The sequence below is a fragment of the Leptolyngbya sp. FACHB-1624 genome (assembly GCF_047649235.1).
Lineage (GTDB): Bacteria > Cyanobacteriota > Cyanobacteriia > Leptolyngbyales > Leptolyngbyaceae > Leptolyngbya > Leptolyngbya boryana.
Map to the genome: position 1 here is coordinate 6,367,586 of NZ_CP180258.1, position 57,671 is coordinate 6,425,256.

Genomic DNA, 57,671 nt, shown 5'->3' on the forward strand with positions numbered 1-57,671 from the left:
GAAAATTTGGGGTGGGCAACGTAATTGTCAGTTGAGCCAATACAATTGTCGCGCCATACATTTCAATTGGATGTACCAGTAAATCCATCTCAAATAGGCTTCGCAGTTGTTCAACTGCCGACTCATCGACATCGGCTAGAAAACGGCTCAAGGTTGCTGCAACTGGACACTTTGCTCGTTTCCAAACTGACATGAGCACAGGTTTAACGCTCTCTAGCTGCTCGAAAAATAACTTGAGCGTTTCGACTCCACTGACGGCATAAGCGAGCAGTAACAGCACAAAGTCACACACCTCATACTGTCCCATCCGTCCACGACTGACTCGCACCTGTTGCTGTAACTGTTCGAGCAATCCACTCTGATTCCAGTATTGTCCCACCAACAGTGCTTCTGCCAACCAAGTTGGAATCGCAAGATTGGATTGTTCTGTTGCTGTGACTTCTAACAAACCTGCTACAGTAAAGCGAACATTGTTTTCTGACATCGGGAACTGCCTCCATGCAGTACGGCTCGATGTCTTTTTCTAGCGAATTTGTCGAACTTTAGAATCCCCTCTCTGCCTTGCTTCTAGCATTTACCCTAGCACTGGTTGCGTATCTCGTGAGCACAGGCAACGTTGGCAACTTGAAGTCACCTTTGAGGAGGTACGGGCACATCTTGGTGTTGAGACTCAACGTCAGTGGTCAGATTTAGCTATCGCTAGAACCACGCCAGCTTTGCTTGGACTCTTTTCTCTAGTCGTCTTATTCGCACATCAGGTCAGTACCAAGCAGCCTTGGCAACTGCCACAATCGGCTTGGTACTGCAAATCCCGTCCCACCTTTTCGGATGCGCTTGCGCTGGTACGCTCTCGCCTGTGGGAGTTTCGACTTTTTCAGATATCCAATTTAGACACAACCGATGTTAAAGTCCCCAGCAAAATTGTAGATATCTGGTTAGAGCAGCTTTGCTATGCTGCCTAATGGATAAAGTCGAGCTTAGACTTATCTCTCTCAATTGGAGCAAAAAGGACGCCAGCGAGCTTTGCCGCCCTAGTTTTTCAGCAGGGTCTGAACGCGATTGCTCTTATTCAGTCGAAGTTTTGGCACCGCTGTCACACTCTGAAAATGCTGGCTCATTCGGAGGGGGTAGCATTCAAATTGTGGGGCAGGATGTGTTTGAGTGACTGAAATAATGGCGCAAGTCCCATGACCGCCTAACTTTTCACTGCTTTTTCCTCCTCTACAGTGAAACGAACTAAGTCGGAGCCTTCAATCATTTGTAAAGCAAATTGGTCAGAAGTCAGAGTATTCAGAGTTAGATTTAACTTTCCTTCTATCTCCGTAACCAAATTTTTAACATTAAGGCTTCTAGTTCCAGGAAGGCTAGGAGAATCTGGAGAAACTTTCCAATTCTTGTGATCCAAATTCACACTAGGGGATTGGGTTTGGTCGTTTGTCTTAGCCTCACTTCCATCTTTGTTTTTGAGGTCTTTACTGAAATCCTCTTTCAATTTTTTCAATCCAAAGTGTAGCGTTTCAGGCTTAAGATGGATATCTACCCGATGAATGTCTCCTTGAAATAAGCAGAGCAGCACATCATTGGCTAAACGCTCCATCCTAAGAAGTGGTAATTTCAGGTAGTATTCTTTATCTTTATTATTGATAATCGTGTAATTATATTGTCGATCGCGATCCGGCATCATCATACAGAGTTGAGGATTATTGGCATCGCCAACGATCGTTTCAACATAGTCAGGACTTGTATCTAAGTCTGTCAGAGTCCAAGTTTCTATACCATCAGTTTGTTGAATTCGCAGTTTATCCGGCAACGGTATACCGATTCGATGCAGGTTTTGTTTTAAGTTAGGCAGAGCAGATGCTCTGATTTCTTGATCTTGCATCTTAAGTTCTGACTCAATATCTTTAGAGAGCTTATAATATCCATCAACGAGTAACCCAGCCCAACCAGAGACTGCCTCCGAGCGCAATAGCAAACCGCTCGTGATGGGATAACGGTTACTTGCGATAATGTGATAAAAGTCTTGTAGTTGGTCGGTTTCTGTGCAACGTCCCAGACTAAAAGCGCCATCTAGTAGGCAATCAATCCAGAGGGGATCAACCTGAAAAAATCGGATTGATTCTTCTGGTAGCATTCGAGCATCAGGAACTAGATAGTTGAAAGGAACACCTTGAAGTTGGTTGAGCTTGTCAAACCAAGTGTTAACTTCTGAAGGCGCATTCAAGCTAGGCAGATTATTGAAAAGTTGTAGATGAGGATCAGCGATCGCTTGTCTTCTTTGATGAAATTGTTGAACGTGATTACGCTTCCACTGTGTTAGAGCTACAGAAAAGTGCTGGTCTTGTAATGCTAGCAGTCGTCCAAGTTGCCAAGCGGCGGCGTAAGTTGTTTCAAACAGTCCGCTCTTTTGGTCGATACAAAGCAGCTGATCCGAGACACGCAGGTTTGCCCCGAAGAAAGGTGTCACTTGATAGAGGGTATTTTGTGTGCGATCTCCCCAGTAGTAATGGGTTTGATTCATCTCAGATTTGATATGCCAGCCTTTCTTTTCAGGAGGGCTATCGGTTTTCTTCAGCGAGTATAGACGATCGGTCGTTTTACAAGGACGCAATGGACTATGATACCAGGCGATCGTTTTACCTCCTTTACGCAGGTAGTAATTTAGAGCCACATAGCCTTGATTGAGATAGTCGTTCTTAGCTTCGGGTAAACGGAGTGTGTCTTGGTTGAGATGAAGTAGAATTTGTTTAAAGTTGCGATCGGGATCTGTACAAGAGAAACTCCAGGATTTGAGGCTAACGAATCGAACTAAGTCTTTTTCTCTATAATCGAAAACTTTTTTAGGCTCATCTATTTTATCTATGAATCGATTCTCAAGAGAGACTAAGTGTACAGTTGTCAATCCACCACGTTGAGGGAGGCGATTAGCAATGACGATCGCGACTTCAGCATCATTTGTAAATACATTCAAAACCTTTTTTTGTTGTACGGAGTCTTCTCTAGCAACGTATTGTTTGCCGTTTTCAGCATCTGTAATGACCCATTCCTTCTTGGTTCCATTTTGACGACAAGCGATCGAGCAAGCACCAAAAAGACGAATGCCACCTTGTTTAATTTCTTCTTTGAAAGCAGCAAATTCTTCCTTAAAAATATCTTCAGCCGCTTGGGTTGACCCTTCCTTACACTCATTTAGTTGTGCCAAGTAAGATTCATCAATATCGACACTGAGTTCTTTGCGTTGACGGACATGAGCTAAGTAGGGCAGATCTTCAAAGCTTGGCAAAATGACATTGAGAAGGCTTTTCTGGACATCGATGACCGTGACTTTGTCGCTCTCTCGCTGGGCAATTTCGAGCTTAAAATCAGGAAACCAACTTCCACTTTGAGAACTATCTTCGATAAGCTCGCTTAGTTTGATAATCTTGGGTTCTGAAACTCTACCTTGTTCGATATCGCTTTGATGAAATACGAGTAAGGCTAGCCAGGGCTGATTGCCACGAGTGCTTTGAATATCTCGCTCCCAAGGTAGCGTACTGCGATTCAGAATAATGTGCGGTAAGACGTTGGAATGATCTCCATGATTGCCTGGAGGCGGGAACATCTCATAAATGTCTTGAGGCGGTAAGTCGAAGCGAGGTCCTGCAACTGAGAATGATTTTGTGTCTTGAAACGTACTGTTGCTACCTTGAATCTTAGATCCGGTCACAGTTTGCGTTACGGTGATTGTGTAATCTCCTGACACAAGACCTGGCTTGTGGTATTGAATGAATTCGATTTTGCCGGAAAGAACGGAGCTGCTCATGGGTTACACCATTATGACTTGAGGAACTTCGAGAAATTCGTCAATCAATCTTCGATCTAAGTCCTGATCTAGAGGATCTGAAGCATCGGTCGCGATCCATTTGTCTAAACCTTCTAATAGGATTTGATTTGGTGTTTTTAAATTGATTTTCGCGGAGGCTTCCCGGTCTATCTGACTCGCTGTAGAAGCTTGCCATGAGAAAGCTTTTGGAAAGCCGTCGTCGTTATATGCTAGAACACTGCATTTGATGTCATTCGTATCACCAGGGGCAGGAGGCGTAGCAGGTCGAATTTCAAACCCGCAGAGCGCGCCCGGAATGGGTTTATCATTCAAGTCGGGTTGAAGTTTTGTGCCCCACAAGGCAGAGGGAACGGATTTGTAGAGAGGAGTGTATGAGAAATCATCTTCGCAGCGTTTGCTATCACGCTTAACTTCAAGCGATAGAGTCGAAGTAAAATCACCAGGAGATACTGCCATAGAACCGACTCCCAGGATAGTGTTCAGCTTTCTCTGCGAGTTACCGGATAGTTCTTCACGAGTGCAGGGAATCACTGTATCGATTTGGAGAACTAGATCTTTTGGGTTAATAATCCAGCGTTCTTGACCTTGATCTTGAAAGGTGCGAGACAGTCCATCTTTAGCCGACAGTGTGCAGAGTTCTCGATCGCTGGGTAAGAATGCTTCCTTAAATTTTGCCCATGTGAGCGGATTGGGCTTAGAGTTGCCTTGTTTACCAAATTTGATATCGAACTGGACGATTTTAAGATTAACTCTGGCAATTCCCTGAAATTCTGGTCCCCAAATTCGTAGGAAGACTCCGATACTAAACTCAAATGTTTTGAGAAAGGTTCGATAAGAGACTCGAATGCCGATCGAGATTTCAGCTTCGTAGTAAAAGGGTTGCCAAGCGACTAAAAAATCAGCATTAAAGTTAAACCAAGCTTGTAATTCATCTTGAGCGAAGTAGGCTTCAAGACTGCCGCCAGCCATGACAGCAGAGGAGGTGAGGGCAAAATAGGCACTTCCTTTGATGCTTAAGTTGCTATCGACTTGCCAGTTTAGGCGGAAGCGATCGACCTTGGGATAATGTGCTGGAATATTGAAGCGAGGATGATATCCACCCACGATCAGCACAAAATCGCCTGCATGGGGACCAGAAAACCAGCTATAGAAGGCAAAACCACCGCTAATCTGACAATCCCGCGAGAAAACGTATGCACCGGGTAGAATCTTGCCGTCAACTTTGAGAATGCCTTCTTTTGGAACGAATTCTGCGATTAGACCAATGCTAACTTCTGCGATCGGGGGTTGTCCTGTTGCGGGTGGGGGAGCAACAATCTTAGAAATGCCAAGGAGTTTGAGGCGAAATTCGTCGCCAAAGGTGGCAATGAGTAGCGCAAAGGAATCAATCAGCTTAAAGGATGTGAACTTCACGCCCACTGCTAGAAATATTTTACCGGGATCGGGGGGAATGTAGGATTGAAGCTGACCCAGAACATCCGATAGCTTCCCTTTTTCTTGTTTTGAAAGTGCTGTACTGGGAGATGAACTACTGTGCTCTTTGGGAACTGAAGGGGTGGCATTGAGAACTAATCGAACGAGAGGAAAACTAGCAACTTCTTCGACAGCGGTGGGAGTGCGGAGCGATCGATTGTAGCCAAAGCCTAGCGCCAAGCCTGTGACAAAGAAGAAAGGCGGTCCTCCGAGCGAACGATCGAGGAAAGCGTAGATAAACAGGGAGGGACTGCCATTGATTTCGGTGTAGGAACCGATCGCAGTGAGCGAGAAGGCTTCTGTGCGAATCAGGGCTGCACCGCTGTATTGATCAACGATTTGACCGTTCGCGAGTGTGATTTGTTCTCGGAGAAAGGCTCCACCAATTTGGAGAGGTCCTTTGCCTGTGTATTGCAGTCCAATTCCGTCGAGGCGAAAGCGAGGTTTGAGGAGTGCTTTGGGGTTCTTGAAGGCAGCGAGGACATCGAAACCGACAGCTAACCCATTGAGGCTGAGGGTCAGATCAGACGCAGATAACGCCATATCGAGCAGGAGCCACACGAGTTTTTCATAGTAGCGAACACCGACGCGGTTAAAGCTGACAGGTCCAACTTTTTTCTGAACATTGAACCACTTGGTAGTACCGAGATTGGGTGATGAACTTGATTGAGGTTTCTGGGATGGCGAAGTATCTGCATTTTCAGATGCAGTTGTAGGTGTGGGTGCGGGTGCGGGTGTAATTTTAGGGGCAGGTATAGTTTTAGGTGTAGTTGTTCCTGCCATTGAGAAATCGATTGGGTAAATCTCTTCACCAAAGCGCAGGATCGTAGAGAGAGAGCCGCCTTTAGAGAGCGTTTGTGATTGCTTTAGGTATTTGTCGATCGCTGTGTAATCAGCAGATTTGTCCTGAATCCTTTTTAGCTGCTCTTGAGTAAAATCTGCTGAGATGATCAGAAAGCGAAAGCTATCTATAGCAAGACTTTTATCACTGGGAAGTTTATCACCGATTAAGGGTAAATCTGTTAGAGCAGGTAGCTCAATCCCTAGATCGAGTCCGAAAATAAATTTTGATGTATTCGGTTTTGCAGGGTCAGATTTTTCTTTTTGATAGACGACTAGCCCTGATTTGGGTTTAATTTTTAGATCTTTTATTTCGTTGGGGAGATTGTCGATCGCATTGGCAAAGATCTTGCCGATCGAGATTTCTGTTTTGCTTTCAAATCCTGCGATAAATCCATCGTTTAGGACGATCGGATCTAGCTCAAAATCATCTAAGGTTAGCTTAAAGCGAGTCTTGCCTTGAATTCTTTGGATGGTTAGACAAAATAGCAGTCCTGAAACGTTTACTTTACAGCTAAAGTCGCTTTTGTTTAAGAATTGCGTCAGGCTGATTGAATCGATCGCTAACTCTTCAAAAAGCTTTGCGAGTTCTTGAAGTGCATCTGCAACTTCTTTTGGCTCAAATTTAGTATTTTGAGCAAAGCTGCCAGATTTGAGATTGAGATCGGTGTAGCTGGCTTGTGAGTAAGTTTGCTGCTCTGCGTCCTTGCCTGTCTCGATTTGAGGTTTTATCTCTCTACCTGAGATCAAGAAGATAGGAGCAACAATAATTTGAGATTTTGGGTTTTTGTTGCTGTCAGGCATAGTAAATTTTGCCTCATAGATACGACAAAGAGAGGGATTCGTATTAGTTTAGGAAGAGAGCCAAAACTAATACGAACAGGCAGGTTTAGACTCGGCTGATTTTACAATAGAATCCTTGAATGGCAAGTGTGCCCTTAATCAAATCTACTTCTTCTCCCGACAGCCATTGAACTGTAACAGCCAGCACATAGGTTGTTAGACCCTTCTCATCAGCAGGAATAGGATCAATATCTGTACTGGTGAGTTCTGCCCGTGGCTTGTCCTTTGCAGCTGCTTTCAACTTGTGAGTGCCAGGAATATTGACCATGAACTCTTCAACAGTTAGCTCAAGACTGGTTAGTTTTCTGTAGACTTCATCCAATGGCGCTGGGAAATCTCCTGAAGCGGGCATTGACGCGCCGTATTTCTGCAAAAACGTATTGAAATCTTTCAAGCTTCCCACTTTGATCGGTTTAGTCAGTTCATATTTTTTACCATCGAGTTTGGCAAGAACGACAGCATTTTGCAGCTTCCCATATTCATCGATCGGGCGGAGCGCAACAGGTTCGTTATTGACCAGGAGCAGAATTCCGACATCGATTTTGGTTGTGGGCGCACTACTAGCTAACGATGAATTTGCTGCGCCACCTGTTGTGTTTACAGTAGTGGAACTAGTCATAAAAATCTCCTTATTTTGTGAGGGGAATTGAGGGAATTGAACAACGATCGCTTAACTATCAACAAACGACTCGAAGGTTCGGTGAGGCTCTGGGCTGAATGGTGAATTGAAGAATGCGTTGGGTGAAGGGCATAGCACTAACTGAGTGGTGGAGTGGGTAAGTCATAGACAATGACGAAGAAGAAGCCTTCTAGCTCTGAGGGTTGGAGCGGGGCGGTGGCGATGTAGTGAATGTTTCCAATTTCCTTCGATTCTGATTTCAGTGCTTGAACTACCTTGGAACTCACTTCGTTTGGTATGAGGGTATTGTTCTCTGAGGTTTGGATCTGAATCTGTCCTAAGTAAGCAGCAAGAAAATCCTGACCTAGCTTGGCTAGAGTACTTTTTTCAGTTTCTTGGCTCATCAACTCATCGACTAAGTTACTTGGCATAGTGTTACCGAACTCCAACTTAATACTTGATGATGTAGTTAATTGCTAGATAAGGAGGGCGATTCTCATGAGCTTGATTACTCCCTACACTGTTGATGGAAATTGATCCATCGTGACTGTGACCTGTACTCTCATGATCTGTGTAATGCGTCTGCCTACCTGGCTGGTTTGTATCAAGTGTTTTGCGTAGAACACTATAGTGTCTTCTATCTCCTAGCAGGCTGAGATCATCATGTGAGAATTGCATAGAATGCCGATGCGATAAATCCCGGTGATTAATCGTTACGCTACCAGAATGATTATGACTTGCTAACTGATCTACTGTGAGTTGCACAGAGTTTTGCCCTCCTGTTGCGCCAAGGCTATACGCTGGATTCGCTGACCCGACTCCGACAAGAAAACGTCCTCGCAAATCAGGAACTCTGAAGCTTCCGATTTGAAGATTTTCTCCACTGGTAGAGCGGTAGCTGATTCCTATCACCTGAAACAGATCCACCAAATCTTTACGTTGGTTTGTGTCATAAAGTGTCCCATCACATAGCAGCCATCCTACTGGAGTAATAGCTCCAGCGAAGGGAAGGATAGAACCGACAGGCATGATTAGACCCGTTTTTTCTCGGATACGTCCGCTGACATCCAGGTTTCCAGTTGTACTTACATCTCCTGTAAAAGTGGAAGTACCAATTCCTTTAACAACTAATTTTCCTGCGCTAATTTCAACATCTCCTCCGTCAAACAATGCAGCCTGCTTCGTTGAGTCATTTTTGATGTGTAACTTTGCATTCGGTGTGTCTGTCCCGATCCCAACAAGTTCTCGCTTCTCGACTGTTCGGTAAACTAAGGGAGTTTTCTCGATCGAACAAACAAATCGCCCATCCCAATACCCCGGAATGTCTTCATAGTTCAGAGACAGATTAGTTAGCCCTGACGGAGAAGAAGATTTAATGCCAGTCAACTTAAACTTGATCGATGCTCCAGCATTTAAAATTGCCGGATTACTTCCTTTATAGGCAAAACTCCATCGGGATTGTTCGCCCTGGTCATTTGAGGTACGCTCCCAGTTCTCACTTTTGCCTAACGCTAAGGTCTGATCAGTACTGCCAATGCTCACTGAAATTGCACTTCTCTGACTCTCTTGCGCTAAAGCCCAGGCATTGTTACCCACATCAAACGAAATCGTGAACTTTGAGGCTTGAGACTCGGATATTTTTTGAAATTGGATGGACTGCGATCGCGAAATATTCGTAACCCTCAAAGTCAGTTCATTGGAAACAAGACCATCATTCACAATCTTGTTAGACCCGACAAATCCCACATGAAGCGGAATGTACTCCTTGCCTTGATGATTGATGATATTGATAAACTGCGATCGACCTCCGTCCGGAATCCGTTCCTTGTCCTCGTATAATAAGTGTTTGTAGTTTAGATAGATGCGTGTTCCTCGCGCACCCCCTTCTGCACCCGCAGACAAATGAGGAATCAGAATCTTATACACCGTATTCTTCAACAGTGTGAAGGTTGTGATCTGACCTTCTTTTTTCAGTTTTTGGAAAATCAGCTTCAGATTCGGATCATTTTTGATGCGATCGACTTCCGCTTGGATGTCTCTCAACTTCTGCTCATACCCTTGCACGATCGTATCGTTAAAATCTCTGTAGATTGCTTTTAGGGGAGAAGTAACTGCTCCAATCTGCTTAGGCTGAATCGGCTGAGGACTACTCGCCGCTCCCGGTGGTTTAGGTTGAATCGGCTGAAAAATCTCTGTAACTAAATTCTCTCCCTGTGTCAGCCCGATCCAGAGCAGCGAAATCCAATCTTCGGGGTCTTTGTCCTCTGGATCATATTTGATGTCCCACCCTTGAGCTAGAGCAATGAGACGAATTGCTGGTTTCTTGAACCACTGCTTTGCCGCTTCAGAGAGCGTCCCCGGTCGAAAGCGTAGTTGGAAATGATAAAGGGACGCACTAGCGACCCACTCTGCCCAAGTCTTATCGATCGTCAAGTCTTCTGCGGCTGGAGTCTGAAAGGTAATGTCTCGCGGTGATGCGTTGATCAGTTCCAGAGTAAACGGATGAGGTTTACTATCTTCTGTGATGTAGATTGCTTGTTCATCCTGCTGGTTGTATAAGTTAAATTCGATCGGATTAGCGGCGAGGAATTTAACCGTGATCGTTTCATCCGCTTGGGCATCGCGCCTGATCTCTTCTAAGGATAAAGCGCGATCGTAAAGTCGTAAATTTGCAATGTTGCCTTGAAATTTAGCCATTGTGTTCTCTCCCTTTAGGGTGCAATTTCTAACAACGGACTGCTAATCGCGCCTAGCTTAATCGACTTGGAAGCAACCCAAATCTGATCGAGATAGAGACTGATATCAGGTAACTGATGGTTATAGATAATGGCAAGCTGATGCCACCTGCCGTCTGCAAACTTGGTCAGGTTAGTAGAATTATCAAAAGTTAGTTTTTGGTTATTTTGAAGCGTTAGAGTGAGTTCCCAGGGGTTTCCTTTCTGCACAATCTTGAAATCGTTTCCCCATTGCAAAATAATAGCATCTGATTGCTTTTCTTCAGGTTGAACTTTGACGGATAGCACGATCGTAAAGCTCTTGTTTTCAGGCAAAGCAGGGATGGAATTAATCGAGATCGCGCCAGAGGTTGACTTAAAGTTGAGACAACTCCCAAAGCGGTCGTCAGCCATCACTTCTGGAGCAGGCTGATTCTCTTTGACCAATCCATGACGCTCATTCCCTGAAAAATCCTGAACTTCTTGCGTGGTGGGTTTGAGTCCCTGCCGCAGTTCATTGAGCCGTAGATGTAGCTGAAGGTGGGGATCGGCAGGTGAAGTAATGTGGTTCAGCTTATCTAATAGGTGATAGCGCCGAATCTCATCTATCGTGAGGGAACGACCGCAGATACGAATTAGAGCAATCTTCCCTTTAAACGCGGGTAGTTTAGCAGGATCAATTTTGCCAATTCTAAGCTTTTGCGCGTCAGCGATCGCTAGTTGGGATAGCTTATCATCCTTGACTAGTTCTTTACTATCGACATAGATAGAACGAGTTTTGCCATCGAAGGTGGCAACCACATAATGCCATTGACCATCATCCAATTTCTTCTGAGCAACTTTACCCGTATTTGTTTGACCCCAACTATTCCGAATCCCTTCAGGGGTGAGATTGAGCAAGTTAGCACTATTGTTGCCGATTGAATTTCCCCAGCCGACAATATGGCAATCTTTCATCTCAGCAGGTTTGATCCATACTTCTATAGAATAGGGTTCGTTTTTTAGGGGCATTTGAGATGTAGCAAATTCGATATAGCTTTTGTCTCCATCAAAATCAGCACAGAAGCCAAATTCTTTGTCTGGAATAATCTTGATATCTTGGAGTTTTCCTTGTTGTTCACCAGAAACCTCAAGGATATCTGTCCTGCCTTGAGGTAGTGGCTTGAACGTGAGATAGAAACTAATAAGATTGCGATACTTTTCAATGCGATGGTTGCAAATGTCGATCGCTTCCCATGATGTATCACTTTTGTTCATAGCTATTTCAAACGCCCGAACAAGCCTTACTTTTTCAGGAACAATAAAGCGACAGCTTGCTTGACACCAGCCATTCTTTAGTGGCTCAATGGTTTCAGACATTTTAGTGAATCCTTCCGTGATACGTTGCTCTGAGAATTGATTAGCTTTACCCCAGTAATTAAAGTGGAACAATGGTTTGATGCTGGAACTGTTTAACGTTGCTGGAGTAGTCAGCTTAAATTCAAAAGTTTCTTGATAAATTGTCTGAGCATTCACTGGCTCCAAATCGTTGGTGCTGTATGCATCTACAGGGTTGCCATTTTGGTTACGCTCCAATCTCTGTGTCGCCTTGGCTGCTTCATTAACTGAATCGAACACTGGGCGAGTCGTGCTGTTGACAGCTACTGGATAGATTGTGGGTAGATTCTTCACTGCTCATTGCTCCAGTTGTTTGAAATGCTGTAATCCGTGTGATTCCTACTAGCTTCTTGCCGCACCTGGGCTTCCGCCTGAGCTTTGATTTTTTCGACCAAGGGGAACACCTGTTTATAAGGCTGTTCTCCCAAAGCATCTAAAATCAGATTGATTTCTTGAACGGTCAGATTCAAACTTAGTTGTTCCATTGAATTTAACTCCCTTCTTTGACGCGCTTCAAAACTAACCATCCTTCTCGAATCTCTTGTGTTTCAGCAAACATTGCTTTAGGTTCAAGTGGTGAAATCTCTAGCGCTTCGGTTTCCAGAATGATTTCTATCTTCTTTTGCAGTTCAGGAAACCAGAGTGTTGATAATGGTGAATCTTTTCGTGGAATCAGAACTTCCATCCGTCGTTCGTCTTTTGGTGAGACAAGCGATCGCGTCGGATCGACTGGCAAAGGTTTTAACCAATTGACCTGCGGATCTAAAAGGAATTGCCACAAAGCTTGCTGATGAGATCGCTGCTCAGAAAATATCTGTTTGGTTGCTTTCTCCCGCTGAGTTAGTTTAGAGAAAAAGACTTCGCGATCGATAACCGGAATCGTAGTATATTTTGTCCAAAACAGTTGCTCGATGTAGTCCTCAATCTGAGAAATTGATTCACTTTGATTACTCATACCCAGTGCTGCCAAATTCACTTGACTGAGTTTTTCTGAAGTTCTACGCCCCATTGGAACAATTCTCAGCCGATCCCCATTGTTTGCCGGCTTGAGCCATCCAGAATTTTGCAATCCAGTCCAAAGTTGCTCGATCACAGCTTCGTCTGCAAATTGTCCGCCTTGTGCCTGAAGCGATTCTGTAAAAATGTCTTTGCTCAACCAGCGTTTATGTTCTAACCAAGTCCAGTCGAAACCGGGTTCCTTGGGGAAGCTCAAGCGACGAGTGCCTCGCTCGGTTAGAATCGGAGCCGTTAAGAATGATACTTCGATCGCTTCCAAAGCAGAGGCATAGTCCTCAACTGGAATTGAAATCGTCTTAGTTGGCAAAAAGCCAGAGGTAATGTGAACTTCCGCACGCGGATCAATCATCATGGTTAGAAACTGAGGAGGACTATCGATCGTTTGTAAGATATGCAATGGATCGACGGATTGAACCGCTAGAAGTTGATTGATCTCTCTTGATAGATGAGTGAGCATTCCGAGAGGAATCAGCGATCGCTCTTCCATCGCAATTACTTCCATCCAAGGGGTTTCTTCACCTAGAGCCTTCAGCCATCCAATTCGCAGCAGTTCTTGAGTGACCAGAGTTCCTTGTTCACCAAAAGCTTCTGTGAAGGCTTGCTTTTCAATCCACAACTGATCATCAATCACAATATCTGGATGATCGATACTGCGATTGATTAGCGAGTTGGGAGTTTGAGGAGCATAAAACTTATTGTATTCATAGCCATTCAGCGTTTCTCTCCAGTATCCAACCACACCATCATTGAATCTCTCCTGCGCTCCAATCCGAATCGGGAAGCGGACTCGCGTGAACTGATCGCTTTGTCGAGTTGTGCGCTCCATATCTGCTTTAAAGGCGTGCCAACCTTGATTAATTGCAGGCTCACCTTGCAGTTCAAAATTCAGTCTTGCTCTCACGATTGCCAAAGGTCGTCCCATCAACAATGCCAGACTGCGATGTTGAGCATGACTTTCTGGATCGATCGTTTCTAATGCACCCGCGATCGTTGTCAGCAAATCAACTAAGAAATTCTCATCAGTCTCAGTTGAGTCGCCCACTGCATCGCCTTTCGACAGAATGTGTTCCACCATTCTTCTCAAGTGTGGATTCGCAATCTCATCGACTTGGCGGTTTCGTCCCGGAGCAGGTTCCCACTGAATCATAGAACCACGCTGCAAAATCGAACCGAGTGCCTTACCCGCTTCGTCAAAAATGACGAGACTTTTCGCCAGATTGTTCGGCAACACCCATCCACAGATCGGAGTTGCTGTCAGATCTTCTTCCCAAGCCGACAGCCACCGAAAATCGATTCGGGTCGGTTGCACCAGACGAGGTGGCAACCAAACCAAATGAGGACTCCCCGGCACTGTTAACCATTTAGGCGTCAGAATCTCTTTTCCTGCGGTGAGGATGTCTTCTTGATTAAAATCTTTGACCTGACCGAAGGTATCAATCAGACGCAGACGCGTGATCGACATTGCCCCAGAGCGAATCGGGTTGAACTTATTCGCTGGTTCAGGGGCAGTCTGGATATTGCCTGCTAAGGCTCTAGCAACCTCTTGAGTAAAGGTCTGATCTTCTCCAAAACTGAGGGGATCTTCAACAGGTAATTGAAGCGTTTGCTTGTGCATCAATAACTCAGCATTAAAGCCGCTCAAGGACTGAGAGAGGAAGGGAATGGGATCGCCGCTTTGGTCAAATAACTTTAAGCCTGCACAGATCGCGACATAGACCAGATCATAGCTGTTATTGGTTGAATCATAGAGCAGAGTCTCTTTGTACCAGGTTTTGAGCTTCTCTAATCGCTCGAATGTCAGCTTTAAAGCCCTTTGCTGCGGTTGATAGAATTCAGGAAGAGTCTTAAAGTTTGCTTCGTTGAGTTGATCTAAAAACTGTTGTAAGAATTCTCCCAACTTCTCTAGCATCTGAGCGCTAGTCTGTGAGGTCAGAACACAAGAATTGCTATAAATCGATGCACTACCTAGTTGATTCCGATTCGGCTTCACAGCCAGATCGACCCCATTGTTAGGCAGTTCATAGTTCGCAGTAATCATATCTGCGGCAAAAGTTAAACCTTCTACATTGGTCTTGCCCAGAACAGGCTGCATCGATACTTCCCACTCCAGAAACAATGGATTCCAGGGTTGTGGGTTCCACCAGTTCAGTGCGATCGCTTGACTCGTACTTGCTAATGGATTCCCGGGTTGTGGTTTCCACCAGTTCAGTGCGATCGCTTGACTCGTACTCGCTTCCAGTCGCGTTTGAACGGTCTGACTAAAGGCGCTCATCTCAGTTCTAAACTGCGCCATATCAAAGCCAACACTCCGATTCAAAATCCCTTTCAAACTGTTTGGAATCGAATTAATCGCCAGACATTCCAGTTTCCCATCAGGATCGAATTTGCTATCTTGTCCATGCCGCTCTGTTTCTTTTACACCTGAGCCAGCGATTAAAATCACGGGTTCTGTAGGTTGCCAAAATCGAGGAGCCGCATCAGTTTGTAATTGATAGATCGGTCGATCGCTATCAGTCATGTCTCGTCGGACTTCAACCTCTGAAAGCGATCGCTGATCGACTCGAATCTGATTCATTTGTCCCAAGAAACCAGCCTTGCCTGATTGATCCTCAGCCCCAATGAATATGGCATCAAACTGACCTGGGATCAAAGGATTGTCTAACTGCAATGGAAACGATCGACCCTCCACGCTAACACTCAAGCGAGATTGCGCTCGAAAGCTACTTGTAGGTTCATATGTCAGGGCTACATGACACCACTGTTCAGCGTCAACGACTGTGATGTAATCGTCAATTCCAGGGCAGGTTAGAACGATCCGTGCGATCGCATTAAGCAATTTCTCTTCAGATCCCACGAATGCGTTCTTGTCTGAAATCGCTTCTAAAAATTTCTCTGCGGTTGGGAAGGCGGCGCGATCGCTAGCTTGGTTTGCAGCCTCGATAGTGTTTGCAAGAACAAGCAACTGCGGATCAGAAAACCCACAATCTCTCAAGTGCGCCAACATTGGCAGTGTAATTAAGAATCTTGGTTGTAGTTGCAGTTTGAGTGTACCAATCGAAAAGATCGTAAAGGGTAAAGCGCGATCGCTCACTCTAGGATAAATCCAGGCTGAAACAGTGAATCCAGATTTAATGTCGATCGCAGGTTGTTGCCACTTCGCTTTTACATAAGTCGTCGTACCATTAAAGTCTAAGCAGTTCCTAAACGATTGAGTTGAGCTAGATGGATTCGCGGCAGCAGTACAATTCGTGACAGCAGGATTCGTCTCATTGGATTGCGATCTCGCTGGTTTCGATAGGATCGAGTTCCCCTCGGCTCTGATATGAGCCAAAAGGCTTGCATTATACGCCCCAATCAAATTCTCAAGGCGTTGTGTAGCAGATTGAGATTGAGATTTTAGTTGCTCAGTTGCTACAAATAAAGACGCTAAAGGCTTTATATCTTTTTCACGAATAAAAAAACGAATCTTGTCAGTATCAGGATAGTCGTCTCCTCGAACCATATCCGGAGGCTGGTAAACCGACAGCATATACTTGTACCAATCTGCAAATAGAGTTTGGCGCAAGCTAGAAAGATTTGCCTCCGCTTGGTTGTAAGCTCGCTGTAAATAGTTGAGGTGCTTTAATTGTTGCGCGAGTTCAACAGGCAATTCTAGACGCGGCTGAGTTTGAGCCGTCGTTGCAGATTGTCTGTTCGCAGGCTGTGACTGATTTGAGGGAATCTCAACACGAACCTGCCAATGATCTCCGCCTGATATTGCCTGAAAACCCGCATCATGTTTATAAGCTCGAAGTTTTGATCTCCGATCTAATTTGGCATTGGATAACTCACTTGAGAGGTGTAGGAACTCCAGTTGCTCTTCAAATTGCTCTAACAGTCGATCTCGATCGCTTGGGCTAACCTTAAAGCTTTTATCTTCGATGAGTTGATGGGCTAGGTAAGTAGACAGTGCCTCCATTGGAGTTGTCCCTACCGCGATCGTCACATCCTTTTGAGTTGGTTCAGTGGACGGCAACCCTTTAAAGATGAGCTTGGAGTAGAACAGGAGTTGATCGGGAACGGCATTCGAAATCGCACCTGAGATTTTCCACTTAGACTCTTGCAAGTTCTCTAAATTAAGGAGTTGTTTAACAGAGTCCTTTTGTTGTCGATCTTGATACCATCCAATGACTTCATATTGATAGCCTGACATATCCTGGATGACTTCATCATCGTGAAATCCAAATACGCTGCGGCAGTTTGGATAGAATGCAGCAAATGCAAGTTCTCCATACCCAATCGCAGTCAGGGGATGTTCAGGAGGAAAATAGGATGTGTGCGAAGTATCTTCCTTAATCCAAAGCTCTAGGGGAACTTGACGACCTACATAGCGAAAAGGTTCATCAGAACCTTGATCAATTTCTCGATAGTAGTAACTGATACTCCCAGAATTAGCACCTTTTCCGCAAACGTACTCAATATAGTTCGCATTCTTATCTTCAGGGCTATGAATATAATCACTCTCAACAATCCAAGATTTAGATCTCAAGGGATCGGAACTATACCGAGTTACTAACCATCGGTTCGGCACTGCCGGAAAGCACCACCCCTGGTTTTTTTGAGTTCCTACGGCTAATTCATCGGGTAAAGCCCAGTGTAAATGTACTCCAGGCTTTAGATTCAGTGTCTGGCTCTGAAAGGACTGCGACACGATCGCTTCACTAATGTTTGCGGTATCTGCATTGATTTCACGCTTTAGATGCTTATCGAGATAAGGTAAACGCGAAAAATCTGCCATTGCATCTACAACTTGCTGTTCGTTCTGCAACCATAGTGCATCAACATAAATCGGAACCAACAGAAGGGTATCGTCCATGACTGAGATGGAGTTAGAGGGGCTACGAATCGGAAAACGGAATAGAGCTTCTTACTGCGGAAATCGGTGGAAATTTGAAGAGACTGTAATGAACCTTTCAATGCCTCAAATATCTCAGCAGTCTACCAATCTTTTGAGTTGTGAGATGTACTAGAAGGTATGGAATTGAGGATGGAAAGTATGGTTTAATTCTTTTATTTTGCTAAAGCTCTAAAATGTATGGAATTCGAGCAAGCGTTAGAAATAATTAGTGGTGTATTCAATCACACATTTTCAAGATCGCTTACAGAGGTTGAAGTTGCTCTATTATTTGGTGTATGGAACAACTTAACTTACGATCTCATTGCGGAACGATCGGGTTACTCTATCAATTACCTTCAACATGATGTTGGACCAAAATTCTGGAAACTTTTGAGTCAAGCGTTGAAACGCAAGGTGAACAAGACGAACCTTCGGACAACCCTCACCCACTTTCACAGCACTCTCTCTCAATGTTCAATTCAAGTTCAACCTGCAATAGATTGGGGTGAGTCACCGGATGTTTCTATCTTTCATGGTCGGACTGAGGAGATTGAGTATCTGAGCCAATGGATCACCGACGAGCGCTGTCGGTTAGTTGGAATCGTGGGAATGGGCGGAATCGGCAAGAGTGTTTTAGCGGCTCAAGTCGCTCGACAAGTCCAGGAGGAGTTTGATGTTGTCATCTGGCGATCGCTACGCAATGCTCCCTCCTTAGACTCTTTACTATCTGAACTTGTGCCATTTGTATCTAAACGGCAAGACATTCAAGCAAAACCAGAACGATTGCTCTACTGGTTGCAAAGACATCGATGCCTCGTGATTTTGGACAATCAAGAGACGCTTTTACAAGCCGGGAAAAATGCTGGATATTATCGATCTGACTTTATGGACTATGGCAACTTATTTCAGATGCTAGGTGAATCTAGCCATCAGAGTTGTATTCTGCTCACAAGTCGAGAGAAATCTGCCGAAGTTGCCCTGTTAGAAGAGTCAGAGGGTGCAATACGATCACTATTTCTAGAAGGATCTTGTGAGGCTTCTTTAGCGCTTCTAGATGCCAAACGGCTAGTTGGTACTTTAACTGAAAAATGTTACTTGTGTGAGTTGTATCGCTGCAATCCACTAGCAGTCAAGATGGTTGCGACTTCCATTCAAAGCCTGTTTGATGGAGAAATTACTGCCTTTTTGCAAGTCGAGACACCACTCTTTAACGGAATTCGCCGCTTATTAGAGCAACAGTTTGAGCGATTATCAGTTCTAGAGCAAACGATTATGTATTGGTTAGCAATCAATCGAGAATGGACAACAATCACGGAACTACAAGCTGACATTATTCCAGCAATTTCTCGCGCTAGTTTACTCGAAGCTTTAGAGTCACTGACTTGGCGGAGCTTAATCGAAAAAAGGTCTGGCGAATATACTCAACAGCCCGTTGTCATGGAGTATGTCACAGATTGTTTCATTCAGCGAGTTGTTACTGAATTATTGATCAATACAACATCTTTTTTCAACGACTATGCACTGATTAAAACAACTGCTTTAGACTACATTCGTGAGAGTCAAATTCGGCTAATTTTGCAGCCGATTATTGCAAAACTGAGGGAGACATTTCATCATAATGCTGTAGTCTTGGAGCAGCATCTTCGCTCGATTCTCGTTGCGTTGCGTTCTGCTTCTGAACCAGCTTTTAATTACGGCGCAGGAAACTTAATCAACCTTTGTCTGCATTCGCAAATTGATCTGGCTGGGTATGATTTTTCTGGTCTAGTCCTTCGATATGCCGATCTCCAAGGAGCAACCTTACAAGACATTAATTTTCAGTTGACTCATTTTTCGCAATCCACTTTTACCCAAACCTTCGCGGGAGGCGTATGGGTACAATTTAGTCCAGATGGACAACGCTTTGCAATTGGTGACACCAACGGCTGTCTACATTTTTGGCAATTTCAAGAGATGCAGCCCCTGTTTACAGTTCAAGCGCATCAAAGTTGGATTTTAGCAGCAGCTTGGCATCCTAATGGGACAACACTTGCAACAGGAGTAGGTCCGATAGTGAGGCTTTGGGATACTCGCACAGGACAATGGTTACGGAACTTTATGGGGTTTACCGATTGTGTGTTTACCTTAGTCTGGAGTCCCGATGGTCAACAGCTTGCTTGTGGTGGGCAAGAGCCTTCGATTTTGATTTGGGATACCGCAACGGGAACAGAACGGACTCGATTAGGAACAACAGAACAGCAGGATCATCGGTGTTGGATTTGGTCGCTAGTTTGGCTTGCGAGTGGAACTTTACTAGCAGGAGCTTATACTGATTGCACAATCAAGATTTGGGATATTGCTTCTGGTAACTGTATTCGAGTAATTCAAGCGCATGAGTACTGGGTACTTTCTTTAGCATTGCATCCTGATGGCAAAATTCTAGCAAGCAGTGGGATGGATCGAACCATTAAGCTTTGGGATTGGCAAACGGGGGAGTGTTTACAAGCGATCGCAACACGAGATTATGTTTGGCGACTAGAGTGGAGTCCTGATGGTCAAAAACTTGCTGGAGGAAGCGATGATCATACTGTCACATTATGGGATCGTTCTCTAAAATGTCTGCAAGTGTTTCCGGGGCATCAAAGCTGGGTTTGGGGAGTAGCTTGGAGCCGCGATGGCAAAACGCTCGCTACAGTATCCCATGACCATGTGATGAAGCTGTGGAATACGCACACGGGTTGCTGTATCAAAACGCTGCAAGGACATAGTAATTCATCCTGGTGCGTGAAGTGGAGCAAAGATGGAACTCGGCTCTTAAGTGGTAACACAAACCATACGGTACAGCTATGGGATTGTCAGACAGGTCAATGCCTTCGGCAGTTCTATGGACATACTAAAGAAGTCCTGTTTGTAGCCTGGAGTCCAGATGAATGCTTGATTGCGAGTTGTAGTGCGGATACGACAGTTCGCATTTGGGATGTCCGCACAGGACAATGCTTAACGGTGTTAATAGGTCATGAGCGATGGGTGAAGTCTGTTGCTTGGAGTTTAGATGGAACCTATGTAATCAGCAGCAGTAATGATCAAACGCTTAAACTTTGGGACATTCATTCTGGTCAGTGTTTACTAACCTTATCGGAACATCAGCATCAAGTGAATTCGGTTGCCTGGTTTCCAACAAGTCATCGAGTTGCGAGCGCGAGTTTAGACCAAACGATTCGGTTTTGGGATCTAAGTCGAGGAGTTTGCGATCGTATCCTTCCGGTCGGTCATTCTGTTCACTCCATTGCTTTTAGCCCTAATGGTCAAACCCTAGCCAGTGGAGACTACGAAAGTACAGTTAAGCTTTGGGATGTGAACTCTGGACGGTGTTTAAGCACGCTTCGAGGACATGCTCCTGGACATCTTTATTCAGTCACTTGGAGTGCCGATGGAAAACAGCTGGCAAGTGCTTGTACAGACTCAACGATCCGAATTTGGAATGTGGGTACAGGCGATTGCGAGCAGGTGATTGAGGGTAAAAATTGGGGCACCTCTGTGGACTGGAACCCAAGGAAGACGGTATTAGCGATCGCTTATTTTGAGCAACCGATTCAACTTTGGGATGGGCAGATGAGAAAAACGATCCAAACTTTAAGAAGTAAGCTTCCTTACGAGGGGATGAAGATTAGCGGAGTCACGGGACTCTCTGAGGCGCAGAAAGCCAATCTGAAAGCTTTAGGAGCGGTCGAGTAGATTTACCATGAGTCGCAGGATAGGGATTTTGAGATGTAGCCTATGAATTTGGCACTACAAATCTGAACTTTATAGATATTCATGGCTTTGTTGCATGAATCGCAAAAGTTCAACGCTCGCCTTGGGAGAGCATTGAACTAAGCTGCAACTTGATAGCTGTCGGGTTTCGCGATCTGAATCATGCGATTCAGCGCCGCACATTTGATCAATAGCTCCGCAGTTTGGTTGTCAAAGCGACGCGACCGGAGACTGCCACCAAAGACCGTTTTGAAGCGGAACATCGTGGTTTCGGCAAGTGAGCGACGATGATAACCAGCGATGCGCTTCCACTTTTTGCGTCCATGCTTGCGGATGGAGCGGAGATTTTCGTCTCGTGGATGGGATGGAGCTTTGCAATTGCCATGCTGCCAAATCACCGCATCCTTGCGGGGTGGAATCACAGGTCTGGCTCCGCGCTGGGCAATTTCCTCATAGCAATGGCGATGGTCATATGCTCCATCGGTGGTGACTTGCTCAATGTCGTCTTCAATCTGGTTGAGCAGGTCGTCTAAGACTTCACCATCATGCACCCCGTTCGTCGTCACCACCGCCGCTAGAATTTCGCCTGTTGCCTCATCGACTCCGAGATGCAGCTTGCGCCAAGTCCGACGCTTGCTGATCCCGTGTTGCCGGGTTTTCCACTCGCCTTCGCCATAGACTTTGACTCCCGTGGAATCAACCACGACATGACGCGCTCCGGTTGCAGGCAATACGGGCAGCCCAATCGACAGTTTGCCGATGCGTCTCGACAAGGTGCTGTGGTCGGGCACGGGAAACTCAAATCCCATCAGCGTAAAAATCGAGGTGAGGAATCCTTGGCATTGCCGTCCTGCCAGTCCATAGATCGCTTTGACGGTTGCCATCGTTGCCATCGCGAGGTCGCTGTAGAATACCGATGCCCCACGTTGTCCACTCAAGCGCGGCACAATCCATTCGGCAAGCACTGTTTCATCGATCCAGAAGGTGATACTTCCTCTGTGCTTCGATCCGGCGTTATACTCAGACCAGTTGCGGATGCGGTAGCTCATTGCTTGTGAAAGTTTGTCGGTGGTACTTCAAACCTATCACGTCGCCCCTCCGCAACCCCTATTCATGCAACAACGCCCTCGCGCTTCATAAATCAAGGTCGTTAATTCTTTAATTTCACCCCGAACCAGAGATTTAAGCGAAGACGTTATGCTACCAACGAGTCCCAGCGAGTAGACCGATACACCCAGCACCAACGGCACCGGCATGTAGCCATCATGAATCAGGTTCTACATCTCTTCATTCGTCAAATCACTCGTGATTGGAGTTTGACGATAGACATCAGGCAATGCATCATGAGACGAAGCGGTGCCAATCATCACCATTTCTTGAATGCCAATCATCGGCAAAATCGAAGTTGTAATTCCAACTACTGCATTCGCGCCCACTTGACGGGCTTCGGCTTGGATTCGCTTCAAGGTTAAGTGGCGAGTCTCATTAAAGCTTCGCGAATATTCTTTAATCTCACCCCGTGCTAGACTTCGCAATCCGCCGATTAATCCACCACCAATGCCGATCGAGTATGCCACATTGCCAAAGACAAACTGGCGTGGCTGAAACCCGCAATCCAGTTGGCAATACAGCGCTTGTCCATCCGCCGAACTTGAAAACTTCAGTCGTTCTACTGCTTCGTCCGATTGATGCAAACAAGACCCAATCGACAGAAACTCCACACTGCTCCCGTGAAAAATCAGTTGATTTGAGGCTCCAGTAATCCCTACGCCACCCTGCTGTTTAGCTTCACGCACCATCCGTGCATAGGCACGCTGTCGCCCTTCATGAATGAGTTGAGTGAGCGGATGAATTTCACCACCAATTAGCGTTTTGATGCTAGACCCGATCGAACTTACGACTCCCAGAGAAATGACACTATTCCCAATGACAAGATTACCGGGCGTGAACCCGCGACGCTTCAAACAAAAAATTTCATTTCCAGAGAGTCCGGTGATCACGCTCATAAGAGAAGATTACAGCAGGACAGACTGAGTATTCCACGACACTTCCTGTGAACGCTCATTGGTTACCAGAATTGCTAGCTTTTCAAATTGAGCAAAGAATCAAAGGAAATCGAGTCTTTATTGGTAGCTTCTAAATTCTCAATTTGCTATCAGAGAGAAATAGCGTATTTTTCTAGTTCTCTCGCTTGCTGATTTGAGTCATGGCGCGACTGAGACTTATGGCTGTTCATCTCGGAGAGAACAATGCGACTGATGCGATCACATATACCCATGCCTAGAACCTAAAGAGATTGATGAAGTATCTTTACGGGCGATCGCGGATTTCTGAACTCTAACCAAGTGTGTGTTAGAACCGCACTATAAGGCTTTTAGATAATTTAAATCAGCTTCTAACACACAGAAAAATACGGTTTCAATCTCGGCATTCATAACTCTATATCGGGGTTTCTTCCCTTAAAAAGCTGTGAATACACTTTGATATCGCATCTCACTTATTCGGTTGTTTCCGTTTGGGGGAAATCTGGGGGAGTCCCAAACTTTAAACCCTGAAATCTATGCCAGGAACGAGACTTGAACTCGTGACACGAGGATTTTCAGTCCTCTGCTCTACCAACTGAGCTATCCCGGCGGGAGCGCGTTTCGGCGCTTAATTAAATTAGCAAAAGAATCGTAACTTTGCAAGCAAATTTCTCAGAAACTTAGAAATGCCGTTTCGCATCATGAAAATAATCGGCTCAAACCCATTCGATTCGGACACAATAAACTACACGTCCGAATCGCACGAGCAGCAGTTACCCTGATAAAGTATGTACCGACTCCCGTTGAAATCAAAATTATGACTCGCCGACGTTCTACCCCTTGGATACACCGTGCCGCTCGCCCGCTGATTGGCGCGATCGCAGGGCTTGGCATTCTCAACACGGGCTATATCACCTTTAACAAATTGTCTAGCGCCACGGTGGCATGTCCGACTAGTGGATGTGAACGGGTGCTGGAAAGCCCCTATGCCGTCTTATTCGGACTGCCCCTTTCGCTGTATGGATTATTGGCATACATCGGAATGGCAGTACTTGCCTTGGCTCCCTTGCTGGTAAATCCTGAAGAGAAGAAATCGCTCCGCACCAATTTAGAGAATCAAACTTGGCTGCTGCTGTTTGCAGGGGCAACTGCAATGTTGCTGTTTAGCGGCTACCTGATGTACATCATGTTCTCCAAATTTGTGTCGCAGTTTGGAGTGAATGGAATTTGTTATTTCTGTCTGGCTTCAGCCACGTTTGCCACATTGATGTTCGTATTGACGCTGATTGGGCGAGATTGGAACGATCGTGGACAGTTATTTTTCCTGGGCACAATCGTCGCCATGATTACTCTCATTGGCTCGATCGCTTGGGGCGCTTCGATTGGCAGAGGTCCGATCGATGCCGCAACCATTACAGATGCGGCAGGCAATCCTTATTTTGTTGTCAATAACACGTCTGGACAAGCCGAAATTGGATTAGCGAAACACTTGAAGCAAACTGGAGCCACGATGTATGGGGCTTATTGGTGTCCGCATTGCTGTGAACAGAAACAATTCTTTGGCAAAGAAGCCCTCGCAGATTTTCCTTACGTCGAGTGTGCAGAAGGTGGCAAAGAGGCTCAAATTGAGACTTGCCAGAAAGTGTTAGGCGAAGCTGAAAATCAATTGAATCAGAAACCTGGATACCCAACTTGGCAAATTAATGGCAAATTCTATAGCGGTCGGCAAACTCCTCAGCAGTTAGCCTCTGCGTCTGGATATACCGGACCGCAAGACTTCAAGAATGCATTTAAAGCGTGCGGTCAGCCGTAAATTGCAGAACTTGATTGAGTTTGCCGCTCCGGTAGCCTTCTAAATCGAGGGTGACATATAAAAAGCCCAGAGACTGAAATGCCTCGACCAGCGTTGAAAGATCCGTCTGAACAACGAATTCTTTAACTTGATCGGGCATGACTTCAATCCGAGCCGTGTCACCCTCCGATCGCACTCGAATATTCGACCAGCCCAGTTTTCTTAAATACACTTCAGCCCGTCCAACTCGTTGCAGTTTCGCGATCGTAATTTCCTCACCATAGGGAAACCGTGAACTCAAACAAGGTTGGGCGGGTTTGTCCCAATATGACAATCCGAGATGTTTCGCGATCGCTCGAACTTGAGCTTTTGTGATGCCAATTTCGGCTAAAGGAGATCGTGCACCTCGCTCTTTTGCAGCTTGAATGCCAGGACGATAATCATGCAAATCATCTGCATTCACACCATCGACCACGTAAGGATAACCCCATTCATGTGCGAGAGGCTTTAATGTATCGTGCAATTCGCTTTTACAGAAATAACAGCGATTGACCGGATTAGAAGCATAATTGGGGTTTTCTAATTCGTGAGTTTGAACGATCTTGTGAGTAATGCCAATCTCAGCAGCTTGAATGCGAGCATCTTCAAGATCTTCGGGCAGGAGAGACGGGGATTCGGCAGTCACAGCAATGGCACGATCGCCCAAAACATCAAAGGCAACTTTTGCCACAAGCGTACTATCGATCCCGCCCGAATACGCGACTAGGGCTTGATCCATCTCGACGAAGAGCGCTTTTAGCAGGTCTAATTTCTCGTACATCTGGGGGCTGAGTTAGGGATACTCTCGTTATGCCACAAAAAAGCAGGCATTGATTGCCTGCTTTACTTTTGAGAATTTGTGAATTCAAGGAATTCGATTAGTCGTCGTACACGCGGCATTCTAGTGCATCAGGATTATCGTCGCAGTATTTTTCAAAGTTGTTCTTGGGCTTGCTGCTTTCGCGCTGGTGAGCCGCTTCAGCCTGTAGTTCTTCGACTACATCCCAAGCCGCCGCACACTCAGCCGAGTTCGCACCGTTGATGTCACACTCTTTGCGAGCATTATCACGCTCGACTTCAATCTGCTTTTCAATATTGCTCATTGTTAGGATCCGTCCTCTTTAATTCAAGTCAAAACAAGCGGGTTAGAGAGAGTAGACGTTAGACCTGGACTGTACTCAGGACAAGTGAGAACGGTTGACAGGACTATCCAGCATTCAAGCTTAGGACAATCAGCTCTTTTTAATCTGCTCACTAGACAACATTCCAGTGAGTGTCCGCTCATGCTTTATGTGCATATATTAACCCGTGTTGTTTCCCCTTGGCGACTCTACCTGAAGTGCGGTCTTCCGATCTGTGAGTCTGATAAGCTGTCAACCGTGTTCTACACTAGAGTCATTGCGACTTTTCTCAGGAGAGCGATCGCGTATGACCGAATCTCTCAAATCATCCATGCGATGGGCAAGCGCCTTGTCAACTCGCCCATTCCTAGAAGCTGCGGTCGAAGAAGTTGTGACTCAAGCACAGGCAACCTTGCGAGCTTCAATTGATTTGGGGATTATTTTTATCTCATCTGCGTTTGCCAGTGAGTACTCTCGATTGTTGCCTTTATTTCGAGAAAAATTGCCGGGTGTGCCGCTGATTGGATGTAGCGGGGGCGGCATTATCGGAATGACACAGCGGGGAAAAGTGCGGGAAGTCGAAGGGGAGCCTTCGCTGAGCCTGATGCTTGGGCATTTACCGAACGTGAAGGTGCAGCCGTTTTACATTTCGGCAGGGGATTTACCGGATTTGGATAGTCCGCCGGATACTTGGACAGATTTAATCGGGGTTCCGACATCAGATTCGCCAAATTTCATCGTGCTCGCAGATTTGCCGCGAGTCAACGATCTACTGCAAGGGTTAGATTTTGCTTATCCTAGTGCGCCGAAAGTCGGCGGGTTGGCAAGTGCGGGAACGTTAGGGGGATCGACCGGATTGTTTGGCGATCGCTTTTATCGAGAAGGCGCGGTTGGCGTTGCGCTGAGCGGCAATATTGTCATGGAAACGATCGTCGCTCAGGGTTGCCGTCCGATTGGTAAACCGTATTGGGTAACCGAAGGCGAGCGCAATGTCTTGCTGGCAATGCAAGAAGACGATGGATCAGGAGTGCCGTCTGATCGCTGTGGTGTGAAGCGATCTCCCTTGGAACAGTTGCAAGAGTTAGTGCAGGGATTGAGCGAAGAAGATCAGCAGCTCGCACAGCAGAATCACATTTTTGTGGGTGTGGCGCAGAACGGATTTAAGCAGACCTTGGAACCTGGGGATTTTTTGATTCGGAATTTATTAGGCGTTGATCCGAGAGTGGGCGCGATCGCAATTGGCGATTTGATTCGTCCCGGTCAACGGATTCAGTTTCACTTGAGAGATGCAGAAACTTCCGCAGAAGATTTGGATTTGTTCCTGCGGCGATATATGCAGACGAGCCAATCTGATCCGAGTCCGACGGGAGCCTTAATGTTTTCGTGTTTGGGACGGGGCGAAGGGCTGTATGGAGAACCGAATTTTGATTCGCAATTGGTGAATGAGTACTTGCAAGAACTGCCGATCGCGGGTTTTTTCTGTAGCGGTGAAATTGGGCCTGTGGGAGGGAGTACATTCTTACATGGCTATACGTCAGTTTTTGGAATTTGTCGGGAGAAGGAATAGACTGTGGCGATCGTTCGAGTTCGAGAGCATGTAAATCCGCTGAGCCGGAGATATCAAACCCCCACGCCTGCGCCAGACTGGAATCAGGTTTTTTCAGATCTGTCGCGCCCTTTGCATTTGGATATTGGCTGTGGGCGAGGGGTGTTTTTGCTGAAAATGGCAGAGCAACACCCGGATTGGAATTATTTGGGGTTAGAGATTCGAGAGCCGATTGTTCAACAAGCCTTAGAGTGGCGAGACGAAGCGGGCTTGAAAAATTTGCATTACATTTTTTGCAATGTGAGTAACTCGCTGCATCCGATGTTGGCATCTTTGCCGACAGGTGTGCTTGCGCGGGTGTCGATTCAGTTTCCTGATCCTTGGTTTAAGCGGAAACACCAAAAGCGTCGAGTTGTACAGCCGGAAATTGTTACAACTTTGGCGGAATTTATGAAGTCGGATACAACCGTGTTTCTGCAATCAGACATCCTGGAAGTTGCGCAGAAAATGGTCGATCGATTTGCAGAGTCACCCAATTTTGTGCGCACCAGTTCAGAGTGGCTCGCTGAGAATCCGTTACCGATTCCAACAGAGCGAGAACTGATGGTGATGTCCTTTGGAGATCCGATCTACCGAGCGATTTTTCGGAAAGTTTGAAGGTCGCAACAAAAAAGCCCTAGCAATTTACTAGGGCTGATTTCAACTTTCCAATGATTGATCCAGAGATTCAGAAGTTGAGGAGAGACAACTTCTGAAAAGTCTTATTGCTCAGTCAGGGATTCAGAAGTTGAGGAGAGACAACTTCTGAAAAGTCTTAGCTTGCAGCAAACGCAGTGAGAAACGTGAAGGCAACGAGTAGGAATGCGATCGCACCTTGAAAAGCGTAGTTCTGCTGTTGCTCAAGAGAAGGAGATTCAGCGAAATACATCACAGGTTCCGAAGCGTAGTTGTTCAAGATTCCGTCTTCATTCCGAGTCGTATACATCGCAGGTTCCTCTTAAGTCAGTGGTTTGTTGCGTTATGTAAATTAATGTAACGTTATGTTTACAAAATGTCAACAAATTTCTGATTTTCTGATAGAGAAGCACGGACTGCGTTTGAGCAGCACTTCCGAATTCAGAATGAGAGACTCTAGCTAGCGTTGCGCAGAAGCAGACAGTTGCGCCCACGCTTGCACCATGTCTTGTAAAGCTCTTGGAAGATTTTTAATTTCCAGATCGATGTATTGAACAGTAATCCCCATGCCTTTCAGCGTTGTCGTCGGATAGTCTGCCATAGCGGCGCTACTCAAATAACGCAAGCGATGGAAATTGGGCAATCTCTGGGTTTGCATCATTTGCTGAAACTGCTCAACTTGCTGCTGAGAGAGACGCTTGACCACGATCGGACGAGAACGAATATTCGGTCCCATGATCCACTGGGTGATTGCACCATCCTGGGTCAACGTAAGTTGTGTCACTTTGCCAGCCAGATCCCCGCTGACGATCGATTGAAATACAACGTCTTTTTCACTCGGCGATAAGTTCTCTTCTGGAATAAATGAAGGCACTAAACCACCCTGGCTACCGCTTGCTGTGGGATTTTGAGCAATGCGATTGCCGGACTGATCTAAGTGATAGACCCAACTGCGATCGCCGTTTGTCACGATCGCTTGCCATCCAGGTATCGCAATCTTCGTACAGGCTTGTCCTGGTTTGAAAACGCCCATGCAGCCATCCCAAGTTGCGGATCTGACTTCTGCTACTTTTAAACGACGCATCGGTACTCGCACTTGTCTTGAAACCGTTCGGAGCAAGCGTTGGTTGACTGATGCGGGTAAAGTCACTCCTGTTTCAGAGTTGGGTGCTAAGCGAATTGTGTCAGCATTCTTGTCCGTGCGATACAGCCAATTTTGCTGCCCGCTGGAGACTTCAATTTGCCAACCTTCAACCAGTGCTTGTAAACAACTTTCCGCCGCACCTCCTAGACCTAGACATCCATCTGTCCAAGTTTGCTGAGAAAAATGCACAACTTGAATCTCGCGCAGCGGAATGTTAAATTGCTGCGCGGCAGCTTGACGGACTTTAAGTTCAACGGATGACGGAAGTGCAGATCGCGGAGTAGTGAGCGCAATCGCAGATGCAGAAGTATGTGCAAATCCAGCTTGCTGAGAGAATCCTATTCCAGTGCTGAACATCAATCCAGACAATGCAAAAGTCATGAAGTGACGCGATAATCTGAACTGTTTTTGTGTCGTGAGTTTCATAAGGATTGAGAACTTGATTAGGGATAAATCTAAGTTAACGAGCCTGATGATGAGACACGATCGCTGTTTCTGAATCTGTTACATCAATCCATGACTTTATATTGATCGGAAACTCCTACGATTTGTATGGTGTCTTAGTGCGATCGCAATTTAAGGTGTAGTCTGTTTGTAGCTCATTGCAATGAGTAGCTCATATTGCTTGCAGTCAGACAGACATCGGGTGAAACGCTGTGTTCAAGCCAAATCCTTAGAGAATAGCCAGACCTCTTACAATACTCTTATCCATCCCGGACTGAGGACAATCGAATCATGGATTCAGAAGTCTTGACAAAACTGAAAAGCTTGTGCCGAGATGAAGCCGCATTTGAGCAACTCCGACAAACCCTCGCTGACAAAATTCAGCCTTTAGAACAGCAGATCAATCAGGCAAATTTTTTAGTTGAGCGGCAGAAGGCTCTGTTTCATGTCATCGCCCGCTTACGCGAACCCCTTGATCTCGAAACAATTTTTCAATCAACCGCAGCCGAAGTCCGGCAACTGCTCGGAGCCGATCGCGTTGGCGTATTTCGCTTCTATCCTGATTGCGGTTGGAATGATGGAGAATTTGTTTCAGAAGATGTTGATCCTGAGTTTTCTTCCGCGATCGCCCAAAAAATCCACGATCACTGCTTCGGCGACCAGTTCGCAGCACATTACCAACAAGGGCGCATCCAAAATGTAACCGACATCGACACAGCAGGATTAAGCGATTGTCACAGGCAAATTCTGGCTCAATTTCAAGTGCGAGCCAACCTCGTCGTGCCGCTTCTGCAAGGTCGCAATCTATGGGGATTACTCTGTATTCATCAATGCCGCGCTCCGCGCCAGTGGCAATCGACAGAGATCGAGTTTGTGCAACAAATCGCCAATCACCTCGCAGTTGCCCTGCAACATGCAGAACTGCTGGCAGAATTGCGCGCAGAAGTCACGGAGCGCCAGCAAGCTGAACAACGCGCCCAAAAACTCAACCAAGGGTTACAACAAGCCATTCTTGAACTTAAAGCAGTCAATGCAGAATTAGAAGCCTTTAGCTATTCTGTTTCGCACGATTTGCGCGCCCCTTTACGCAGCATTGATGGCTTCAGTCAGGCATTACTAGAAGATTGCTTCGAGCAACTCGATCCGAGCGGGCAAGATTATTTGCGTCGTATCCGCTCTGCCACTCAGCGCATGGGACACTTGATTGATGATCTCCTGACGCTATCGCGAGTCACTCGCAGTGATATGCAAAAAGACACCCTTGATCTCAGCCAAGTTGCCAGCCGGATCTGCACTCAGTTACAGCAAGCCTCTCCGCAACGACAAATAGAAGTTCAGGTACACCCGGGATTGACCGCTTATGGAGATACCCGTCTGCTCCAAGTTGTCTTAGACAATTTATTAAATAATGCTTGGAAATTTACTGAAAAGCAGGCACAAGCCAAAATTGAATTTGGCATGATTCTACAAGACAACGGTATCCCCCTCTACTTTGTCCGAGATAATGGAGTTGGCTTTGACCCAGCGTTTCTTGATAAATTATTTAAGCCGTTTCAGCGGTTACACAGCATGGTTGAATTTCCGGGTAATGGAGTCGGACTCGCGACTGTACAGCGCATCATTCATCGTCATGGCGGTCGCGTCTGGGCAGAAGGAGCCTTAGATCAAGGAGCAACTTTCTATTTCACATTAATAGAGGAGAAACCCAGCGCATGAGTGCGAATAGCAGAGTGATCCTGTTGGTCGAAGATAATCCGGATGACGAAGCTCTAGCAATGCGAGCACTCAAACGGCATCATATCGGTAATGAAATTATTGTCGCAAGAGATGGAGTAGAAGCTTTAGATTATCTGTTTGGAACCGGGCTGTATGCAGGACGGGATATTACATTCAAGCCCTCAGTCGTCCTCCTCGATCTCAAACTTCCTCGAATTGACGGACTGGAAGTTTTACGCCGTCTGCGAGAAAGTGAACCGACCAAATTATTGCCTGTGGTGATCTTAACGACATCGAGTGAAGAACAGGATTTACTCGATAGTTATAGCTTGGGTTGCAATAGCTACATTCGCAAACCAGTTGATTTTCTGCAATTCTCCGAAGCGATTCGGCAATTGGGCATGTACTGGTTACTGATGAATGAACCCCCCCCTGTTTAGAGAGGCGATCGCATATGCATTCTCATCTACAGCTTTTAATTGTTGAAGACTTAGAAGATGATATGCTCCTAATCCTGCGGGAGTTACGACAGGGTGGCTATAGCCTGGATTATGTGCGGGTGGAAACTCCGGAAGCCATGCAAGCCGCGCTCGATCGCGCAACTTGGGATCTGATCATTGCAGACTATACTTTGCCGAAGTTTAGTGCGCCAGAAGCGCTAAAGCTTGTTCAGCGCCAGCAACGAGATTTACCATTCATTATCGTTTCGGGCACGATCGGGGAAGAAATTGCGGTCGCTGCCATGAAAGCAGGCGCACATGACTATATTTTTAAGGGGAACCTAGCACGATTAGTTCCTGCAGTAGAACGGGAATTGCGGGAAGCAAAAGAACGACAAAAGCGGCATCAAGCAGAACTCGCATTGCAAGAAAGTGAGGAAAAAATCCGAGAGCAGGCTGCATTAATTAACATTGCTTCAGATGCAATTTTCGTCTGCGATTTCTCGAATCAAATTACGTTTTGGAATCAAGGAGCAGAACGACTCTATGGATGGAATGCGGTAGAAGTTATCGGCAAAGATGTTCGTACACTTCTCGGACAAGATCTAGAAGAGAGTGAAATGCTCCAAACTGTTTTGGAAAAAGGCGAGTGGCAAGGAGAGTGCCAAAAGCTGAATAAAACAGGTCAAATTGTGATTGTTGCGACTCGCTGTACGCTCGTGCGCGGTGAAGCCGGAGAAGCTCGATCGATTCTGATCGTCGATACCGATATTACGGAAAAAAAGCTGTTAGAAGCTCAATTTTTGCGGGCGCAACGACTCGAAAGTTTAGGCACTTTAGCGAGTGGAATTGCCCATGATTTTAACAATCTTCTGACTCCGATTTTAGCGATCTCACAGCTTCTCCCCCTTAAGCTACCCGATCTTGATGAGCAGAATCACCAACTCTTGCAACTGATTGAAGACAATGTGAAACGTGGTGCCGATTTAGTCAAACAGATTCTGACTTTTGCGCGAGGAGGAGATGGAAAGCGTGTGCCGCTACAAATCCGACATCTGCTTTCGGAAGTGACGCAAATTGTACGTCAGACTTTTCCAAAAGCGATCGAGATTCGGACAATGCTATCGACAGTCGATTTGTGGATCGTCTCTGCCGATTCGACTCAGCTGCATCAGGTCATCATGAATCTCTGTGTCAATGCAAGAGATGCCATGCCCACAGGTGGAACGCTGACCATTGGCGCGGACAATCTTGTGATTGATGAAAGCTACAGACGCATCAACCCAGAAGCTTCTTCGGGTTCCTTTGTCGTATTGACGATCGCAGATACAGGAACTGGAATTCCAGCGGAGTTACTCGAGCGAATTTTTGATCCCTTTTTTACGACAAAAGAAGTTGGGAAAGGAACCGGGTTAGGACTCTCAACCGTATCGGGAATTGTCAGAAATCATGGTGGATTTGTTGAGGTCTATAGTGAGATTGGGAAAGGAACGCAGTTTAAGGTCTTCTTACCTGCAATTCCACAAAAAGTGGATCTGGCAGTAGAAGCAACTGCACATGCCCACGGACAGAACAAGCTGGTTCTGATTGTGGAAGATGAAGCTTCGATTCGGCAAGTCACGCAAACAACTTTAGAACTCTGTCATTACAAAACGCTCGTTGCTAAAGACGGAGTTGAAGCAATTTCTCTCTATGCCCAACACCATCAAAAGATTAGCTTAGTGCTGATGGACATTATGATGCCATCAATGAGCGGATTAACAGCAGTTCGCGCCTTGCAGCAAATTAATCCTGAAGTGAAGGTTGTTGCGATGAGCGGGTTAGCAACAAATTATGAGATTTCTCAAGAGGGTGGGAGTAGCTGTATCAAAGCATTCTTATCTAAACCTTATACTACAAAAGATTTAGTCGATACCTTACAAACAGTTCTTTGCCCATAGCTAAATTTAGACCGATGATCAGATACTAAACTTTAGCAAACTATAATTAAGATCTGTCTCAAGAGATATCCGGTCATCGGCACTTCTCCGTAAAATAGAGCCTGCTCAAGATGTGCCCATTGAATGAACGCTCGACCCTCTAGGCAGTCCTGGCAGCCTCTCTTGCTGGGTGCGGGAATTCTTATTCTGTCCCATTACGCAGCGTTACTGTTTCGTGTACAGCCCGCAGTTTCGCTCTGGTTTCCGCCTTCAGGTGTTGCAGTAACGCTCGCTATTTGGTTCGGAATGCCTGCTGTGATCCTCACTGGAATCGTCTCGACTCTGGTTGCGCCACTCTGGGGAAATCACGGTTGGAGCCAATTTGCAGGCTTGATGGATAGCGTAGAGCCTTTCCTCGCATGGTGGCTTTATCGGCAGGTTGGAAAGAGATCGCTTGCGCTCGATCGCGTTAAAGATGTCAGTGTCTTTGTTTTGAGCGCTCCTGCTGTTGCCTGTGTCGGTTCTGCAATCTGTGGAACATTGACGTTAGCTCTGATTGGAAATTTGCCTTGGGAGAAAGTTTCCAGTGCGATTCCACATTGGTGGTTAGGCAATGCAATGGGAACCATGACGATCGCGCCGCTAGCGATATTGACCTTAAATCCAGTACTGCGCCGCTGGGGATGGCTTTCAGCGAGTGAGCTTTCACCTAAAACATCACCGAATCGTACCTCTGATCCGTGTAATGCTTCTCGCTTTCGAGCCGAAAAAATTGCAATTCTCGGAATGAGTAGTGCGATCGCGATATTGAGCGTCTGGAAAACGAGCCATACCGGATTTGCGTTTCAGCAGTTTGCTTTTCTCAACTTTGTTCCAATTCTCTGGGCAGCTTTGCGCTTCGGAGCCATTGGCAGTATAGCAACAGCAAGCTTCTGTGTGATTGCTGCTCTACTGAGCTATATCCTGAAGTATCCTAATGCTTTAATCTTACAAAATTTCCCAATTGATCCCGATGTTCTCACCGTTCATAAGCTCAGTTTGCTCACTCAATGCGTGATTGCTTTACTGACTGGAACTGCAATTACTCAGCAAACTCAAACCCAAGTCAAACTCGCAATCTCTCAGGTACAACTTGCAGAATATGCAGCCCGATCGCGCTTGACTGAAATTTTGGAGCAAACAAATGCCCGATTAAAACAAGCTAATCGTGAAAAAGATGAGCTGCTCGTGCGAGAAAAAACTGCGCGATCGCAAGCCGAAACCGCGAATCAGGTCAAAGATGAATTTTTAGCCGTGGTCTCACATGAACTACGAACTCCACTCAACCCAATTCTCGGTTGGTCGAAGCTGTTACAGACCGGAAAGCTCGATCCAGCAACAACCGAGAAAGCATTGGAAACAATTTCCCGAAATGCCAAGCTACAATCCCAGTTAATCGAAGACTTACTTGATGTTTCTCGGATTTTGCGCGGCAAGTTAATTTTGCGAGAAATAGAGCTAGATTTGAGTTTAGTTATTCGATCTGCGATCGAGACAGTTCGCTTATCAGCAGAAGCAAAAGCACTTGCTCTAACCTTCACGCAGACGAATGCAGCGTCCAAAGTTTTAGTTTACGGGGATCCAAATCGATTGCAGCAAGTCATAGTCAATTTGCTGACAAATGCGATTAAGTTCACGCCTGAACATGGACAAATCGAAGTTCTCTTAGACTGTACCGCAACCCATGTGCAAATTCGGGTCAGTGATACGGGAAAGGGCATTCACCCAGAGTTTCTCCCTTATGTCTTTGAGCGATTTCGTCAGGAAGACAATGGCACAACTCGCAATTTTGGTGGATTGGGATTAGGACTCGCAATCGTGCGCCATCTCGTCGAGTTGCATCATGGACAAGTCGAAGCGAAAAGTGAAGGACTCGATCAAGGTGCAACATTTGTGATCACACTACCGATCGCAAATGCAAATTCTGAAATGTTGCCCGAACCCATTCCATCCACACCAGAATTCACTCCCATTTTAGAAGGCAGAAAGATTTTAGTCATTGATGATGAGGCAGATACCAGAGAGCTACTCCAGTTCTTTCTGGTATCCCAGCACGCGATCGTCATCTCTACTGCCTCGGCGCAAGCCGCGATCGCCCAACTGAAAACCTTTCAGCCGGATTTAATCATCAGTGACATCAGTATGCCAGAGATGGATGGCTATCAGTTTATGCGTCAAGTTCGCCAATCTCATCGTATTCCGGCGATTGCCTTAACCGCGAATGTTCGCGAAGAAGATCGGCTTAGCGCGATCGCGGCAGGGTTCGATGCTCATTTAGCAAAACCGATTGTGATCGAAGATCTGTTAACTGAGATTGAGAACCTTCTGGATTCCTTTCATTCTGCCTTTAGAGAGTGACATTCTCACAACACAATTCGTTACACATAGGGTTGTCCAATTTGAAACGATTAACCCATGCTCCAGCGCCAACCCTTTCATCCCCCGACACATATTTATCCCGCCGACGCTTGGAGATGGGTTGAAACAAAGTTCGCCCCTGATTTTTTAGAGCAGATGGAAACTTTGTTTTCGACTGCAAATGGTTACTTAGGAATGCGCGGAACGTGTGATGAAGGTGATCCCGTTTGGCAAAATAGTACCTTAATCAATGGTTTCTATGAAACCTCGCAGATTGAATATGCTGAGGAAGCCTATGGTTATGCAAAAACCGGGCAAACCATCGTCAATGTCGCAGATAGTAAAACAATTAGGCTCTACGTTGATGATGAGCCGTTCTATCTCCCGACTGCCCATTTATCGCAGTATGAACGCGCCTTAGATATGCGATCGGGAACGCTCGATCGCACAATCATTTGGGAAACGTCATCGGGAAAACAGGTGAAGATTCGCTCTCGTCGATTCGTCTCGTTTGAGCATCGCCATCTTGCGGCGATTTCTTACGAAGTGACGGTTCTCAATGCCAATGCCCCGATCGTACTGTGTTCAGAAGTTTGTTATGATCCCACGCCTTCTAGCAATACAAGTGATCCTCGCCTCACCAAAGGTTTCAAAGAACGGGTTTTACTCCCCGAGCATCACTTCTGCGAGAAGCAGCGCATCTTACTCAGCCATCGCACTCGCAATAGTCAAATGAGTGTAACCTGCGGGATTGATCATATTTTTGAAACGGGATGCTCTTATCTCTATGAAGCACAAGCTTCTGAAGATAAAGGTAAAGTTGTGTTCAGTGTGGATGCTCAAGCAGGTGTACCAATCCGATTGATCAAGCTGATCACCTATCACACGGGTCAGCGTGCTTCTGCTCAAGAATTGTGCGATCGCTCAAATCGTGCCCTCGATCGTGCGCTCAGACAAGGCTTTGATCAACTCTTAGCCAGTCAGTATGATTACTTGAATGATTTTTGGCAGCGCAGTGATGTGCAAATCGAAGGGCATCCAGATGCACCGGATTCAACCGAGAAGATGCAGCAAATCCTACGGTTTAATCTCTTTCACATCTTGCAGGCTTCAGCGCGATCGCAAGATGCTGGAGTTGCGGCGAAGGGGTTAACTAGCCAAGCTTACGAAGGGCATTATTTCTGGGATATGGAAATCTATGTTTTGCCGTTCTTGATCTACACCTCGCCACAGATTGCGAAGAACTTGCTGCGGTTTCGATACAACATGTTGCAGCAAGCGCGATCGCGGGCGAAACAAGTGAGCCAAGCGGGAGCCTTATTTCCTTGGAGAACAATCAATGGTGAAGAAGCATCTGGGAACTATGCAGCCGGAACTGCCCAGTATCACATCAATGCTGACATTATGTATGCGCTGAAGAAGTATATCGAAGCGACTGGAGATGAAGAGTTTCGTTTCCGAGAAGGCGCAGAGATGCTAGTTGAAACAGCACGAATGTGGTGTAGCTTAGGGTTCTTTTCACCGCGCAAAGGAGATCAATTCTGCATCAATGGTGTGACTGGACCGGATGAGTACAACACTGTGGTCAATAACAATGCCTATACGAATTTGATGGCACGTGAGAATCTGTGGTATGCCGCTGAAACCATTGAAACGTTGCGAGACAAGAATGCAGAACAATTTCAGGCTTTAGTACATCAAACTCATCTCGATTTGGCTGAAGTAGAGTGTTGGCGAAAGGCTGCTGATCGTATGTATCTGCCTTATGATCAATCGCGAGGAATTCACTTACAGCATGATGGTTTTCTCGATGATGAAGTTTGGGATTTCGAGAATACACCTCCTGACAAATACCCTTTATTGCTGCATTTTCATCCCCTCGTGATCTATCGGCATCAGGTGATCAAACAGGCCGATGTTGTGCTTGCTATGTTTTTACTAGGACACGAATTTTCACAAGAGCAGAAACGCCGCAATTTTGACTATTATGATCCGCTCACAACAGGTGACTCTTCTTTATCAGTCTGTATTCAAAGCATCCTTGCTGCTGAAATTGGATACATGGATGAAGCGATCGAATATGCAGCCTATGCGAGCTTAATGGACTTAGGCAATGTCGCAGGCAATGTGAAAGATGGCTGTCATATTGCAGCAATGGGCGGAACTTGGATGATTCAAGTGTATGGTTTTGCAGGACTCCGCGATGATGACGGGCGGCTGTCCTTTCATCCTAGACTGCCGAAGATCATTCAACGTCTGCGATTTCCCCTAACAGTGCGAGGTCAGCGATTATGGGTTGAGATGCATGACAAGACGGCAACTTATCTCCTGCAAAACGGACAGGGATTATCGATCGAGCATCAAGGCAAAGTACTAGAACTCAGCGAAGGTCATCCTGTCTCCGTCGAAATTCAAGTTTGAAAACGGTGATAGGGCGGCTCTGTTTGAGTTGTGAATGCTGAAAAGAGTAGGGGGTAGGGAGTAGGGAGTAGAGAGCTACCAAGAAACCAATTCCCTACTCCCCACTCCGCAACCAATTCAGGACTACTAAAGTTCTCAAACCATCGGCTTATCTTTGGGAAGAAAGAGATTGTAGCGGCCTCTAATCCCATAGACATCATAGATAGTAATCGGGTTCTCAAACCCTTTCGGATGAACCTGTTTCTCGCCCATAATTTGCACATTCTGACCTAAAGCCTGACGGGTCTGCTCAGAAATTAGAATTTGTCCACCCTGGGTATAAGACTCGATCCGATAGGTCAAATTCACAGAACTGCCGACGACTCCATACTTCGTCCGTTTTTCAGACCCAATGTTCCCAACAATGACTTCTCCGGTATTGATACCAATTCCCATTTCTAACTGAGGTAAATTTAAGGCTTGTAGCTTCTCATTGACCAATCCCATTGTCAGTTGCATCGCGCAGGCACAGGCAACGGCTCGCAGCGCATCATCAGCTTGAGACAGAGGCGCACCAAACAGCACTAAGATGCCATCTCCCATAAATTCATCGATCGTGCCTTGATACTGGTTAATCACTTCTGCCATATCTTCAAGGTACAAATTCAGAATTTCAATCACTTTTTCGGGAGGTAAGCGCTCTGACAGTGTACTAAAGCCTCGCAGATCAGAAGTCAAAATCGTAATCGTTCGCCGATCCCCACCTAACTTTAGTCCGGTCGGTTGATCGAGTAACGTGCCAACAACCGCATCGCTTAAGTAACGTCCAAAGACTTGACGAATCAGACTATTGCGTTTCTCCAAATCCGTATTTGCCTGCGCGAGATCAAAGGTTCGTTCTCGCACTCGCTGTTCTAGCTCTTTTGCTGTTTGTCGCAATCGTCCTACAACCAAAGTTAAACCCGATAGTCCGATGACCGACATGCTGCCTAGCATCGCAAAGGTTCCTTGCAGATTGCGATTGACTTTCTCGACAAATTGATCCAGCGGTTGGCGAATCTCCCAGACTCCAGCAACATCACCGACTGCCCAATCTTTTTTCGGGCTTTGCTGATGCGTATTGTGGCACTCAACGCAGGTTTGCTTCATGATGCTGGCTTCACCGTAAAACAGGGTGGTATGCCCATCTTTACGCTCAAATCGCACAAAGGGCGATCGCGGAGTTTTCTGCAAAAATGCGATCGCATCTTTTTCCAATGCATCGGCTTGCCTCGCACCCCGCCACGGAAATGGATACTCGCTGAACAAGCGCACCACCATTTCTGGATTCTTCTCGCTGATTTGATTTCCCAGTTCGAGAGCGAACGTTGAGGGCAAAGGGATGCCTCCAGGCTGGTTCAGATAGGCATGAGTCACAGTAATGCCTTTAACAGGCTTGGCGCGATCAGCAGCAGAATCGCTGTAGAGCGCGATCGCTTGTTGAAAAGACTGGGCATGTAGAGCGGCATTTTGGATTGCTTGGGACTCGATCAAGTTCGTGGACAAGCGAGACATATTTGCCAGCGCGATTCCGGCTCCGAGACAAAGCAGAAGTGCCAAAACCAGCACAATTCGTTTGAGAAGAAATCGAAAAAATCGATTCCAAAGCATTGCCAATATCATGACGGTTGAAGGCGAATGGGCATCTTATACTTAAATTGTTACTGGTTGTGATGTCAGGATTACGGATCACACCAGCAGTTTAAAGAATATCTTGCGAAATGCCGCAACTATTTTGTTTGATTTTTGATGAGAGAGGTCTTAAGTTCATGTCAGGGATAAATTCATCAGTTTGACAGCATGGATATTGACGCAACACTAGCCTTTACTGATCGACTTGTGTTTGAAAAAATTGGCATACATCTGAACGATCTGCAATTGGCAATGCTGCGATCGTCTTGGTCGTGGGAGCGTCAAAGTTATGACCAAATTGCTGATACTTATGGCTATTCAGGAACTTATCTAAAACACGATGTTGGTCCAAAACTTTGGAAATTGTTGTCAGAAGTTCTGGGTGAAAAAGTCAATAAAACCAGTTTTCGAGCCGCGATCGAGCGACGCTTTCAAGCTCAAGAACAGAAACAACCAGTCATTAGCAAACAAATCATTCAAGCTCAAGATTGGGGCGATGCTGTCGATGTGAGTTTTTTTTGTGGGCGAGAGCATGAGCTATCTCAGTTACAGCAGTGGATTTGTGAGGATCAATGCCGCTTGATCTCAATTGTTGGGATCGGCGGGATGGGTAAAACTTCGCTCTCGGTGAAACTTGCCAAACAGCTCCAAAACCAGTTCGACTGGATCATTTGGCGATCGCTCAGAAATGCTCCATCTGTTCAGGAATTACTGCTAGACGTGATTCAGGTGTTATCGAGTGAAGCAATTTCTAATCAGCGAGATGTGACGATTTCTCGATTATTGCAAGAAATGCGATCGCGACGCTGTTTACTCGTACTGGACAATGTGGAGACCATTCTACAAGGGAATCAGTATCGCAGTGGCTATGAGCAATATGGAGAATTATTTCGGCAGCTTGGAGAAACCATTCATCAAAGTTGTAGTGTGCTGACGAGCCGCGAGAAACCTTATGAAATTGGTATGCTAGAAGGCAATGTGTTGCCTGTACGATCGCTGATGTTGCGCGGCTTAACGCTTGCAGCGGGACAGCAGCTTTTGCAAATTAAGGGAACCTTTCGCGGCACAGAGACGGACTGGAGCCGATTGATCGCCGGATATTCAGGCAATCCCTTAGCCTTGAAAATGATTTCCACGACGATTCAGAATTTATTTGATGGACAATTAGCGGATTTTCTCAGCCAGGATGCTTGGGCATTAGGCAATATTCGATCGCTAATCGAGCAACAATTTCAGCGGCTCTCAGAGTCAGAAAAGACGGTGATGGATTGGCTAGCAGTGTACCGTGAGCCAGTTTCATTTTCAGAACTCAAAGCTGACATATTTCCGCCGCTTTCAGTGCAGCGATTGATCGAGATTTTAGAACTCCTAGAGCAACGCTCTTTAATCGAAAAGGTGAATGCGAAATTTTCGCTCCAGCCTGTGATCATGGAATACGTGACTGATTGCTTGGTGGAAAAAGTTTGCCAAGAAATTCAAACCGGAGAGCTGCTCCGCTTAAAAACTCACGCATTGCTCAAACCCCAAGCTAGTGATGATGTTCGAGAGGCTCAAATTCGATTGAGTTTGCAGCCTGTAATCTCGACTTTACAAGCAAATTCTCCAGGGAACATCGAGCATCTTTTGGTCGATAGAATTCACCAACTTCAAGATAATCCCGTATCAGATATCGGCTATGCAGGTGGAAATCTCTTAAATTTACTTTGTCAGATCCAACCTCGGCTGAAGCATCATGACTTATCTGATTTAGCAATTTGGCAAGCAGATTTCCGCCAGGTGAATCTCGATCGAGTAAACTTAGCAAATTCTGATCTCAGTCGTTCCGCATTTGCAGACACATTGGGCGTGGTCTTTACGGTTGCTTTTAGTCCCGATGGTACTCAGTTAGCTACAGGCGATGCTGAAGGAGGATTGCGGCTTTGGCAAGTTTCTTCTGGAGAACCGTTATTAAATCTTTCAGGACATCGGGGATGGGTTTGGGCAGTTGCTTTTAGTCCTGATGGAAGCTTGCTAGCAAGTTGTAGCAGCGATAAAACAATTCGGGTCTGGCAAGTCGAGACTGGTGAATGTTTGCAAGTTCTTCGAGGTCATACTAGCGCGATTTGGTCTGTTGCTTTTAGCGCAGATGGAACTACGATCGCAAGCGGTGGCGATGAGCCGACTGTTCAACTGCGAAACGTTAAAACAGGAGAATGCTACCAAGTTTTAACGGGTCATACGGGTCGAATTCTTTCGGTTGCATTTAGCGCGGATGGTCAGTATTTAGCGAGTGGCAGCGATGACCGAACTGTGCGAATTTGGGCTATGCAGAGTGGCGAATGTCAGGCAATTTATCAGCAACATCGCGATCACATTTGGTCAGTTTCGTTTAGTCCTGATGGTCAACTGCTGGCTAGCGGAAGCGCGGATCATACAATTCGATTATGGGCATTAGAAACGGGTGAATGTTTAAATGTCTTGAGCGAACATCGCGATCGAGTGCGATCAATTACTTTTAGCTCAGATTCTCAACGATTAGTCAGTAGTAGCGATGATCAAACGATTAAAGTTTGGGACACCCAAACCGGACAATGTGTGCAAACACTCAAGGGGCACACAAATTCTGTCTTCTCAGTGGCGTTCAATCAGTTAATTGCCAGCGGTAGTACTGACCATACTGTTAAGCTTTGGGACACTACCACAGGTCGCTGTTTAAAGACCCTCACAGGCTATACAAACTCTATCTTTTCGGTCGCATTTCACCCAGATGGGCAATTGCTCGCGAGCGGGAGTACAGATCGCACCCTTCGGCTCTGGTCAATCCAGTCAGGAACTTGCTCGAAAACGCTACGAGGACATCAAGATTGGGTCACTTCAGTCACCTTTCATCCGAACGGAGAATGGGCTGCGAGTAGTAGTCTCGATCGAACTGTTCGGATTTGGTCAGTTGCAACCGGGGAATGCCTCAGACAATTACAAGGACACTCAAATTGGGTACAGTCTGTAGCATTTAGTCCGAATGGTCAGATCTTAGCGAGCGGCAGCGATGATCAAACGATTCGGCTCTGGTCGGTCGAAACTGGACAATGCTTGGAGGTTTTAACCGGACATTCGAGTTGGATTTGGGCAGTGACTTTTAGTTCAGATGGCTCAGTGATTGCGAGTAGTAGTGATGATCAAACGATTCGGATTTGGTCAGTGGAAGCAGCGGAGTGCTTGCACGTACTACAGGGACATACAGGGCAAATTCAAGCGATCGCTTTTAGTCCAGACGGAACGTTACTTGCCAGCGGCAGCGGAGATGAAACCGTCAGAGTTTGGAATGTTCAAACCGGGGAATGTGTGCAGATCTTACAGGGACACGAAAACAATGTCTGGACAGTTGCTTTCAGTTTAGATGGTCGTTTTTTAGCAAGTGGAAGCTTAGATCAAACCGTGAAACTCTGGGAAACTGAGCATTTTGCTTGTGCGAAAACACTGCCGATTTTGATGCATTCGGTCAGATCCTCGATCGCGTTTCGCCCAGGCGAAGCAATGACGATCGCAACTGGAAGCCATGATGGAACAGTTCGGATGTGGGATTTGCAAAATGAACAGTGTTTGCAAACATTCATCCCCGATCGCCCCTATGAAGGAACAAATATTCGAGGAGTAACCGGAATTACTTCTGCACAGAGATTAGCGCTGAAAGCATTAGGCGCAACAGATTAATTCTGCTAACATCAAGCGTACAGTTAGCTCTACCGTTGGTTACTCCTAATCATTAGACGGAATTTTGCCTCTACCCTTCGGAAGATATTGAGTCTATCAATGCACCTTTCGTTCCTGATTTCAGTAGGTCAGTTTGTAGCTAAGACAACTTGAAGCAAACTCGAGTGCTGTATTCGCCAATCAACATTCCAGCATTAACTTGATCCTGCTAATATTCAAACAACCTCAGAAATAAGTTCGGGAGAGATTTGTAATGACAAGTCTGCTTGGGTCACCCAATGCTGTTGCTCCTCAATCCCAAAATACCCGGTATCGTCCGACTACCCATCGCCGTATTCTCTGCATTTTTCCAAAGTACAGTCGGTCTTTTGGAACCTTCCATCACGCCTTTGGATTAAAAGGCGTAAAGGCTTTCATGCCTCCCCAAGGACTTTTAATTGTTGCTGCCTATTTGCCTTCAGAATGGGATGTACGTTTTATTGATGAAAACATTCGACCTGCTTCCCGCGCTGATTATCGTTGGGCAGATGTTGTGATTGTCAGCGGAATGCATATCCAACGCCCACAAATTCAGCACATTAATGCACTTGCTCATCAAGCTGGAAAAATTACTGTGCTAGGTGGTCCCTCAGTTTCAGGCTGTCCAGAATACTATCCTGACTTTGATATCTTGCATCTCGGCGAATTAGGAGATGCTAGCGATCGCATGATCGAATATCTCGATCGCCATCATGAACGCCCAACTCAGCAACTTCGGTTTAAAACTATCGATCGCTTACCGCTTGCTGAATTTCCCACGCCTGCCTATGACAAGCTCAACTTAAATCAATATTTTCTCGCCAATATCCAATACTCAAGTGGTTGCCCATATCAATGTGAATTTTGCGACATTCCTGCCCTCTATGGTCGCGATCCCCGCTTGAAAGCACCTCAACAAGTGCTGCGAGAACTGGATGCCATGCTAGAAGCTGGAAATCCTGGAGCCGTTTACTTTGTCGATGATAATTTTGTGGGCAATCGTCGAGCCGTTGCGGAACTTCTGCCGCACCTGATTGAATGGCAAAAATCGAACGGTTATCCGGTTCAGTTTGCTTGTGAAGCAACGCTGAATCTCGCACAGAGTCCAAAGCTCCTCGAAATGATGCGCGAAGCTTATTTCTGCACTGTCTTCTGTGGCATTGAAACTCCAGAACCAGAGGCGTTACGAGCAATTTCTAAAACGCAAAATCTGAGTATGCCGATGCTCGAAGCAATCAAAACTTTGAATCAATATGGCATGGAGGTTGTTTCGGGGATCATTTTAGGATTCGATACGGACACGGCAGAAACGGTCGATCGCATTTTGGAATTTATTAAGCGATCGCAGATTCCGATGCTGACAATCAATCTGCTCTACGCTTTGCCAAAAACACCACTCTGGAATCGTCTACAAGCTGAAGGACGCATTGTTTCAGAAGTCGGACGAGAATCGAATATTGACTTTCTCATGCCCCATGAAGAAGTCATTGCGATGTGGAATCGCTGTATTAGTGCTGCTTACGAACCCAACTTTTTGTACGAGCGATTTGCTTATCAATGCCAACATACTTATCCGAATCGGATCAAAGTTCCGAATAGTCCTGCACGCACCGCTCCAGATAAAGTTCGTCGAGGTCTCACAATGCTTGCAAAAATCTTGCTCAGAGTGGGAGTTTTTAGTAACTATCGCAAGACATTTTGGCAAATGGCATTTCCTGCCCTGAAAAAGACAAAAATCGAGCAAGTAATTCACATTGGCTTAGTCGCCCACCATCTCATTCATTTCACTCAAGAATGTACGAAAGGTGCTGAATCTGCTTCTTTTTATTCTCAAAAACTTCGAGGGAAGTAGTAAGCTAAAGATAGAATCTGGCAGCTGGCTGATACTCATGAAATCGATCGAGCAAATTACCGAAGAACTGTTGTCACTTCCTAGTGCTTCTAGGGCGCTTCTAGCTGAGAAATTGGTAGAAAGTTTGGAATTTGATACTGATCCAGCGATTCAGAAGGCTTGGACATCAGAGGCAAAGCGGCGGCGGGATGAAGTGAGAAGCGGCAAAGTTGAACCGATATCAGGGGAAGATGCTCTTGCTCAAGTAAGACAGCTATTTGAATGAAATACGTCTTTCATCCTGAAGCACTAGCAGAATATGCTGAGGCAGTTCAATATTACAATCGGCAACGCCCGGAAGTTGCACAAGCTTTTATCAATGCAGTTGAAAATGCAATTTATCGGATTCGGGAATCGCCTGAGAGTTGGAGCGCGATCGAAGAAGATGTGCGGCGTTGTCTGACGCAAAGGTTTCCTTACGGAATTTTATACACGATCGAGGAAGATTATCTTCTCATTCTTGCGGTCATGCACTGTAGTCGAGAACCTGGCTACTGGAAAGAGCGCAGATAACGATTACTCATTAGGCAACGGCGCGATCACTTTCAACTTCTTCCGTCTGATGACAAGATATCTTCTGATAAGATTTCAGGCGATCGCACTTCCTCAACGATTACTTTTTCTAACTCGAAACTGAGGTAATTTGCAGTTCTTTGACCCGATGCATTGGCTTCGTTGGTCTTTCTGTTGTTATAAATTCTTCTGCCTGAACAGAAATAGCAGCAGCAATATGAAGGGCATCCATTCCTGCTAGACCATAGGTACGGGCAACTTGCTTTCCGGCTTGAATGATGGCATCAAAATCATTTGCCCAAATTGTGACGGCATTGAAGAAGGTTTCATAAAATTGTGCTTCTTCTGATCTCTGATGATAGATTGCTTTGGGCAGCGTTTCTAGGCGTACAAATTCACTGGATGCAAATTGGATTGCCGGGTTGTTGAGCGTTTGAAGCGCGCGAATGCCCACTTGATCTAACCCTCGAAAACCATTGATCAAGATTCCAGAATCGAGATAGACAATCTTAAGGCTCACGATATCCGCCCCGTCGCTCTGCCAGTTCTTGTTCGAGTTCTTCTTCGGTGAGTAAATTCATGCCATTTGCGATCGCACGCTGCCGAATTTCCCACAATTTCTGGGCGAGAGGCGTTTGAGGGATGAATTCGGATTGAGGTTTAAGGGATTGGGCAAGTTTCAGAACTTCTTCTTGAGACTCGGGAGGAAGTTTGCGCCAATATTGTAAAAGCAGTTCTTCTTTGCTCATTGCACTCTCTCGATTCAAGCGATCGTACTTCTAATTTTACTCAGAATGTTGTGGTGCTGAATGCGATCGTTTTTTCGGCAAACCATCTACAGCATTTCAAGCATGATATTGGTCGTTTCGGCTGAGGAGTGCGACTAGAAAACCTGTGTCAGCAATGACAGATTGACTCATGATTGTCCGAACCCTTGGAGGTAGGATGGATTGGTCGATAGATCAGGAGGTAGGTCGGAAATTGCGCCGATGAGATCGCTTGCGGCTTCTAGTAAGGTTGCCGAGTGGGTCGTCTTGGGTTGGCGACTGGCGAGAAATTCAACAAAATCCAGGACTTCTTGTTGAGCTTCTGGTGAGAGTGTGCGGAATTGTTCGAGGACTGCTTGTTCGATGGTCATCGTCGATCGTGAGAGAAGGGATGTATTATTATGGCGAGATCGCACATTCTCGTAGCGATCGCAGTTCTAAAACTCAGCGATCGCAGTTCTTCAATTTGAGCATTCACGGGGCTATTTTTTGAATTTTGTCACGGGGTTCAATCGCCCACTTGAGATTGGGGGTCTAGCTCGATCGCCCTAACTCTTCAGTTTCTGATGCCGCAATCACTATTAAATGGCGCAGAACAGAAGACAAATACTACCTAGGGCTTGCTGAAAAAGTCGGAAGTGAAAAAGTTGGAGCAAAGTAGAGCGCATTCGGTGCATCATGATGAGATCGCGAATTGCTCTTGCTCTGGTTGTCGCGGTGTTCGATGCAATTCACAGCCATCTTTGAGCCAAAACAGGACTACAAAAAAGACAAAAAGAAGGTGCTGGAGCCACCGCTCCAAGTTCATCACTAAGAAGGTGATAGCAATCGTACATTCAGCCGTGGGAGCGAGTTTTGCCATGACACGACCCAAGCTAAAACGGCGCTTACCTTGCCCAAACTTGCCTTCAATCTGATTGCGAACAGCGGCATCGGCTCGGACTTGTTTGCGGATTTCTGCTGCATCTTGCGCCTTGGGTCTACCGAGCGGTTTGCCGCTTAATCGAATGCCGAGTTCCCGACAGAACGCACGATTGGCGCGAGTGCGATAGATTTGGTCGGCATGAACCGATTCGGGATAGTGTCCAAAGCGCTGCTTAAACTGTTCGACTTGAGTGGTGAAGTCCCCCGACTCGTTGAAGTTATCCCAACTGAGACGGTCGAGAAAGACATTGCCATCGACGCAACTTGCCGAGAACTTCGCGCCAAATTCGACTGGAGTGCCTGCCTTACCGCGAACGATGGGACGGATATGCGGTTGCGCCAGAGTGACAATCCGGTGCTCAATCCGATGTTGACGTTGGTCATACATCGATTGTTGTTGTCGGTACAACTCAGCAATCACCAGCAGCTTGCGATATAAAGATTTGTCCAGTGCCGATAAGGTTGCTCCAGCTTCGACTAACGCATCAAGGTGGGCGAGATTGCGCTTGATATATCCCAACTGCTTGCGAATCGCTTTCCGCATTGTCTTGCCACGAGCTTTGCGTTGCTTGGTGACGCTCAGATATTCTTTGCGTGCCTCCTGTCGATAGGTGCGAGGTTTGTATGGCACAGCCGTTCTCACTTGCTCATACAGCAGGTCAATGATGGCTTCTGTTGCTTCACGGGCTTCGTTCAACAAGCTCAAATCAGTCGGATAGCGAATGTCCCCCGGCGCACAACTGGCATCCAGGATCAGTTGTCCTTGATTAGGCGGTGGCTCATCATCGTCATCCTCATCTTGCTCGGAGTCATCCCCGTTGGCAGGAATCTCAGATTTGCTCTGTTCCTGGCACGGCAGGACGATGGCTTCATTGATGCGTCCCACGAGATCTAAAGTCAACCGTTTGCGAAAATGCACGAACATTGAACTATCAAACGGTGCGCTGTCACTATATTCGGACAATCCCAGAAAGAACTGTAAGTACGGATTCTCTCGGATCTGTTCCACGGTTTCGGCATCACTCGTGCCCAATCGTTCTTTGATGATCAAGGCTCCTAATGCCATCCGAAACGATTTCGCAGGTGCGCCCATCCCTTCGCTCAGTTGCTCGGCATACTCCGCTTCAAATTTGTCCCACGGAATCAATGCTGCCAACTTCACCCAACGGTTCTCCCCAGACAGTTTGCCCCCAAAGGGTAAGTAGAAGTTCTCAAATGAGAGCTGTCCAAGGGTGGAACGACGGTACATAGTAGAATCAGATGCAAGGTTTTTGCACGGTTTATAGTGCTTTATCTTGCATTTTATCAGCAATTGATCCCGCTGGAACTCAGTCACCGACAGCTTCTTAGACTTTTTCAGCAAGCCCTACCTATAAGATGATTTAAAGAGGCTTAAGTAGAAGATATCTAATTAAGTAATAAACTGATTGCAGAAGAAATCCTAATAAACACCAAGCTATTGCAGGATCGTTAGTGCCAATTAATTTTCCAAGGTTACCACCGATATGGTCAAAAAAACTGATTGGAAACGAAACAAAAAGCAATATAACAGCTACTGTATTAACTACCATGTATTGAGCAGATTGGACTACTAGAGAAACTGCCGGAAAAAGAATATAACTAATGATGTAAAGACTACCTAAAGAGAGTGCCGCTCGAACACAAATACCAAGGCTCTTCATCAGAGGGCTTGAGTCGTAATCATCATCATCAAACTCTTGCATCTCATAGCTCAAAGCAGAGTCAGAGTCATTTGCTTGTTTTGTACCTAAAACGAACATCCATATCTTGATAATGAGCCACCTTAAGATCTCTTTCATATCCTCTATGTAGTTAGATATGAGGCAATATTTTCTGTATATAAAGGCAGCTAAACCAGCAAAGCCAATAGCCAAAACTGCTGTAGCTAGGAATACGACAAAAGGTTTCTCCGAAGTTACTAAGTGGAGCATTTCCTCATAAGACTTATATGGTAAATAATGCGGATAAAAATTTCTCAGCCACAACCGAGTCATCCACATAATGGCAGCTGTAAGGATTGCAGAAATGCTATATTTTCCAATTGCTTTTTTCCAATTGTATGAAACTCTGAATTTAATAGGAATACTAAGCTTCTTAGTACCAATAGCTAAAAATATTGTTTCTTGATAAAGCCGCACATTTTTTGCCTGATTCAGGTTAGGAATAACACGAATCTTTAGTTTATCTTGCTCATAAATAGTATTCGATTTGCGCCTAAATTGTTTACTACTCACGACACCAAGAACTTGCACTAGTAAAAGATCAGTTGTTGTAACTTCTACTCTAAGTTTCTGAGCAGATACCAACTCTAATTCAATATCTGTAGGTGTAGCATCTTGTCCCTGTAGAAATGTCCCCAAGTATTTCTCACTGGAATCAGAGTAAATTTGGAAATCCTGAATCGTGTAATATATTGGAACATCATACGTTGAAGAGACTTCAACAGGAATACAGACAATTCGCCCTTGATATTCTCCTGGATTAACATCTAGCGTATCTAATAGAATTGTCAGTGAATCAAGCGAGTTAAATTGGTGAGATTCTAGTCTTAGCCCAGGCATACTGCCTACAATTTCGACTTTTCCCCATACAAAACCACGTCCCTGATGATTAAATTTCAAAACAGCATTCTTCTGTTCACCAACCATTAGGTTATGAAACTGAACAGTGTTCGGTTGTAGTAATATCTGAGGATATGGCATTATCCCCACCCTTTTACAAAGTTCTCTGACAAAGAGTTCTAGTCCTTTTCGAGTATCACTTCCTCGGTAAGTATCAGTAATTATCTTTGTGGATTGAGCCAGAACTGTGTCTCCTAAATTTCCGAGTAACCAGGTTTGGAATGAACCATCGAACAGATATTTTTCGGCTTCACCTATATACTGGTCGCATAGCTCAATTAGAGCAGAAATTGAATTCACTTCCTTTGTCCCGAACTTAAATGCTCTAGATCTAAGAATTGCCTCTTTCTCTTTAATCTCCTGTCCCAATTGAAGTTCTAGCTCCTGAAACCGTAATCGTTGGCTTTGTGCTAAGAACTGATTATCATCTTGCGTCAAAAGTTTTCCTTCTGCCCAATCCAGCGCATCGTGTAATGCCTGTCCTCGCAGTAACCGAGACTCATCCTCGCAATTTGATAGTAACCAGGCTGAAATTGCTTCAGCATACGGACGCAACTCTGCCAAAATTCGTTCAACCCAAGCTCGATCGAACACTGCTGCATAAATCCGATTATGCGGTTTCAGTTGCCCTTGATCTTTCACCACCAGCCCAGACAACCGTAATCGAATCTGTTCTTCACTCTCTGTTGCCGAAATCGTCTCTTGTTCCAAAACTTGTTGATACAGCCCCAAAAGTTGTCCCTTACGTTCATCCTCCCGCATCAACCGATTCTGAATCGTCCGCAAATGCTCTGGCTCATCCTGTCCTTCCCAATTCTCAATCACTCGAGACTGTACGAGTAGTTGCACTCGTTCCGCTTCCTGTCCTGCCGAAATCCAATCCGTTTCTGATTGCACAACTTGACAGATTTTTTGAGTCAGAAAAGGTTGTCCGCATGTCCAATCGAGGATGGATTTTAGAACTGAGATCGCATCTTCCGCCTTTTCTTGCAACCCCTGTGCTAACGGTTCCGCCTCATGCAGTTGCAACCCTCGCAAATCAATCGATCGACCAATATTAAACGGCGTTCGGCTCTTGTCCTGAATCAAATCCGAAGGAGTTGCGACCCCTAGCAGTGCAAACGTCAGCCGTCGATACTCTGGATTTTCCGCCCGTTGGTTATAGCAAGTCCGAATCAGCGCAAAAAAGTCATCCTTAAAGTCCAGATTCAGAATGCTATCGATCTCATCAATAAAGATCGCGATCGACGACTTTACTTCAACCAGCAAAACCTCTTCAATAAACTGACTCAAGCGATCGACTGGAGATGCTTCTGCTCGTTCTTGCCACCAAGTTTTCAAATCGATCGACGTTTTAAACGATCGCGCCAATCGCCGCATCACACCCCAATACCACTCTGATGCCGTGATTCCCCGACTCCCGATCGACGTAATATCAATCTGACTACAAGCGATCCCCTCTGCTTCCAATCTTCCAACCGTTCGCACCCGCAGACTTGACTTGCCCATTTGGCGAGAATTCAGCACATAGCAAAACTCTCCAGCTTTGAGTGCCTGATAAAAATCCTCATCCGCCTGCCGCACCCCATAGCTCGGTGCATCCCGATCCAAACTGCCGCCAACTTTGTAGTAGTGATTGGATGTCGTGTTCATGGTTAGCTCTTCAGATGGTCTTGAAAATACGATCGATACAACTCACATCGCGGTGTTGCCTCATTCCCTTGCAACGTAATCAACCCCATACTTTCCAACTTAAAAGCAGGCTCCGCTTCCAACTCGACAGGCTTACTTTTGACAACGACTTGCCGCAATGACTCTACTAACTGCGGATACAGACGCAAATTCAGTAAATGCCGCCGCAAATGATCACTATAAATTCCCGCTTCCGTTGCTGCTGTTTGCCTCAATTGCTCCAACGTCACATCCTGCCGCCGCAAATGATAAAACGCCTTACGAACCAGATAAGGATGTCCCCCAACCAGTGTTACAATCGCATCGACAACCTCTGCCTGCAATCGATACCGCTGTGCCAAATCCTGAATCTGCGATCGCGTAAACTCCTCCAATTCGACATTTTTGCCCACATTAAACGGCGATTGATTCATATCCAGCGGCACATACGCCTCAGTCGAATGCACAATCACGAGCCGCAATTTCTGCCAATATTCACTATCTGTATCACCACATCGCGCCGCATCAAACCACGATCGCAACAATCCAAAAAAGTCGTCCGCCACTTCCCGATGCGGAAACACCAAATCGACTTCATCCATTGCGATCGCTAACGGCTGATCCAATTCCTCTAGCAAACATTCCAAGAAATAGTAGTAACATTTGTCTTTACTACCGCCAGTCTTCCAATACTCATCTAGCTGAGACAACCGCTTCAGCCTGCGTCCAACCTGCTCACAAAACCAGCGCAACAACAAATCCAAATCTGAAAAACACTGCCGATCTGCGCGCTGAAAACTAAAAGAAATCGTCTGATAACCTTGTTGCCTTGCGTGATTCAGCGTTCTCGCCATCAGCGAAGTTTTGCCCATCTGTCTCGGTGCTTTGATCCGAATTAACGCTCCAGGCTGCAAAATCTCTCGATAACAATCTGCTTCGATCGTTCCTCGATCGATATACAAATCTGAATCCAGCGCAACAGCTCCCCCAGGCTCTCGATACAGTTCGGGATCAAGCTCTGGTTCAGCGATCGGTAAAGGTGGATCGTCTGGATGATTTTGCCGTAATACTGCTGGTTCGTCTTGTTGCTCAGCAATCCACTCAGCATTTGCTCCAATTAGCTCCAACACTTCCTGCAAGATCTTTGGCGTATCCTGTTCCGATTTCCATTCCCGTTGCTGAATGCGTTGTAAATAGCCTCGTAAGTCATAGTTCAAGGGAGAATCAAATGGAAAGTTAACACGAATTGGCAGAAGAATCGGACGGTTTTCGCATCGCGTATCTCTTAACTCTCTGGCGCGCCGTACTTCTTCTGTCACCATTTCACTGACTGCTGACTGAGGTGATAGCAGTAACAGCAAATAGTCACACTGCTGCAATTCGACATCGATTCGGTCTGACCAATTTTCACCCAAACGAATGCTCTCACCTGCCATAAATGCGGTGTGACCTGAGTCGATCAGCGATCGCTGAAACTCCGCTGCCAAGGATTTATCTGGATCTTGGCTGCGGTAGCTAATGAAAATGCGACGTGACACCGTATCAGCTTGACGTTGAGCCGATTTTGTTGACTTTCTGGGAGGCACAGGCAGAACAAAACAGTGGGCTATTTATTTTTTACCACTGTCTCTCCGCATTTTTCCTTATCTATAGAATCTATCAATAGTCTAATTCCTCCAAGACAGATCCATAAAATTACTTAGCTTGTAAACTGTTCGAGCCGCGACATTCCCATCCCATTCAGCATTTCCAATTTCCACGACATCAAATCCGATGACTTTTCGCCCACTGTTCACGACTTCCCGAAACAGGCAAAATGCCTGCTCTAGCTCTAAACCTCCGGGTACAGGTGTGCCCGTTTCTGGACAAAGCTTCGGGTCAAATCCATCGACATCGACACTGATATAAACATCCTGCGGAAGTTCTGAGACAATCTGCTTGCAAGTCTCTAGCCAAGGAATTCCTGCATATTCTTTCTGTTTCAACATGGGATCGAAGTACGTTGAAATACGATCGCTCTTTTGAATCAATTCCACTTCATCAATACACACATCCCGAATGCCAACTTGCACAAGCTTTGTCATTTGTGGCAGTTTCAGCACGTTGTACATAATCGAGGCATGGGAAAACTCAAAGCCTTCATAAGCTTCTCGTAAGTCAGCGTGAGCATCAATGTGGAGAATGCCAAAAGAGGGGTAATGTTGTGCGATCGCTCTCAAATATCCTAGTGGCACACTATGATCCCCACCGATCAATCCGACTCTTTTACCTTGACTCAAAGCTTTGCCTGCTTCTTCAAAGAGCCATTGATTGGTGGACTCACATTCTTGGTTAATGGTTGCTAGTAGTTCAGTGAGTTCTGAATCTAGCTTTTCACCGGACTCTAAGCGATCAATAATTCGTGCTGCTTGGGGTCGTAATGCATCACTCTTGTCTAAGATATGCTGGGGAATTTCAGGCATGAAGATGCCTTGCTTCCAACCATCGGGATTATCGAAGTCAAATAGATCGAGCTGAGAGGAAGCATTCAAAGTTGCTTCAACGCCTCGCGCTGTCCCTGCACTGTAAGAAACGGTTACTTCCCAAGGCACACCTAAGATGATCAGATTTGCCGAATCGTAGTCAAACGGCAACCCAAACAGCCGACCAGTAACACCAACACCGCTCGGATCATAGTTTTCTAGAGTCGTCATTGTTTAAGCTGCTTGTAGAGTTTTACCGAAAGTTTGAGGTTCTGGAAGAGGTTCACCTTTTGCGATCGCAGATTCTACGAGTAGCTCTAAGACCTCTTGGGCATTTTGAAGAGCTTCTGCATAAGTTTCACCATGAGTGTGAGAGAATTCACCCCACTCAGGCAGACTTACAACATAGCACTGATCTTCGTCAGACCATTGGATAAGGATTGTATATCGATATTGCATTTTTAACCTTCCTCCTGATCTCGCTTACTTTCTACTTTCTCAAGGGCTTCGTAGACATCTTTTTCTTGGTAAGGTCTCGCATCGGAGCCATCTTTTCCAGACAGAGTTAATTTTCCAGGGAGAAGAGGATGCGACCATTTGGTATGGCTTCCTTTTCCAGATTCACTTGTGAAGCCTGCTGTTAAAGGCAGGCTTTTTAGCTCTCGGATCTTTTTCGGCATTCTGTTACTCGATCAATCTCCTACGCGACAACGAAGTTTACTAACTTCCCAGGCACGACAATCACTTTCTTGATCTCCTTACCTTCGATATAGCGTTTTGCAATCTCAGAATCACGGGCGAATTGCTCTAAAGCAGCTTTGTCATCTGCGATCGCAGTTGCAGCTTCGATCGTTCCGCGCGTTTTACCTAAGATTTGAATCACGATCGTTTTCTCATCGGCAACTAAAGCACCCGGATCAACGATCGGGAAAGATTGAGTGTGAATCGAATCAGAATGACCAATCGATCGCCATAACTCCTCAGCCATATGAGGTGCAAAAGGAGCTAACAAGCGCAATAAAGCGTCAATTCCTTCTGCATAAACTGGAGAATCTTTTTGAGCACAATCGCTTAAGGCATTGCTCAATTTCATCAATTCAGAAACAGCCGTATTGAATTGATACTCACCTTGCAAATCTTCGGTGATTTCTTTGATTGCAGTGTGAATCGATCGACGTAAATCTTTCTCTGCTTTGGATAAATCTTTAGCAGGTTTTTGATTTAGCTTCGAGTCTGTTACCAATCTCCAGACGCGATTGAGGAATCGATATTGTCCCTCAACGTCTGCATCTTCCCACTCCAAATCTTTCTCAGGAGGAGCTTTGAACAAGATAAACATCCGAGCTGTATCGGCTCCGTACTTGTTCACCACATCGCCTGGAGCAACGCCATTGTGCTTCGACTTCGACATTTTCTCAAAGACGATTTCTAATTTCTCTCCAGTGTTTGGATCAACTGGATGCGTCGGATCTTTGATATCTGCTGGGATGACATACTTTCCAGTTGTGGGATTCTTATAGGTTCTGCCTTGAACCATCCCTTGCGTGAGTAACCGCTCAAACGGCTCATCAAAGTTGAGTAATCCGCGATCGCGCAGCACTTTCGTAAAGAACCGCGAATACAACAAGTGTAAGATCGCATGTTCAATCCCGCCTACATATTGATCAACGGGCATCCAATCATTGGTAATCGCTTTGTCAAATACAGCTTGATCATTGTTCGCATCGGGATAGCGCAAGAAATACCACGATGAATCGATAAAGGTATCCATCGTGTCCGTTTCCCGCTTCGCAGGAGTGCCACAGCTAGGACAAGGAACATTTAACCAGGATTCGATCTGAGTCAGAGGCGATCCACCTTTACCGGAAAATTCCACATCTTCAGGCAATTTCACAGGCAGATCCGCATCGGGAACCGGAACGGCTCCACAGTTTGGACAGTGAATAATCGGAATCGGTGCGCCCCAGTATCTTTGACGCGAGATCAACCAATCTCTTAACCGATAGTTCGATGTGCCTTTACCTTTTTGGTGAGCTTCTAAAAACGCGATCGCTTTTTCGACACTCTGACTTTTACCTTTACCTGCGGGTACGCCATTTAGCTCACCTGAATTCACCATTACACCTTCGCCTGGATAGGCTTCAGTCATGGTTGAACTATCCAAAGTTTGATCAGCAGGTTGTACGACCACATGAATCGGCAAATTGAACTTTTTCGCAAACTCAAAATCGCGCTGGTCATGGGCTGGAACTGCCATAATTGCCCCTGTTCCATAGTCCATCAGCACATAGTCTGCAATCCAAATCGGAATCTTCTGATCATTGACTGGATTGATCGCATAGCTTCCCGTCCAAACACCAGTCTTTTCTTGACCTTCAGCCGTTCGATCTAAATCACTTTTTGCAGCAGCAGCTTCCTGATATTGCTGGATAGCTTCTGATTGTTCCGGAG

General features: G+C 45.8%; 40 protein-coding genes and 1 tRNA gene (2 of these 41 running past the window's edge). 14 read left to right on the forward strand and 27 right to left on the reverse strand.

The features are described from left to right. Positions 1–484 carry the 5' portion of a hypothetical protein gene (locus tag ACMUEV_RS30335; RefSeq protein WP_190652213.1) on the reverse strand. It extends 53 nt beyond the left edge of the window, so only the first 484 of its 537 coding nucleotides appear in the window; it begins with the start codon at positions 482–484; the stop codon falls past the left edge of the window. Between the two features lie 232 nt (positions 485–716). Here ACMUEV_RS30335 and ACMUEV_RS30340 point away from each other — a divergent pair, with 232 nt between their 5' ends. Continuing rightward, positions 717–962: a hypothetical protein gene (locus ACMUEV_RS30340; RefSeq protein ID WP_190652214.1), complete on the forward strand. Its 246-nt coding sequence runs from the start codon at positions 717–719 to the stop codon at positions 960–962. Positions 963–1,195: 233 nt separating this feature from the next. On the opposite strand, the gene ACMUEV_RS30345 is transcribed toward ACMUEV_RS30340, so the two are convergent. The 8 genes from ACMUEV_RS30345 to ACMUEV_RS30380 all read right to left on the reverse strand — a co-directional run bounded on the left by ACMUEV_RS30345 (position 1,196) and on the right by ACMUEV_RS30380 (position 17,561). Beyond that, entirely contained in the window at positions 1,196–3,802 is a 2,607-nt protein-coding gene (locus tag ACMUEV_RS30345; protein ID WP_190652215.1) for a hypothetical protein, read from the reverse strand. Between the two features lie 3 nt (positions 3,803–3,805). Next, entirely contained in the window at positions 3,806–6,940 is a 3,135-nt protein-coding gene (locus ACMUEV_RS30350; RefSeq protein WP_190652216.1) for a DUF6603 domain-containing protein, read from the reverse strand. Positions 6,941–7,025: 85 nt separating this feature from the next. Further along, positions 7,026–7,598, reverse strand: coding sequence for a hypothetical protein (locus ACMUEV_RS30355; RefSeq protein ID WP_190652217.1), 573 nt, complete (start codon positions 7,596–7,598; stop codon positions 7,026–7,028). 137 nt (positions 7,599–7,735) lie between these two features. After that, positions 7,736–8,029, reverse strand: a complete 294-nt coding sequence (locus tag ACMUEV_RS30360; protein WP_190652218.1) for a hypothetical protein — start codon at positions 8,027–8,029, stop codon at positions 7,736–7,738. Between the two features lie 19 nt (positions 8,030–8,048). Further along, on the reverse strand, positions 8,049–10,295 hold the full coding sequence (locus ACMUEV_RS30365; protein WP_190652219.1) for a phage tail protein: 2,247 nt from the start codon (positions 10,293–10,295) through the stop codon (positions 8,049–8,051). A 14-nt stretch (positions 10,296–10,309) separates the two neighbouring features. Next, positions 10,310–11,983, reverse strand: a complete 1,674-nt coding sequence (locus tag ACMUEV_RS30370; RefSeq protein WP_190652220.1) for a LamG-like jellyroll fold domain-containing protein — start codon at positions 11,981–11,983, stop codon at positions 10,310–10,312. Continuing rightward, positions 11,980–12,174: a hypothetical protein gene (locus tag ACMUEV_RS30375; RefSeq protein WP_190652221.1), complete on the reverse strand. Its 195-nt coding sequence runs from the start codon at positions 12,172–12,174 to the stop codon at positions 11,980–11,982. Before ACMUEV_RS30375 ends, ACMUEV_RS30370 begins: the two co-directional genes overlap by 4 nt. Before the next feature lie 5 nt (positions 12,175–12,179). Continuing rightward, positions 12,180–17,561: a hypothetical protein gene (locus ACMUEV_RS30380; RefSeq protein ID WP_190652222.1), complete on the reverse strand. Its 5,382-nt coding sequence runs from the start codon at positions 17,559–17,561 to the stop codon at positions 12,180–12,182. Between the two features lie 219 nt (positions 17,562–17,780). Between ACMUEV_RS30380 and ACMUEV_RS30385 the strand changes: the two genes are divergently transcribed. Then, on the forward strand, positions 17,781–21,296 hold the full coding sequence (locus ACMUEV_RS30385; RefSeq protein ID WP_190652223.1) for a WD40 repeat domain-containing protein: 3,516 nt from the start codon (positions 17,781–17,783) through the stop codon (positions 21,294–21,296). Between the two features lie 137 nt (positions 21,297–21,433). Here ACMUEV_RS30385 and ACMUEV_RS30390 read toward each other — a convergent pair whose 3' ends face one another. The 3 genes from ACMUEV_RS30390 to ACMUEV_RS30400 form a co-directional block, all read right to left on the reverse strand. Next, the gene (locus ACMUEV_RS30390) at positions 21,434–22,363 is read right to left on the reverse strand and encodes an IS5 family transposase (RefSeq protein WP_190652224.1); all 930 of its coding nucleotides are present in this window, start codon (positions 22,361–22,363) and stop codon (positions 21,434–21,436) included. Between the two features lie 228 nt (positions 22,364–22,591). After that, a complete protein-coding gene (locus tag ACMUEV_RS30395; RefSeq protein ID WP_199329604.1) occupies positions 22,592–23,320 on the reverse strand; it encodes a heavy metal-binding domain-containing protein in 729 nt (242 codons plus the stop codon). 555 nt (positions 23,321–23,875) lie between these two features. Then, a tRNA-Phe gene (locus ACMUEV_RS30400) sits at positions 23,876–23,948 on the reverse strand. 207 nt (positions 23,949–24,155) lie between these two features. Here ACMUEV_RS30400 and ACMUEV_RS30405 point away from each other — a divergent pair. Beyond that, positions 24,156–25,151 (forward strand): vitamin K epoxide reductase family protein, encoded by a 996-nt coding sequence (locus tag ACMUEV_RS30405; protein WP_190652225.1) that lies wholly within the window; start codon positions 24,156–24,158, stop codon positions 25,149–25,151. Here the strand turns inward: ACMUEV_RS30405 and larE are convergent. Together larE and ACMUEV_RS30415 are read right to left on the reverse strand one after the other, a co-directional pair. Then, on the reverse strand, positions 25,129–25,950 hold the full coding sequence (larE, locus tag ACMUEV_RS30410; RefSeq protein ID WP_190652226.1) for an ATP-dependent sacrificial sulfur transferase LarE: 822 nt from the start codon (positions 25,948–25,950) through the stop codon (positions 25,129–25,131). The two genes, ACMUEV_RS30405 and larE, sit on opposite strands and share 23 nt — an antisense overlap. Before the next feature lie 97 nt (positions 25,951–26,047). Beyond that, the gene (locus ACMUEV_RS30415; protein ID WP_017291480.1) at positions 26,048–26,272 is read right to left on the reverse strand and encodes a Calvin cycle protein CP12; all 225 of its coding nucleotides are present in this window, start codon (positions 26,270–26,272) and stop codon (positions 26,048–26,050) included. 325 nt (positions 26,273–26,597) lie between these two features. Between ACMUEV_RS30415 and ACMUEV_RS30420 the strand changes: the two genes are divergently transcribed. Together ACMUEV_RS30420 and trmB are read left to right on the forward strand one after the other, a co-directional pair. After that, on the forward strand, positions 26,598–27,857 hold the full coding sequence (locus tag ACMUEV_RS30420) for an FIST N-terminal domain-containing protein (protein WP_190652227.1): 1,260 nt from the start codon (positions 26,598–26,600) through the stop codon (positions 27,855–27,857). 3 nt (positions 27,858–27,860) lie between these two features. Next, positions 27,861–28,493: a tRNA (guanosine(46)-N7)-methyltransferase TrmB gene (gene trmB / locus ACMUEV_RS30425; protein ID WP_017291477.1), complete on the forward strand. Its 633-nt coding sequence runs from the start codon at positions 27,861–27,863 to the stop codon at positions 28,491–28,493. Positions 28,494–28,650: 157 nt separating this feature from the next. Here trmB and psb34 read toward each other — a convergent pair whose 3' ends face one another. Next, positions 28,651–28,821, reverse strand: coding sequence for a photosystem II assembly protein Psb34 (gene psb34 / locus ACMUEV_RS30430; RefSeq protein WP_190652228.1), 171 nt, complete (start codon positions 28,819–28,821; stop codon positions 28,651–28,653). A gap of 150 nt (positions 28,822–28,971) precedes the next feature. After that, positions 28,972–30,036 (reverse strand): hypothetical protein, encoded by a 1,065-nt coding sequence (locus ACMUEV_RS30435; protein ID WP_036045004.1) that lies wholly within the window; start codon positions 30,034–30,036, stop codon positions 28,972–28,974. A 354-nt stretch (positions 30,037–30,390) separates the two neighbouring features. Between ACMUEV_RS30435 and ACMUEV_RS30440 the strand changes: the two genes are divergently transcribed. The 5 genes from ACMUEV_RS30440 (at position 30,391) to ACMUEV_RS30460 (ending at position 38,992) form a co-directional block, all read left to right on the forward strand. Next, on the forward strand, positions 30,391–31,815 hold the full coding sequence (locus ACMUEV_RS30440; protein WP_190652229.1) for a GAF domain-containing protein: 1,425 nt from the start codon (positions 30,391–30,393) through the stop codon (positions 31,813–31,815). Further along, entirely contained in the window at positions 31,812–32,255 is a 444-nt protein-coding gene (locus tag ACMUEV_RS30445; RefSeq protein WP_017291473.1) for a response regulator, read from the forward strand. Before ACMUEV_RS30440 ends, ACMUEV_RS30445 begins: the two co-directional genes overlap by 4 nt. 14 nt (positions 32,256–32,269) lie before the next feature. Continuing rightward, the gene (locus ACMUEV_RS30450) at positions 32,270–34,195 is read left to right on the forward strand and encodes a response regulator (RefSeq protein ID WP_017291472.1); all 1,926 of its coding nucleotides are present in this window, start codon (positions 32,270–32,272) and stop codon (positions 34,193–34,195) included. Positions 34,196–34,318: 123 nt separating this feature from the next. After that, the gene (locus ACMUEV_RS30455; RefSeq protein ID WP_190652230.1) at positions 34,319–36,571 is read left to right on the forward strand and encodes an ATP-binding protein; all 2,253 of its coding nucleotides are present in this window, start codon (positions 34,319–34,321) and stop codon (positions 36,569–36,571) included. A gap of 57 nt (positions 36,572–36,628) precedes the next feature. Beyond that, positions 36,629–38,992 (forward strand): glycoside hydrolase family 65 protein, encoded by a 2,364-nt coding sequence (locus tag ACMUEV_RS30460; RefSeq protein ID WP_190652231.1) that lies wholly within the window; start codon positions 36,629–36,631, stop codon positions 38,990–38,992. A gap of 135 nt (positions 38,993–39,127) precedes the next feature. Here the strand turns inward: ACMUEV_RS30460 and ACMUEV_RS30465 are convergent, their stop codons facing one another. Continuing rightward, positions 39,128–40,621 carry an adenylate/guanylate cyclase domain-containing protein gene (locus tag ACMUEV_RS30465; protein ID WP_242044590.1) on the reverse strand — a complete coding sequence of 498 codons (1,494 nt, stop codon included), beginning with the start codon at positions 40,619–40,621 and terminating at the stop codon, positions 39,128–39,130. 189 nt (positions 40,622–40,810) lie between these two features. Between ACMUEV_RS30465 and ACMUEV_RS30470 the strand changes: the two genes are divergently transcribed. The 4 genes from ACMUEV_RS30470 (at position 40,811) to ACMUEV_RS30485 (ending at position 46,754) form a co-directional block, all read left to right on the forward strand. Further along, positions 40,811–44,332: an NB-ARC domain-containing protein gene (locus ACMUEV_RS30470; RefSeq protein WP_190652233.1), complete on the forward strand. Its 3,522-nt coding sequence runs from the start codon at positions 40,811–40,813 to the stop codon at positions 44,330–44,332. Between the two features lie 253 nt (positions 44,333–44,585). Then, on the forward strand, positions 44,586–46,202 hold the full coding sequence (locus tag ACMUEV_RS30475; protein ID WP_190652234.1) for a B12-binding domain-containing radical SAM protein: 1,617 nt from the start codon (positions 44,586–44,588) through the stop codon (positions 46,200–46,202). Positions 46,203–46,239: 37 nt separating this feature from the next. Continuing rightward, the gene (locus ACMUEV_RS30480) at positions 46,240–46,467 is read left to right on the forward strand and encodes an addiction module protein (protein WP_190652235.1); all 228 of its coding nucleotides are present in this window, start codon (positions 46,240–46,242) and stop codon (positions 46,465–46,467) included. Beyond that, complete coding sequence (locus tag ACMUEV_RS30485; protein ID WP_190652236.1) at positions 46,464–46,754, forward strand: type II toxin-antitoxin system RelE/ParE family toxin; 291 nt, start codon at positions 46,464–46,466, stop codon at positions 46,752–46,754. Before ACMUEV_RS30480 ends, ACMUEV_RS30485 begins: the two co-directional genes overlap by 4 nt. 109 nt (positions 46,755–46,863) lie before the next feature. Here the strand turns inward: ACMUEV_RS30485 and ACMUEV_RS30490 are convergent, their stop codons facing one another. From ACMUEV_RS30490 to leuS, 10 genes are all read right to left on the reverse strand, one after another. Beyond that, positions 46,864–47,274, reverse strand: a complete 411-nt coding sequence (locus ACMUEV_RS30490; RefSeq protein WP_190652237.1) for a PIN domain-containing protein — start codon at positions 47,272–47,274, stop codon at positions 46,864–46,866. Further along, the gene (locus tag ACMUEV_RS30495; RefSeq protein ID WP_190652238.1) at positions 47,264–47,503 is read right to left on the reverse strand and encodes a hypothetical protein; all 240 of its coding nucleotides are present in this window, start codon (positions 47,501–47,503) and stop codon (positions 47,264–47,266) included. Before ACMUEV_RS30495 ends, ACMUEV_RS30490 begins: the two co-directional genes overlap by 11 nt. A gap of 167 nt (positions 47,504–47,670) precedes the next feature. Then, positions 47,671–47,892, reverse strand: coding sequence for a DUF2281 domain-containing protein (locus ACMUEV_RS30500; protein WP_190652239.1), 222 nt, complete (start codon positions 47,890–47,892; stop codon positions 47,671–47,673). 305 nt (positions 47,893–48,197) lie between these two features. Continuing rightward, positions 48,198–49,694 carry an IS5 family transposase gene (locus tag ACMUEV_RS30505; protein WP_242044591.1) on the reverse strand — a complete coding sequence of 499 codons (1,497 nt, stop codon included), beginning with the start codon at positions 49,692–49,694 and terminating at the stop codon, positions 48,198–48,200. A gap of 133 nt (positions 49,695–49,827) precedes the next feature. Further along, entirely contained in the window at positions 49,828–52,740 is a 2,913-nt protein-coding gene (locus tag ACMUEV_RS30510) for an AAA-like domain-containing protein (protein ID WP_190652240.1), read from the reverse strand. A gap of 2 nt (positions 52,741–52,742) precedes the next feature. Continuing rightward, the gene (locus ACMUEV_RS30515) at positions 52,743–54,344 is read right to left on the reverse strand and encodes an AAA-like domain-containing protein (protein ID WP_347277619.1); all 1,602 of its coding nucleotides are present in this window, start codon (positions 54,342–54,344) and stop codon (positions 52,743–52,745) included. Between the two features lie 81 nt (positions 54,345–54,425). Further along, a complete protein-coding gene (locus ACMUEV_RS30520; protein ID WP_190652241.1) occupies positions 54,426–55,451 on the reverse strand; it encodes an agmatinase family protein in 1,026 nt (341 codons plus the stop codon). Positions 55,452–55,454: 3 nt separating this feature from the next. After that, positions 55,455–55,679 (reverse strand): type II toxin-antitoxin system HicB family antitoxin, encoded by a 225-nt coding sequence (locus ACMUEV_RS30525; protein ID WP_190652242.1) that lies wholly within the window; start codon positions 55,677–55,679, stop codon positions 55,455–55,457. A 2-nt stretch (positions 55,680–55,681) separates the two neighbouring features. Continuing rightward, the gene (locus ACMUEV_RS30530; RefSeq protein WP_190652243.1) at positions 55,682–55,900 is read right to left on the reverse strand and encodes a type II toxin-antitoxin system HicA family toxin; all 219 of its coding nucleotides are present in this window, start codon (positions 55,898–55,900) and stop codon (positions 55,682–55,684) included. Between the two features lie 20 nt (positions 55,901–55,920). Then, positions 55,921–57,671 carry the 3' portion of a leucine--tRNA ligase gene (gene leuS, locus ACMUEV_RS30535; RefSeq protein WP_190652244.1) on the reverse strand. 817 nt of this gene lie beyond the right edge of the window, so only the last 1,751 of its 2,568 coding nucleotides appear in the window; the start codon falls outside the window, past its right edge; the stop codon is at positions 55,921–55,923.

Bases quoted from the DNA above. Each gene is read 5' to 3' on its own strand.
- ACMUEV_RS30345 (WP_190652215.1), bottom strand. From the start codon at position 3,802: ATGAGCAGCTCCGTTCTTTCCGGCAAAATCGAATTCATTCAATACCAC.
- ACMUEV_RS30350 (WP_190652216.1), bottom strand. From the start codon at position 6,940: ATGCCTGACAGCAACAAAAACCCAAAATCTCAAATTATTGTTGCTCCT.
- ACMUEV_RS30355 (WP_190652217.1), bottom strand. From the start codon at position 7,598: ATGACTAGTTCCACTACTGTAAACACAACAGGTGGCGCAGCAAATTCA.
- ACMUEV_RS30360 (WP_190652218.1), bottom strand. From the start codon at position 8,029: ATGCCAAGTAACTTAGTCGATGAGTTGATGAGCCAAGAAACTGAAAAA.
- ACMUEV_RS30365 (WP_190652219.1), bottom strand. From the start codon at position 10,295: ATGGCTAAATTTCAAGGCAACATTGCAAATTTACGACTTTACGATCGC.
- ACMUEV_RS30375 (WP_190652221.1), bottom strand. From the start codon at position 12,174: ATGGAACAACTAAGTTTGAATCTGACCGTTCAAGAAATCAATCTGATT.
- ACMUEV_RS30380 (WP_190652222.1), bottom strand. From the start codon at position 17,561: ATGGACGATACCCTTCTGTTGGTTCCGATTTATGTTGATGCACTATGG.
- ACMUEV_RS30385 (WP_190652223.1), top strand. From the start codon at position 17,781: ATGGAATTCGAGCAAGCGTTAGAAATAATTAGTGGTGTATTCAATCAC.
- ACMUEV_RS30390 (WP_190652224.1), bottom strand. From the start codon at position 22,363: ATGAGCTACCGCATCCGCAACTGGTCTGAGTATAACGCCGGATCGAAG.
- ACMUEV_RS30395 (WP_199329604.1), bottom strand. From the start codon at position 23,320: ATGAGCGTGATCACCGGACTCTCTGGAAATGAAATTTTTTGTTTGAAG.
- ACMUEV_RS30405 (WP_190652225.1), top strand. From the start codon at position 24,156: ATGACTCGCCGACGTTCTACCCCTTGGATACACCGTGCCGCTCGCCCG.
- larE (WP_190652226.1), bottom strand. From the start codon at position 25,950: ATGTACGAGAAATTAGACCTGCTAAAAGCGCTCTTCGTCGAGATGGAT.
- ACMUEV_RS30415 (WP_017291480.1), bottom strand. From the start codon at position 26,272: ATGAGCAATATTGAAAAGCAGATTGAAGTCGAGCGTGATAATGCTCGC.
- ACMUEV_RS30420 (WP_190652227.1), top strand. From the start codon at position 26,598: ATGACCGAATCTCTCAAATCATCCATGCGATGGGCAAGCGCCTTGTCA.
- psb34 (WP_190652228.1), bottom strand. From the start codon at position 28,821: ATGTATACGACTCGGAATGAAGACGGAATCTTGAACAACTACGCTTCG.
- ACMUEV_RS30435 (WP_036045004.1), bottom strand. From the start codon at position 30,036: ATGACTTTTGCATTGTCTGGATTGATGTTCAGCACTGGAATAGGATTC.
- ACMUEV_RS30440 (WP_190652229.1), top strand. From the start codon at position 30,391: ATGGATTCAGAAGTCTTGACAAAACTGAAAAGCTTGTGCCGAGATGAA.
- ACMUEV_RS30445 (WP_017291473.1), top strand. From the start codon at position 31,812: ATGAGTGCGAATAGCAGAGTGATCCTGTTGGTCGAAGATAATCCGGAT.
- ACMUEV_RS30450 (WP_017291472.1), top strand. From the start codon at position 32,270: ATGCATTCTCATCTACAGCTTTTAATTGTTGAAGACTTAGAAGATGAT.
- ACMUEV_RS30455 (WP_190652230.1), top strand. From the start codon at position 34,319: ATGAACGCTCGACCCTCTAGGCAGTCCTGGCAGCCTCTCTTGCTGGGT.
- ACMUEV_RS30460 (WP_190652231.1), top strand. From the start codon at position 36,629: ATGCTCCAGCGCCAACCCTTTCATCCCCCGACACATATTTATCCCGCC.
- ACMUEV_RS30465 (WP_242044590.1), bottom strand. From the start codon at position 40,621: ATGCTTTGGAATCGATTTTTTCGATTTCTTCTCAAACGAATTGTGCTG.
- ACMUEV_RS30470 (WP_190652233.1), top strand. From the start codon at position 40,811: ATGGATATTGACGCAACACTAGCCTTTACTGATCGACTTGTGTTTGAA.
- ACMUEV_RS30475 (WP_190652234.1), top strand. From the start codon at position 44,586: ATGACAAGTCTGCTTGGGTCACCCAATGCTGTTGCTCCTCAATCCCAA.
- ACMUEV_RS30480 (WP_190652235.1), top strand. From the start codon at position 46,240: ATGAAATCGATCGAGCAAATTACCGAAGAACTGTTGTCACTTCCTAGT.
- ACMUEV_RS30485 (WP_190652236.1), top strand. From the start codon at position 46,464: ATGAAATACGTCTTTCATCCTGAAGCACTAGCAGAATATGCTGAGGCA.
- ACMUEV_RS30495 (WP_190652238.1), bottom strand. From the start codon at position 47,503: ATGAGCAAAGAAGAACTGCTTTTACAATATTGGCGCAAACTTCCTCCC.
- ACMUEV_RS30500 (WP_190652239.1), bottom strand. From the start codon at position 47,892: ATGACCATCGAACAAGCAGTCCTCGAACAATTCCGCACACTCTCACCA.
- ACMUEV_RS30505 (WP_242044591.1), bottom strand. From the start codon at position 49,694: ATGTACCGTCGTTCCACCCTTGGACAGCTCTCATTTGAGAACTTCTAC.
- ACMUEV_RS30510 (WP_190652240.1), bottom strand. From the start codon at position 52,740: ATGAACACGACATCCAATCACTACTACAAAGTTGGCGGCAGTTTGGAT.
- ACMUEV_RS30520 (WP_190652241.1), bottom strand. From the start codon at position 55,451: ATGACGACTCTAGAAAACTATGATCCGAGCGGTGTTGGTGTTACTGGT.
- ACMUEV_RS30525 (WP_190652242.1), bottom strand. From the start codon at position 55,679: ATGCAATATCGATATACAATCCTTATCCAATGGTCTGACGAAGATCAG.
- ACMUEV_RS30530 (WP_190652243.1), bottom strand. From the start codon at position 55,900: ATGCCGAAAAAGATCCGAGAGCTAAAAAGCCTGCCTTTAACAGCAGGC.